Below are 57,671 nucleotides of genomic sequence, written 5' to 3'. Positions count from 1 at the left end.
CCACTTGAATCTATGTGTAAACAATCTGTCAGAGGCAAGAGAAATTTTTCACAATCTTTTCGACTTTCAATTGTTAGATCAAAAAGGGGATGTCATTGCCGTGATGACTGATAGGAATGGGTTTACTCTGGTTCTGCAGTCAAATCCAAAAGAGGTATGCACGTACCCAAAAGACTTTCATCTAGGGTTTTATGTTGAAACCAAGTCTGATGTGGATCAATTCTACACGAAACTTATAGAAGCCAACATCCCAACGGAGCATGAGCCCAGAATAGTAAGGAATGGTTACACCCTGTACTTCACTGCTCTTGGCGGAATCCTGTTTGAGGTGACCTGCTTTAACCTTTAAGTTGTCCCCTTCTTTATCTGCTCGCTTTATGAAAAAAAATAAAGGGCAGGTTTATTGAATTACCACTTTTCATTAAAAGTAGGCTCCGGAAACTTAATTAGTGCTCTCTCACTCACCAAGCTAGATGTGTTTTAGTTGTGCAAAAAAGAAAAAGGAGCTATTTTAAAATAACTCCTTTATTACGTTATTTCTCATTCAATCTCACTGCTTCTTGAATAAGTGAGGTGAAGGCTTCTGGTTGAACTTCCTCCATCTTTTTTATTCTAATATGTCTCAGTGTTTTTCCTGTACCCTGTAATAACTTATTAACGTCTTTGTCTTGGAGTTCATCACCTTTATGAAAACCAATATTAACATGTTTTTTGGCAGTTTGAAGATAACAAACTAATCCATTATAAGAATAATTAGGCATAGACCATTTAAACTCTTCTTTAAGTTCTGGCGAAGAATTAAGAATGATTTTTCTTAAAGTAACTGTAATGTTTTGAATATCTTTTGGTAAATCCAAAATAAACTGATTAACCTCTTCAATTTCTCTTATCTTATCAACCATTAATTATCTCCTTTTTAAATAATGATCGTTGAATCCTGTCCAAAATATCAAATAGCTCCCAAACCAGAACATCCCGAGAGCGATAGCTGTCCCCCATATGTAATAATTCCAGACGTAGTTAGCACCGCAGTACATAGGCAGTTCCTCGCAGAGTACGGCATGTCCATTCCAAGGAAAGTTACGTCCATACCACGGGTACCCTGTGCCTAATAACGTACCAAGATAGACGAATGCTACCTTCTCTAATAGGAACCCTATCCCTACCGTATGAACAGCCAGGATGAGCGGCCGCCGTCCCACGTAATTGAAAAGCAAAACGCCCATAGGCAGGTAAGGTAGAACTGAGAACATTACACCGTAATAGATCGAGGAAAATTCCCGGGATTGGTCAGCCGGCTCCGTCGAGATCAGGCTATAGCTAGTCCCTGTTACAATAAAAGTTATCAGATAGAATCCGCTGAACAGCCAGCACGACAAGAAGGTAACACTTAGCCACGGATAGCGCTTCTTCAAAAAGATCACCTCGAACATCAGATAACTACTTTCTTTATTATAGAATTCTGTCAGTTAACGTATGGAGGCTACCGATCGTTACGGCAGCCTCGTTCTGGTTCTTTATGGAGCTAACGAGTCCCATTAGAGCTGGCTTTTAAGACAACACCTTTTAGTCGTGAATATTACGGATCATCCAGAAACGCATCTTCTTCAGGTGTCTACCGCATCTTCGAGATGAGCGGAGGCTATCGTACCAATCATTAGGTCCGCTCCCAACTGTCTGCGCTCCCGTGCTTCTGTTACATTCAGTCTATGCCATATCTTTCGCCCCACGTTCGGCACTTAAGCCATTTTCCTGAACCCATGCCCACATAGCCGCAAAAATAGGCTGCAGATTCCACCCGCGCTCAGTTAGCTCATATTCGACGTGCAGGGGCACACCGGGGTACAGCGTGCGCGTAATAATCCCCTTCTCCTCTAGCACCCGCAGTCGATCTGTTAACGTCTTCGGGCTAATCGGGTGTAGCCTTCGCCGCAGCTCTCCAAATCGCTTGGTGCCGACAAACAACTCTAACAGAAGAGGGAGGGTCCACTTACCATCCAAGATTTCAAGCAAAGGATCAATGGCTTCGATACAAGAGCGATCTAACATTGAAGTATCCTCCATAGTTCATTTTATGAAACTATTGCACTTTATTGTAACTACTTTTCAAATATACCACAGTGTTGTAGTCTTATTGAAGAGCCGGAACACAAAATTCTACTTCATATCGATATCAACCCCTGAGTGGTGCGCGCAACCGGGGCGCTCATCGATATTAACAGGATTTTGAATCACATTAATAATCTGAATATTTAGATAACTATTCCGTATGACTTAAACCCTGCTTGAAACAATTGGCAGATTGGAGGCACAAATGCAAAGACCGTTTGAGGTAGATGCATCGGAGTATCCGTTCAAGGATCACTGGATGCCTTATCGCGATGGCATGATTCATTACGTTGACGAGGGGCAGGGGCCAGTCATTCTTCTCCTACACGGAAACCCCACCTGGTCGTATCTTTACCGGAACGTCATCAAGGATTTGAGCGGTGAGTGCCGTCTGATTGCATTGGATTACCCGGGACTCGGAATGTCACGAGCTCCTTCCGATTATGGCTATTCTCCTAAGGAGCATTCTGAGGCTGTCACCGAATTCATCCGGCAACTGGATCTCAAGGACTTCGTACTAGTAGTCCAAGATTGGGGAGGTCCGATCGGATTCAACTACGCCGTAAGACACCATGAGAACCTGCGCGGAATTGTCGTGATGAATACCTGGGCATGGCCGGCTACGCTCCCTGCGATGAAGTTATTCTCGTTTGCCATGGGCGGATGGCCCTTCGGATATTGGCTACAGACAAGGCGAAACTTCTTCGCTAAGAAGATTGTCCCGCATGGGATCTATCATACCGAGAAAATCACGGATACCTTGAGAAAGGCCTACACCGATCCATTCCCAACCCCAAAATCCCGGAAACCGACATGGGTATTCCCAAGGCAGATCCGGAAGGCGCGACTGTGGCTCGCGGAGATCGAGGCGAAATTGCCGGTTCTGTCCAATTTGCCAGCACAGATTCTATGGGGGATGAGGGATAGTGCGGGCTTTCCACCCGAAGAGATGGCTAAATGGCAGGGATATTTGAAATTGAACGAAAGCGAGTCGTTAGACGATGCCTCCCACTACGTGCAGGAAGATCGGCCGGACCGGGTGACCGCATCCATCCGCAGAGTCCTTGAACGGACATCGCCGCAATCAAGAAAGCTAGGTTGAACTATAATCACCGCTTATTTAGGTAACTAATTAAATTATTAATCCAATTTCCATCCACTATTAGGAGGCTATCCAATGAAAACAATTCTATGGGCAACACTAACAGGTAATGGCAACTACGCGCAATCGAGTTCGAATAACCCCCCAAAAAAGGAAGCGCTCGGCGATTTTGCGGCACATGCTCAGGCAGCTGGTAATTTCATTGTCGGAAGACGTACGTTTGAAGGGATGCAGGCGAGCAACGGCGGCGGTACTTTTGCCGGCATGGATATCGTCGTCGTATCGGCGAGCGTGAAAGAAATCCCCGGTGTGACGGTTGTCGGCTCGCCGCGCGAAGCCTTGAGCTACCTGCAGGATAGAGGCTATCAAACCGCCCTCATCTCGGGGGGTGCGGACCTTCATAATGCTTTTCTGGGTCAAGGGCTTGTTGACGAGCTCATATTCAATGTCGCGCCGGTACTGGAAGGGAAGGGACTCAATCTATTGATTGACACGGAGAAATACCAATACAAGGAAGTGGAATTGTTGAACTTCAAATCACTCGGCAGCGGCTTCATTCAATTGCACTATGCGATTGGTCATTAAATCGGTAGCCAGACCGGTAACACTATTATTGAAGGGAATAAGCATTATTTGACGGAAAAACATGAGCAAAAGTAGTATATTTCTAACCGATTAAATACTTTCCGCTCAACTAATGTGGTACGTTAGCTCAATAAAACAGCGTCAGTCTAGGGCTTTATTTTCTCAGTTTATCAAGACCCAAATAGAAGAAAGTCAGATAAAATATAGGGTTCTACATATTGTACATGACAATATGTGGAACCCTTATGTTTAACTTTCGTCATTCGTTAGTTGATGAAAACCAATTATACGTAATAAGGTCTCATATTACTTAACATCAATGACAATGCTGCCAAAAAGCTGATCGTTCATATAAACCAATAACTGCCAACGGCCGGAAGTAGGTAGCGACATCGATGAAGGGATACTGCGGTCAGCACCGTTGATCTTGCCTCCTAAATAATCTGCAGAAAACACATCAATCAATTGGTGAGTTCCCTTTTTCAAAGCTTTCACCTTAAAGTTACCGTTCAATTCCTCCTCCGATCCCCAGAAATGCCACATATATTTATTACTCCTTCCAGCAATGAAACCTGCATCAATGAATCCCACCTTATTGGGAATTCCACGCAATTGATGTGTTCCCGAAGTAAACAACGGGGTAATGTCCCATGAAGGTTCGGCCACCGACAGCACAGCATCGCCGTACAAGATACCGGATAATTCTACTTCATAACGCCAAAGTCCACTTAACGGTAGACCAAAAGAAGTAGTAAAACGGTCCAAATTGGAATAACCGCTGCTTCTCTCAATTATGATGTGAGGTGTTGCTGTCACAACCATACCGGTCTCTTTATGAATAGCCCGTATGGTTAGTATTTTCCCTTCAAATTGTTCGAATGGAGCGGTAAAATTGATCATATAACCGTAAGTTTTTCCTGCAGAAAGCTGCGGATCCGGATTAATTGTAAAAAGCCTCATTTTATCTTTTACATAGTCATAACGAACGGCCCACTTTCCATTTCTCTCATCTGAATGAATAGCCTTACCTGGTTCAGTTCTTTCCAAATAGGTAGGAAGTATTATTGTTAACATCATAGCTATGCTAAACAAAATAACGATAAAAGTAGGTCTCGTCCAGTAAACATGTTTCTTTCTCGAATTTTGGTTTGCCTTCTTTATGATCTGAGATTTTAAATTTTCATTGAAATGCGGCTTATCAAACGGAGATAATTTCATTAGTTCGTGCCAGTTCGGTTGCTTCCGATCCATACTTTCACTCTCCCTCGTTATCGGTTTCCAATATAACGGTTATTTTCGTGTGTGCTCTATGCAGCCTTGATTTTACAGTGCCTTGGGATATATTCAGCAGTTCAGCGATTTCTTTGGCGGTTAGACAGTAATGTGCATCTAAAATGACGATCTCCCTGAATTTCCTAGGAAGTTGAATGACAGCGCTCCATATTCTCTTGGTTTCCATCCTATCGAATAATTGGGATTCAGAGGATTGAAATCGTTAAAATCCAACTTTTCATCGTACATTCACCTCGAAAGGAGTAAACCCTGTCATACACTGCCAAAAAAACATCTTGGGAAAGATCATCGGCTGCATCAGAACTCCGAGTCAAAAAATAAGCAAAATTCAAAACGCCATTCCCGTAGTACTCCATCAAATCCTGCAGGATGTAGTTTTTATCATGAGTTTTTACCAAATATTTCAAATAATGTGGTTCCAATTTCATCACCTCTACTTAATAAGACCATCCAATAAGAAAATGGTTCCCCGAACGATTAAACTTTTGTAAATGGTCTAACCAGGGAAGAAAATGACGGAGGGTATTATCGTTTGAATGAACAAAAAGAGGAGCTGCAACATTGCAAGCTCCTTAAAGTCCCTTATGTCTAAACCTATTTTCCCTAATGATCAAAATACCCGATATAAGGTATAGAACTGAAGTAATTCCAAACTTGTTTCCGATAGAATATCTCCTTATCGGAATATTATCATGAGCCTCTTGTAATCCGAAGAGTAGGTCATGTATTTCATGCCCATGCAGCTAAAAACAACAGTTCGTATGATATCTTTTTATTTCTCATATTGAAAACTAATTTCCGGGCAGTTGAATGCCGCGCCAGCCGCTTAGATCGCATTGGCCATATTCATTATCACCCACAGCAACCACCGTGCCGTCCGATTTAAGCCCTACGGTATGGACACAACCCGCCGCAATCGCCACAATATCGCGCCAATCGCTTACATTACATTGGCCATACTCATTCCAACCCACAGCCGCCACAGTACCGTCCGATTTAAGGCCGATGGTATGATTACTACCCACCGCTATTGCCACAATACCGCGCCAGTCGTTTACATCACATTGGTCATGTTTATTCAAACCCACAGCCGTCACCGTACCGTCCGATTTAAGACCGATGGTATGAAGATAACCCGCTGCGACCTCCACAATATCGAACCAGCCGCTAACATTGCATTGGCGATACCGATTATTACCCGCTGCGATCACCGTTCCGTCCAATTTAAGACCGATGGTATGCCAGTCACCCGCCGTGACCTCCACAATATCATGCCAGCCGCTTACATTACATTCACCTTCATTATTTCGGCCCACTGCTACCACCGTGCCATCCGATTTAAGCCCAATGGTACGACACCAACCCGCCGCAACCGCTACAATATCGCGCCAGCCGTTTACATCGCATTGGTCATACTTATTCCAACCCACAGCCGTCACCGTGCCGTCAGATTTAAGTCCGATTGTATGAGCATTACCCGTGTTCGTCGCCATATGAACATTACCTGCCGCGACTGCCACAATATCGTGCCAGCCGCTTACATCACATTGGCCAAATTTATTATCACCCACAGCCGTCACCGTGCCGTCAGATTTAAGCCCAACGGTATGACGACGCCCCGCCGCTATGGTATCTTTAGGCCACCGTTTCACCTTTAACATCGCTTCTTTCGGTGAAATGTAATCCATGTTTCACCTCCCTGAAAACAAGACCTATTTTTTATATACGTTTCATCGTGATCAGCTAAGCTGCGAGAGTTGTACTTTCCATCAAAAAATATTACCACAGTCGTTCTTAGGTTTTGTTAACCTGCCCGTTAGTGCTGGGGTCAATATTAATTACTTGTTATAATGAAAGTATGCGTACGACTTCCTCTTTTACTTCTTCACCATCGAGAAATTGTCACATTCCATCGTCCTCATCATGTATTACATATAAATTAGAAGCTATTTTTCGAGTATTACGAGAGAATGAACCGTATTCATTCCTCCGCCTCCCATAGAACTTTGACTTACTACTTTCCATCCCTGTGATAACAATTCATTTAGTTCTTCTAGATTATTCTTTTTGTCGGTCAAGTAACTAACAATAATTGCTTTTTGCATATAATACGTACAACTCCCATTTTAGACTTGTGTTAATGAAGCTATTGTCCTCATTCGTTACTTTGAACAATACTTTATCTTTTTCATGGATAATACATAAATGTAATCCTCAATTATTTCCTTTTCATCGCTCTAACTGTATTCCCTAGATATTCCCATTATCCTTGTTCCACAATAATTATTAAGGTACTTTGTTTGTCTGATTATCGTTTCTTTCCGTAGTTATTTTTCATTCATTAATTGCTGTAATGCAGGCGGGTACGCAGGGTTCTTATCTACCGTGATTACCCGTGGCGATTAATTATGAGTTGAAGCTAAGGCCTTCCTAAAAAATCGTTGGCATTAAGTATGGTCGAATTCGCTTATCTATTTCGGGACCAAACTGATGTACCCAACGGTTAACAATATAATTCCCGCCAAATAATGTTTCCATTTGAACCTATTAGATGCTCGTTACATATTCATTTGCCTCATCCCATGTTTTCAGTCAGCCTATAATATCATGGGGGAAGTTTTTGCATTTTTGCACCACAATCGCAACAATTGATAGCTCGCACGGAAAGCTCTCGACTAAGCTGTTAGAATCTGAGCAGAACCTACAATAGAAATTATAAAAATGTAATTTTTGATACAGAATGTATCAGAAAAACCGTTTATTATACGTTATATATGTGTGTGTGAAAAACATAACAATGGACGGTTGCAAACTAAAGCTCATTTGCGAGATCCAACCACGGGAGATGAAAACATGAAAAGAATTCTCAAATTCAATACCTGATCTACTATGAATCGTTCGACCCCTGCGCAAATAAATGACTAACTCCGGCATAAATCACTCCGGAGCCATCAACGGAAACGGAAATTTATATATGTACAGCAACAATGGGATCGGGCAGCTTGGAAATGAATCCCAACAAACATCAGTACCCCTGTATCATCATGAATATATCCAATTAACCTAAAGGAGTTGGTTTTAGATGCATTTTAGCATAAAAAAGATAAGAATAGCGATCAGCCGTTTCATCATTTCCGTGCAATTATTAGCTCTCTTCCCCCTTGCTCCAACAGCATATGGAGCAGCACAAACTAATGATACATCAGTCTCTGAGGCTACTTATAACACAGTGATCACGAGCACTTATTTTACGAACACTGTGACTACCGGAGAAAGCTTATTTGAAATTGAGTCCCTAATCCAGCGGGATTCGGGTGATGCCACTGGTGTTCATAACGATACGGCTGCAAGCGGAGGCACTTGGGAAAGTTATAATGCCACTGCTGTCAGCGACTATGTAGAATACGACGTCAACATTCCCGAAGCCGGAAGCTACGCCGTACAGCTTATAGCCAAGAGCGGCCCTGGCCGAGGAATCGTACAGCCAGCCGTAGACGGTTCATCAATAGGCTCCCCTTTGGATTTGTACGCGTCGACCTATGCTTTTCAGAGCTTCGACCGGGGCAGCATCAATATTTCTTCCCCCGGTGTCAAGAAGTTCCGATTCACGGTTACAGGTAAACACTCGGCAAGCAATAGCTTTATTATTCCTTTGGATGCCATAAAGCTGATTAAACAAGCAGATTCTCTACCCCCATCAGCCCCCTCGGGCTTAACGGTTACCAATAAAACAGCAAGCAGCGTCGGTTTGTCATGGACCGCCGCCACAGATAATCTAGGCGTAACCGGATATGAGGTATACAACGGATCGACCAAAGTGGCATCGACTACCAGTACGTTTTATTCCGTTACTGGCTTAACTAGTAATACTGCCTATACCTTTTCCGTAAAAGCTCGAGATGCCGCCGGCAACGTATCTCCCGCGAGTAATTCCGTAACGGTAACAACAAGTGCGGCCGCAAACGGAATTATATACGAATTTGAATCCCTTACTCCGAGGAGCTCCGGCGATGCATCAGTTGTTCATGCTGACGCCGGCGCAAGCGGGGGCAGTTGGAGAAGCTACAATGCCAATGCTGTCGGAGATTATGTTGAGTATGATTTTAATGTTGCTGAAGCGGGAAGCTATACCCTCCTCTTAAAAGCCAAAGTAGGGCAGGGTAGGGGAACGGTGCAAACAGTCGTAGAAGGTTCGGCTCAAAGCACAGCTATAGATTTTTATGCTGCCGATTACGCCTTTAAAGATATACCATTAGGTACCGTGAACATCACGGCTCCCGGAAGCAAAAAAATCCGTTTTAACGTTACTGGCAAAAATTCAGCAAGCTCCGGATACTTGATTCCGCTCGATGCTATTCTATTTACAAAGCAAGCAGATACGGAGGCTCCTTCTGCTCCGTTCAACTTAACGGTTACAAGCAAAACGAACACTAGCGTCTCCCTTTCTTGGAATGCGTCCACAGATAATGTCGGTGTAATCGGCTATGAGGTATACAATGGCGCAACCAAGGTTGCTTCCATAACCGGGCCCTCCTATACCGTAACGGGCTTAACAGCCAATACGCCTTACACCTTCACGGTTAAGGCCAAGGATCAGGCAGGTAACCTGTCGGTAGCCAGCAATGCGGTAACAACGACGACCAGCCAATCTTTCAGCGATCTCTTATTTGAGGTCGAAAAATTAATCCAACGCGATTCCGGTGACGTAACTTCCGCGTACACGGATGCGTCGGCTAGCGGCGGTAGCTGGGAAATGTACAATGCAAACGCGCTTAGCGATTATGTGGAATATGAAATTAACCTGCCGGAAGCAGGAACTTATGCGATTTGGGTCAAAGGAAAGGCAGGCACTAACCGCGGTATAGCCCAATTGACGATCGAAGACTCTTCACAAGCGTCCCCTATCGATATGTATACTTCCGATTTTGCTTTCAAAGATTACAGCTTGGGAACTAAGTCGTTTACCATGACTGGAATCAAGAATTTCCGCTTTACCGTAAAGGGAAAGAATGCCGCCAGTACGGGTTACGCCCTTGCCCTTGACAGCATTAAGCTAATTAAACAAGTCGTAACCGACACTGAAGCTCCTACCGCTCCAGGCGATTTACAAGCAGAGCTTCAGCCGGACCAGTCCATCAAGCTATCTTGGAATGCGGCTTCAGATAATCAAGGGGTCGCTCATTATAAAATATTCGATGGTCCGAAGCTTTTGGGGACTTCCACGACAACCAGCTTCACGGAAGCGGTAAATCCGAATGCTACGTACCATTTTTCAGTAAGAGCAGTTGATGCAGCCGGCAATGTATCCGGACTTAGCAATATCCAGCACCTTGGAGCGAAAACAACGCTCTTTGATTCGTTCTCATATTCGGCTTCAGCCGTCATTAAAGCCGATTCCACATTGTGGCTATGGGGCTCTCACGTTACATCGCCCGTGAAAAATTCGATGATTAGCTCCGTTAGAAATGTTGCCACCGGCAGCGGCTCTCACCTTTCACTAAAAACGGACGGCACCGTTTGGGCTTGGGGAGGAAATTACTATGGCCAGCTTGGACTTGGCAATATCGCTTCTGTCCCCGCGCCGACTTCTATTAGCAGTATCGGCAAAGCATGGGCCGTTACGACATCGGATTCCGCTTACTACAGCCTTATTCTCAAAAATGATGGAACCGTTTGGGCTACCGGCAACAATTACAAAGGTCATCTCGGTGACGGCACGACTACCGGTCGCAATATTCCCGTAAAAGTGTTGGGACTCGATTCCATAGTCGCCATATCCGCCAGAGGCGATCATGCACTGGCCCTTAAGAGTGATGGAACCGTTTGGACATGGGGCTCCAATGTGCATGGCGCAGGTCTTGGAGACGGCACAAACACTCAGTCCGCTACCCCTGTAAAAGTAGCCAATCTGAATTCTGTTGTTGCCATAGACGCCGGTGGAGCTCATAATCTGGCGCTTAAAAGCGACGGTACGGTTTGGGCCTGGGGCTATAACGGTCATGGGCAGCTCGGGGACGGTACTTACACCCATCGTTCAACTCCTATTCAAGTTCCGGGACTAAGCTCAGTTAAGAACATTGCAGCCGGTAAATATCACAGCTTTGCTCTCAAAGAAGACGGCACCCTGTGGGCATGGGGCTCCAACAATTACAAACAGCTGGGTGTAGGTTCTATTTCCTACAGCATCAGCACCCCAACCAAAGTATCCAGCTTAAGCTCGGTTACGGCAGTAGCGTCAGGTGCCGAATCCAGCGCCGCAGTCGCTAACAATGGACTTGTGTACATGTGGGGAAGAAACGCGGAAGGACAGCTTGGAAACGGAACAAAGCTAGGTGAGCCGTTACATCCGACACAAGTTATCGGACCGAATGTAAACCCGGCTGATACGACGGCTCCTACTGCTCCAACCAACTTGAAAGCGATTGGCTCCTCCAACCTTCGGACCATGTCTTTAACATGGACGCACTCCACCGACAACGTTGGGGTCAGCGGGTACGATATTTACAATGGAACGACATTAATGACATCCGTTCAGCCGCAGTCTGCCAGCAATCAATTTACGGATCTGGAGCTGAATACTGCATATTCGTTTACGGTTAAGGCTAAGGACGCTTCCGGCAACGTATCCGCAGCAAGCAATATTGCGACCTTTACAACCCCTAAGGATACAACGCCTCCAAGCGCGCCTTATAACTTATCCGTATACAAGGCCTATGCATCGAGCATCGAGCTGTCCTGGAATTCGGGCAGCGACAATGACAGAATCGCAGGATACGACGTCTACGTAGACGGACGGTTAGCTGGAACAGCTTCAAGCACTTCGTTCAAGGTTACAGGCTTAACGCCCAAAACCTCCTATAGCTTTACGGTTAAAGCAAAAGATCCGTCAGGCAATGTGTCCTCCGCCAGCAATGCGGTAACCGGAACGACCACGGCCGATACGACACCTCCTGCGGCTCCCAAAAATGTTACGGTATCGGGAACTTCCGGTTCTACAATATCCCTCGCTTGGGACGCTGCAACTGATGATGTCGCCGTAACCTGGTACGAAATTTACGAAGGCGACCTCAAAATTTCCGAAACGGCAGGCACTGTTTTTACGGCTGTAGGCCTGAAGGATGGCACATCGTACACGTTCAAAATTAAAGCCAAGGATGCGGCGGGCAATACATCCCCATTCAGCGGCTCCGTTACGGCGAACACCGCGGACACAACGCCTCCGTCAAAACCGGCTAATGTGAAAGCTTCAGCCACAAGCGATACTAGTCTTACGCTCTCTTGGTCGGTTCCAAGCGATAACGTAGGGGTTACGGAATACAGCGTTTATCAAGGCTCTAGTCTGGTAGGAACGACATCCAACACTTCTTTGCTGGTTTCAGGCCTTAATACGTATTCCTCCTATCACTTTACAGTGAAGGCCAAGGATGCGGCCGGCAATGTATCCGTTCCTTCGGATATGGTGCTCATGTCCATCAAATCCCCGCTGCCTAAAACCTTAGGCGATGAGCAAACCTTGTTCATCCGAAACGACGGATCGCTATGGGGATGGGGCGATAATGTCCATGGACAGCTGGGAGACGGCACTGCAAGCTCACGAATACTTCCTATTGCTATCAGTACGTTAAGCTCCAAGGTGACGAAAAACGCCTCCAGCGCGTATCACAGTTTGGCTGTTAAGGAGGATGGAACGGTATGGGCGTGGGGCTACAACAAAAACGGACAGCTGGGGCTTGGAACTAGCGGCGATAACTATTTGCATTACTATTCACCTACCCAAATCAGCAGCCTCAGCCAAGTCAAAGACGTGGCTGTCGGCTGGAACCACAGCCTGGCGCTCAAAAGCGACGGCACGGTATGGGCGTGGGGCTTCAACGGCGTCGGCCAGTTAGGCCAGCATCCATACCAATTGGGAAGCTCGGCGACACCGGTTCAGGTTCAGTTTCCTTTCACCGACCCCATTATCGCCATAGCAGCTTCGGCTACTTACAGCGCAGCTATCCGTGGTGACGGTACCGTCTGGGTATGGGGAACCAATGATTACGGCATGGGAAATGAGAACATGACCTTAGCTTATTCTCCCGTTCAAATAACGGGGTTGGATTCCGTCGTAGCTATAGCCGCCGGTGAACATTATGCCCTGGCACTTAAAAAGGACGGTAATGTTTGGGCATGGGGGAACAACAGTCACGGTCAGCTTGGTAATGGTACTAAAACCAGCAGCTCCACGCCTGTCTTCATCCAAGGGCTCGCTAATATCCAATCTATCGCTGCCGGGAAAAAGCATAGTCTAGCCTTGATGAAAGACGGTACCGTTTGGTCATGGGGCAGCAATGAGTTTGGTCAATTGGCAACATCAGCCTCCGGAGAGTCCACTCTGCCAAGGAAGATATCTTACATCGAATCTATTCAAGCCATTTCAGCGGGATACGATCACAGTGCGGCGGTAACTCAGGCAGGAACAGCCTATTTGTGGGGTAAAAACTATTCCGCCCAGCTGGGGGACGGCACACGAACGCATAAGCTCGTGCCTACGCCAATCATTAGAGCCTCATTCGTATTCGTGGAGGCGGAAGACCTGGAGCTTGTTCCGACAAGAGGCACTATCGACCGATACGCGGATTCAGCGGCTTCCGGCGGGTATGCGATGGGTTATATCGATAACTATGGAGATAACCTGCAATTTTACAACCATTACACCCCTTCCACCATCATTAGGGTCCGCTATTCTGCGTTAAATACGGCTAAGCTGAGCCTTTACTTAAATAATGCCCATAATCAAGACGTCACTTTCGAATCTACAGGAGCATGGGAGGGAAGCTACGCTTACAAGTTGATTTATGTGCAAATTCCGAAGGGATCGACTCTAAAACTTCAATATGATCCTGGCGATGTTCCTGCCAATATTGATTCTATTGAGCTTTTCTAAGAAATGCCAAAAGGACCGTTTAGCCATGTCACAGGCTGAAACGGTCCTTTTTTATATTGGTGCTCTGGTTCCATCATCTAGTTAGGCGGGTTCCCTATGATAAATGCTACGCACCGCTTAGTCCATGCTAGAAACTGCCAAGAGCATGTTGATATTTAGTAAAAACTAATCTGGAGAGAACGGTGGATATAAGAGGACGTAATCAAAAATTTCAAATCTATATGCACATACCTAAGACGGGTGGGACAACCTTGGAAAAAAGTGAGTTTAATATTGAGACGTCTAATATGCAAAATAGATACTTTTGCGGCGGACATTGCCAATGCATCGATTATTGAGTTAATTGTATGATGATTTTCCTCCGCAAGTTGTATTAGAAATGGAACCACGAATTCTTTATAGTCTGGAACTCCTGACAAAAAAACACCACCATTCTGCACAAGTGCCTAGCTTGGCTAGGTGCACACTGCCCGTTAGCTTAATAACAGGATAATGATCAGATGTTGCACTTCTTGTTAATCCTATTATCTTGGTAAAATGGAAACCGCATCAAGTCCTATGCTTACTCCGAGAATTTGGTAAGTCCATTCTCGTAGAATCCCCATTATATTCAATACTAAAGACGCTTTTATTAGTATTCAATGTTTTCCCCTCCGTATGTTGAAACACGAAAATGTGTTTGCAAAAGAGCCTAATTATCCTTCCGTGCCTCGAAGTCAATACAAAATGTTTTTATTCAACATTGCTGCCAGTTACTTCAATGAAAAAAGAAGAGCTGCATCGGCTGCAAGGTCTCTCTGACTATTTATTGATCGTAACCTCAGCTTTGCGTTCTGGATCCAAATATCTATAGAACCCCGGGCTTAACTGGATGTCTCCTCCTGTCGTAAGCAGGTCTGGATATCGATCGACTTTTTTATTCGAACCATTCCCTCCTGGGGGAGTTGGGTTCATCTCCGGATAGGTGACTATTCCATCCTTTTTAACGGCTGTTTGCGAAATCCCCATAAATTTATCATTATCAGAGTAAGATTCTACAATTAGATCTGTTCCTTCTTTGTAATAAGTGAATGTAACAGGGTAACCGTCCAAGTCTGCACGTACGTTTCTCTTCTCATCATCTTGTAAATCAAGAGTGAGCCACAATTCTGTGGATCTTTTACTTATCCATGCTTCAGAGAGAAGCAGCTTCATTGGTACATTAGACCAGTCTTGGTACCACTCGGGTGCCTCGAAACGGATATACCATCCGCTTTTTTCAGTTCGCCAAAGTCTTCCTTCTATAGCTTGACCGTCCATCATCAGTGTTTTTTTATCGTAATGAACCCACGCTTGATTTGGATCGCCGCTAGCGAAATTATCATGAAGCATAAGCCGGATCTCCGTTGGCGTTACGACAAGCTCCCTCGCGTCCATGTCCGAATTAACTAGCTCAGATAATTGAATTGTTTTACGATACGTCGCTTCTCTGGCCTTTTTACCATCAGCTTCGAAAGATGCCTGCCAGTTCCCTTCGATCTGCTTGAACATATCCAAGTAGCTGATTTGCAACCGATAGTTATCAAGAGATGCCTCATTTACCAGAAATGTATCCTGCCGAAGAGTAAGATCTGGATGATCCGATGGAAGAACAGCTGAATAACTAGCGAAAATGGTCTCATCCCCTTTTAGAAGCTGAAGTTTTGGATCATTCCCGGCAGCATCTGGACTTATATAAGGGAGTTCGTATCGAAGCGTCAGCTTTCCATTGTCCAGCTCAACGGATACGATCTGCAATTGCCCATAAATCGATGTGCTGTCTACGATGTCTCCTGCCTTAACTTCACTTACCCAAGTTTGTAGGGGAATTTGCTTGTACTTAAAAAACTGCAGATTGTGCAGGGAAAGATCATAAGTTTCTTTTCCTTTGTTCAACAAGTTTTCCGTTTCTAATAAGCCCACTAATCGATTAGAAGAAGCCTCTCTTTTCATAATTTCTATCAACTGCGTACCTTCTATACCCGAACCAGATAATACCTTTCGCTCGAACTGAACTGCATCATAATCCGGCATCCCAGGAACTTCCATTGTGAATAAGATATCCATTCGTTCATCGTCGGCCACAACGCCTTTCAGCGATAGCGTCGTTCCCCCCGACTGTATATTGATGTCAAGCGGATTGCCGAATCCGTTATTCATCGCCGTAGTAATGCCCAGACGTCCGAATAAATCCTGCCAACCCATGGACATTCCAGCGACAACAGGTGCCATGATAATAACAGAACTGATGGCAACGACAGCGAGAGTTAGTCGTTTGCGGTAACGAGAGCGATACTTAATGTCGGATGCTTTCTGCAATACATGATGATGGGAGCTAGCATCAATTCTCTGCCACATCTCTTCAAAATCAGGCATTGGAGGATAATCTGCCTGTACACGTTTCAAAATGGTTTGCTCTACTAAATTATTCAAGGCATTCCCCACCTTTCATAACCATCTTAGTTTCGGTATTCAGATGTTTTTTGGCTAACTGCAAACCCTTGTTCAATCTTGATTTTACAGTACCGAGAGGGATATCGAGCACCTCGGCTACTTCAGCAAGAGGCAAATCATTAATGTAACGCAGCGTCATCACAGCGCGAATTTTTACAGGAAGCGCCTGCAGCCATCTCTCCAACTGCCGATCCCCCTCTATTCGTTCAAACACGGTCTCTGCCGGTTCCGACAAGTGCATGGTCTGCAGCAGAAATAGCTTAAGCTCTTTCAGCTTTCCACGTTTGCTTCGTTCCAGTTGATTTTTACATAAATTCACGGCAATTCGAATCAACCATGGCTTCATTTTCTCAATAGTACAGCGATCGATCTGAAAGGCCTTCACGAAAGTTTCTTGACAAATATCCTCCGCATCCGATACATGCTGCAGCATGTAATAGCATAGAAGATAAATATCTTTACGGTATGTCTCAAATAACTCGCGGTCCGTCAATCCCACAGCACCTCCTTCGGCTTTCTAATAGAGCTTCAGCTGAGCTTCTGTATATAAAGACAAAGATCTAGTTGTTTAGGTTCATGAATTATTAAGCATGAGGAAACTCTGCGTAAATACAATAAGCTGCCACTGAATTATCTCAGTACCAGCTCAATGGTTTATTGTACTCTTGTTTCCGTAAGTTCAGCAACAACTAGCGTTATTTGCATGCAAAATTTATTCTCTTTATCCCATAATGCTAGCGCATTTTTCTCGTGCCCACGCCTTCTCGATAAGGCTATTGCTCTGGGTAAAGAGTAACAAAATATCAAGCAATTAATGATTGACCTTCCTGATCAAATGCGGAATGTACAGAACAAGAAACACGGATCTTCCCAAAGCGAAAACAAGAAACGAAAACCAAAGTCCATTGTTGTGGTAAGAAGGAACGATGCTTGCCACAGCCAGCAGAAACAGGACCAGTGAAATCAACATGGAATTACGGATGGGATACGTAATCGTCATTCCTGTGAACACACCATAGAAAACGAGTCCGAAACCGGCGCTGATCGGAAACCAGATCAGCCAATGGCTATAAGTATTTGCGAGGTCTTGTATAACAACATGTTCCGTAAAAAAGGCAATCGTCGGCCGCTTGATCCACCCATATACGAAGCTCATGGAAAGCGCAGCGACAACTGTCCATATCCAGGAAAGTTTGAGCGTCCTTCTCATAAGCCGAATGCTGCTGGCTCCACGGGCTTGTCCTGCGTATATACTGCTGGCATTGCCGAAGCCATCAAAGAAGTAAGCCATGATATAGTGAATTTGCAGCAAAATGGCATTGGCCGCCAGCACATCAGTTCCAAGACCGGCGCTCTGCGAGGTGAACAGATTGAACATGACCAACAGACAGGCGGTTCGGATCATGAGGTCCCCGTTGGCAGACATATTTTTTTTCCATTCAGAAACCCGGAACCATTCCTTCCATCGGGAAGCCATATCTTTTCGCCACTGCTTCCACATCTGGGATCGAACAATAAGAAAGATACCGAGCACACATGCTGTCCCTTCGGCTATCAAAGTAGCTGCCGCTACACCGGCAACATTCCAATGAAACACCTGGACGAAAACCAAATCGAGGGCAATATTCAATACATTCATAAAAATCTGCATGAACAGGGTCGCCTTCAGACGGGTCAAGCCCATTAACCATCCGATAAGAACATAATTAATGAGTGTAAGCGGTGCGCCCCATATCCGAATAATGAAATACTGGGCCGCCTGAATGGAAACATCCGGTTCGGGTTGAATAAAGTAAAGTGCTGCACTCAAAATCGGTTTCTGGAGGGCGATGAAGACCATACCGATAAATAAAGCGATGATCAGCGGACGAATCAGGGCTGCGATTCCCTCATCCTTGTCCCCCGAGCCAACGGCCTGTGCCGTAAATGCAGAGGTGCTCACTCTAAGAAATCCGAACAGCCAATACAATGTATTGAAAATAAGCGTACCGACGGCAACGCCTCCCAAATAGGCCGGGTTGTTCAAATGACCGATAATTGCCGTGTCAGCCGCCCCGAGGAGAGGAGTCGTTATTGTCGAAATCGTTAACGGCAAAGCCAAAGCCAAGTATGCCCGGTGAGAGGGTAATTTAAGGGAGATATTCGTATTCATCATTCAAACATGGAAATGAGCTCTTGTGTATACGGATGGCGTTCCGCAGCAAAGAGATCTTCCTTTTCAAATCGGTCCACTATGATACCGCCCTTCATCACCATTATTTTTTGGCTCATCGCATACACAGCCGAAAGGTCATGTGAAATGAAGAGATAAGAGGTGCCTAACTGCTCTCGCAGCCCGTCCAGTAAACGGAGAACGGCGGCTTGAGACAGAACATCAAGACTCGAAGTCGGTTCGTCCAGAATAATAATTGCGGGTTCAATGCTAATAGCTCGAGCAATGGTCGCTCGCTGCTTCTGTCCGCCGCTCAGTTCATGAGGATAACGATTGGCCAGACTTGCCGGAAGTTCTACAGCTTCCAACAGCTGTGCGGCAAAGTCATTTTTATTCGTATAATGAAAGTGTTTCATCTTAGCCTGATCGCCGAATTGCAAATAGGGATCCATCAACGAATCTATTATTTTTAGCTTTGGATTCAACGCTGCAGAAGGATTTTGTAAAACCGCTTGGATATTTTTTCGATAGGGTCTTAAACTGCGTTCATTTTTGTTATGAAGAGGTGTGCCCTCGAACAGAATACTCCCCTTATCGATCGGCTCCATGTTTAAAAGGCAGCGAGCAAGCGTGCTTTTACCGCACCCGCTCTCGCCCACAAGGCCGAGACATTGCTTCTTCTCCATCGTAAAATTCACGTCCTGGAGCACGGCGGTTCCATGATCGTACGTTTTATAGACATGATTTACTTCCAACAGATTCATCGTATCACTCCTGCAAAAGTTAGTGGGTTCAGGCTTCTAAGTGATGGCGATGATTGGATCAGCAAATCGGTATAAGCATGCTTCGGATGATTCAGCACCTCGTTTTTATCACCTGTTTCAATGATTACTCCGTCTTTCATAACCGCAATGCGGTCTGCATATTTCTTTACGTGACGCAGATCATGGGTAATGAACAAAATCGCACAGCCGGTTTCCTCTTGCATACGGGATAATAGTTCCAGAACTCTGAAAGAAGATACACTGTCTAAGGCCGTAGTAGGCTCGTCGGCTATCAGTATATCCGGTTTAAGCAGGAGTGCAATCGCAATGGATACTCGCTGCAGTTGTCCTCCGCTTAATTGAAATGGATATCTGGTGTAGATTTCTTCAGATAGGCCCACAGAGACAAGCGCTGACTTGGCTTGCCGTATTCTTTCTGTTTTGGACAGCGTTAGATGTCTCCGTTGATATTCCTCGAAGTGATACCCTATCGTTAGAAAAGGAGTAAAGGACCCTTGGTAATCTTGAAAGATATAAGACAGACGTTTCCCTCGAATTTGACGCATTTCAGAGGAGGAGAGAGTTATTAAATTTTTATCTTCATACCATATTTCGCCTGTCGCTTGTAGGTTAGGGGACAGCAGCTGTCCGATTGCCGATGCAGTCATACTCTTGCCGCTGCCGCTTTGGCCAACAAGCGCAAACCACTCTCCCTCATGTATTTCAAACGAAATATCATGAACGATCCCATTTTGCCTACCAGCAATGGACAGATGATTCACGGTTAAAATGCTCACTTTTCAACCTCTTTTTTCACATCGAATTTATCACGCAAGTAATCGCCGAGTAAGTTGGACAGAAGAACGACAAACACAATCATTATTCCCGGATAAATCATTAAAGACGGATTGGATTGAAAATGAGGACGAGCATCATTGAGCATCGCACCCCATTCCGGTGCCGGGGGCTGCGCACCGAGTCCGATATACGAAAGAGATGAAATCAATAGAATAATTTTTCCTAAATCAAGGCTGGCAAGCACGAGTACATTCCCGATAATATGGGGAAACAGATGTTTCGTCATTATTCGGCCAGTATGAAGACCATTTATTTTAGCAATCGTAATATAGTCTTTCTGGCGTTCAGTCAACACTGTACTGCGCACAAGCCGGGCATAATTAACCCATTTTACCACCACTATTGCGAGTAACAGATTTTCAATACCCGCACCCAGTAAACCGCTCAACACGATCGCAACGATTGTATCCGGAAACGACAGGAAAGCGTCTGCTATTCGCATAAAAATCCGATCGATAAGACCTCCTTTAAATCCGGCCAATACACCAAACGGTACACCGATCACAACTGCAACCAGCAGTGCCAAGAGACCGTACCCAACTGTCAGCTGAGAGCCAAGCAGAAGACGTGTCAATACATCACGCCCCAGATGATCTGTGCCGAGCGGATGTTCGAAGCTCACCGGCAATAATCTTTCAGCCAGATTGACCAAAGACGGGTCATACTTCAGGACAAGGAAGGTGTATGCTACAACAACCACCGACAAAGCTAGCATGAAGAGCAGAGCGGCAACTTTCCAACGCTTCTTACTATTCTTGCTTTCCTTTGCAATCACTAACTCCATCAGCTGTTCTTCCTTTCCCTTAATCTTAGCTCCGGGTTTAAATACCGATAAGATAAATCGACAGCGCTATTTACAAGAAAAACGATAATCGCCATGATCAAAATGTACCCTTGGATCACCGGGTAATCACGCGATCTGATCGAATCAACCACCATCTTGCCGATACCAGGGTAGGCGAAAATAACTTCAATAACGACAACTCCGCCGATCAAGCTGCCCAGGCTGACACCGAATACGGTAATAACTGGCGGAAGGCTATAGCGAAATGCATGGGCGAAAAAAATCCGCATTTCCGACAATCCCCTTGAACGTGCTGCCCGTATAAATTCATTGCTTAGAGAGTCAAGCAAGCTCGAACGCAATAAACGGACGTAAACGCTTGTGATGGCAAGTCCTAAAGTAATGGAGGGAAGGACGGCAGAAATAAGTCCGTCCCTTCCCATTGGAGGGAGAATCCCCCATCGAACTGCAAATAAATCAATGAAAATCAGTGCCAGCCAAAAACTCGGGATAGCTGCGCCAAGCAACGACACTCCCCGGCTTATCTGGTCAATCCAACTTCCGCGATAAAGGGCACCGAGTGAGCCAAGGGGAATAGCCACACTGAGCATGACAATCAGCGAACCAATTGTCAATTCAATTGTTGCAGGCAGTCCACTTAAAATCATCTCCATCACAGGCTGATTCGTAATATATGAATTCCCGAAATCTAATTTGACAAAGTCAGCAAACCAGCGGCCATACTGGACTAAAAGCGGGTCGTTAAACCCTAATTCTTCGCGTAAAGCTTCGACTTGTTCATTCGTAACCGACACATCATCGACTCTAAGAATGGATAGAACCGGATCACCCGGAGCTAGACGCACAAAGAGAAAGCTGATAAACGTAATGACAAGAAGAAAGATCATGACCTCGATTAATCGCCGGCCTAGAATCTGAAGCATTTACTTGTTCACATCCAATTCATTCGTCAGCATATAGTATTCACTTCGGGATGTCATCCAGTTTTTAACTTTATCAGACTTATAAGCGACTAGTGTATTCGGATGCAAAACAAACGAATTATACACTTGTTCATCTACATACATTGCAATTTTTTCCGCTATAACCGAACGCTTTTCTTGTCCGACTGTTGCGTTTAATTCGTCGATCAGAGATGTTAATTTATCGTCATCCGCACCGCTGAAGTTCAAAGCGCCCTTTGGATGAAACGTTGCATTTAAATAGTAACCTGCATCACCGCGAGGTGCAGTTAAATTACTGTAGGTTGTTAAATCCCAATCTCGATTGGCAGCCATATACTCTTCAGGCTTTTCGATCAGTTGGATTTTCACGTTAATTCCCAACTTGCCAGCATCTGATTGAAAAACTTGTGCGATTAAGGGTAAGTCAGCACGCGAACTGTAAGTCAGGAGTTTAAATGTGAGCGGTTCGCCATTTTTTTGCATGACGCCATTGGCTTCTGTATATCCTGCTTCTTTGAGATATGTTCTAGCAGCCTCCAGACCACTCTTTTTCTCAGGATAGTCTGGCGCAAATGAAAAAGTAGACGGGAATGGTCCTGCAGCAACTTCTGCATGTCCCTTTAAAATGGTCTCAACAATAGCTTTACGATCAATTAATGCATCTACTGCCTTACGAACATTGACGTCTTGAAGGGGCTTCCGTTCCAGATTCATCGTCATTTGATGCACCCGGAAAGTGGATGTGGAGTCGATGGTCACACCTTTGACAGCTTTCAAATTTTCCAGGGATTCTACTGCAGGTCGGAACACGATATCAGCGGCTCCTGATTGTAGTGCAAGTGAGCGGGCATTCGCATCCGCATTAAACGAGAATCTTGCTGACTCCAGTTTTGCAGGTCCGTTCCAGTAACCGTCATAACGGATCAGGTCCACTGCGGTACCCGGCGTAAATGATGACACGGCAAAGGGGCCGGTCCCAATCGGCTTATTAATATAATCCGTTTCCGTTACGTCGATAATCGAAGTATTTGGATGAACCAATTCTGATGGAAATTCGGGAAAAGGAACCGTTGTCTTAATCGTCAATGTATTTGCATTTGCTTCTATCGATTCAATGCGCAATGCGTTCTTTATCGCACGACTATCTTTTATTGCCCGCTCCAGAGAGGCTTTCACAGCTGATCCATTCATCGTTTTGCCGTTTTGAAAGGTTACCCCGTCCCTGAGTTCAATCTTCCATATTTGGCCATCTTTACTATCCCAGCTTTTTGCAAGCCACGGTTCAATCGTTAAGTTCGTATCATTGAGGTGTACCAATGTTTCCGTTATTCCTGCGCGAAGCGACACATAACTTGTATCCACATTCGGATCAAGCGAGCTTGTTGCAAAATTAAAGAGCAGGTTTACCTTTTTTTTCTCCTCACCTTGTTTATAAGTAGCGTTTGAAGAGCAAGCTGCCAAAAAAATAGCTACTAGAAGTAAAAACAAAAATGATATGTACCGATTAGACATCATTCATTCCTCCACTATAAATTATTAAGATTGTATAATGTGTAATAATTACGGATAATACCCATACATAAGCCGGACTTTAAGTCCGGCTATGTACCCTTTGCTTTATCGTGAAATACCCATAAATTATTCCATGTAAAAGAAACAACTTTGTTCGTAAAGTTTACGCTATAGTAGTATAGCAGTCGCTTTTCTGCACGTCAATCCCTGCCCGGTACTTTCTAAGCAATCAGTCATAAGGATTTTCTATTCCCTCTTCGATCCTCATGAGCTTAAGAAACTCTCTCATGAAACCTGGAAGATCAGGCCATAATTGTCCTGATACAAGGTTTCCGTCTACATATGGCGTTTTGTTTGTATAGAAGGCACCCAGATTTTCCACATCGAAACGGCAGGCAGGATAGGCGGTCATGGTTCGCCCTTCAAAGTACCATTTTTTATTCAACGCATTCAGCACAAGCACAGCGTGACATATCGCGCCAACGGGCTTGTTCCTATCGAAAAAATGACTGACGATCCTGGGGATATGTCTGTCCAGTCGGATGTATTCCGGGGCTCTGCCGCCAGGAATGATCAAGCCGTTGTACGCTTCGGGAATGACTTCGCTAAACGAGATATGCGATCCCAGTTGATAGCCCGGTTTTTCTGTGTATGTATCCCATCCCTCGAAATCATGCACGACAGTGCGCAGTACTTTTCTATTCGGCGAAGCAATTACGGCCTCATAACCTTCTTCCAGTATCCGAAAGTACGGGTAATATACTTCTAAGGCTTCTACTGCATCACCTGTCAAAATCAGTATTCTCTTTGACATAAATGTCACTCCTTATAAAAAGCTCTCCTTTCAAATTCATACTCCCTCCTTAAGAAGGATATTCTATGTTCATTATTTTGCTAAGAAGGATTATTTCCCCAATTTCTTCGTCTGTCCATTCATTTCATTTATTGGTCGTTCAATTCGGACCAGCCGTCCGGAATACTCTTTATATGCATTTATCCAATTAGTGGAGCTGCAAATGTCGCCAGCTTCGTCCCCTTTTTCGGCGAAAAAGATTCGATCGCTTTTTTTGGTGGGATAAGAAAGAACTCCCCGTCAGCAGCCTCAGCGCAGACAGGGAGATATCAATTATTTAAAATGTCCGAACTAGATTACCAAGCAGAACGCAATTTCCAAATATCGAGAGTCTTTACTGTCACCGCATCTCCTACCGCATACAGATCGAGAGAGATGCTTGATGGATCAGGATAAATATTGTTGGTCAAAGCTACCCGGTAGTTGTCCGCATAAGCTTCAATGACACAAGTATCGAGAAAGATATGAAGCTGCAGCGTCTCTGAGGCATCTATACATACAGTTTGAACCCCATCGCTCCATCCGTCTGATTGACTTCTGTCAAACCTCAGTTCTCTCGTATGCAGATTGTAGCTAAGTAGTGTTTGCTGCTTGCGATCTTCGGAGGCTCTAACAACAAAACCTACTTCCTCCGCCTGGGAACCGGTCAGCTGGAACTCGGCCTTTATTTCCAAACAATCACTGGCTATGTAATCCGGGAGCAGTCGAGATCCTGGCACGATTTTAGCATTCGCATGATGATAATGTTCGCGCCGGAGCACCTGAAGCTCTTCAACCGGCGGGAATCTCAGCCTGCCATCCACATCCAGTTCCACGGTTCTTGGGGCCGACATGGCACCGCACCAGTTGTTTTTCCCCGTTGGACCGAAGTTTTTAAACCACGGCATCCAATCCCACGCGTTGATCCAAGCAATGATGATCCTTCTGCCCTTGGCATCCAGGAAAGATTGCGGAGCGTAATATTCGAAACCGGCATCCACATCGCCCATCGTATCCCATGTGAATTTGCCTGTTTCGTAGTCCATATCGCCGACAAGATAGATGGTTTTGTGCTCACCCATGCCCATAGGGGAAATCATCAGAACGTAGCGGTCTCCTAGCGGGAAGAAATCGGGGCATTCCCACATCGTGCCCATCGTGCCGTCGCTTTCAGCCAATACGCCGACATAATCCCACTGACGCAAATTCGGCGAATTATACAGAAGCGCCTTGCCTTTACCGTCTTTACTCGAACCCACGACCATATACCACTTGTCGTTATGCTTCCAGACTTTAGGGTCGCGGAAATTAGCGGAGCTGTCCTCCGGGGGAGCGGAAATGACCGGGTTGCCCTCGTATTTTTCAAACGTAATGCCGTCTTTGCTGGTAGCTAGATTTTGCGTCTGGATCACGATGCCGTCACGGATGACAGTTCCCGTATATAGCACGGATAATACGCCGTTATCGTCAACAGCACTCCCGGAGAAGCAACCGCCTCTTTCATCCAAGTCGTAGCTCTCGCTCGGAGCGAGTGCGATCGGAAGATGCTCCCAGTGAACCAGGTCCTTGCTTTTCGCATGTCCCCAGTGCATGGCCCCCCACTCGGGGGCGTACGGATAATGCTGATAAAACAAATGGTACTCACCTTTATAGAAAATTAGTCCGTTAGGATCGTTAATCCAGTAGGCAGGTGCCATAAAATGATATTTTAAGCGCATTAGGTCTTTATTTACCGCATCTTTTACCTTGGCTATGGAGTTTTCCGCTTTCAGCAATGCATCTCGATGAAGTGTTTTCGATGTCATTTATATACCTTTACCTCCATTATTTGGAATTTGATAGGCCAAGAAAGCCCCTTTTAGACATAATAACCTTGCAGCCTTTAGGATTTAAAAGCGTTTCTTACGGCTTTGCTTTGCTCGATATTCCCGAGGGAGTGCTGTGCCAATCTGCCTTCCTTCTTCTGCACCTGAGCGGTGCGGCCTTCCGAATATTGTTTCATCCGCTCTTTCGCCATCTCATAGGATTGCTGCATTTCCTCGTTAAGGACAACCTTCTTCAGAGGTCCTGGGCTTGGGAATTGCGGCATCCATTGAATGCGCTCCTCCACGGGCAAAATACCGAAAGGCTCGGACGGAAGCGTCTGGTACCAATACGCCGTCGAGGACCAATCGTCGGACAAGTGATTGGCATGGCCGTGCTCAATCGTCACTTTCAGACTTTCCGAGAAGTGAATCGGATCGGTAATATGGAAGCGGTAAGATACCTGATATCCCGGCACATCGCTTTCATGGATGATCGAGCCGTGGAACGGGAAGGCATTTTTCTGCATGCCCCAAGCATGGTTAAAATAGTCCTCGGCGCCGGTCCCGACAATGCTAGGCAGCTTCTCTCCATCGATAAAAATCATGTCGTCTCCTTCGCCCCACCAGCTGCCTTGGAAATGGGTAACGGACAGGTTACACCCGATATAGTGGCCTTTGCCTTTCGCTTCCAAGATTACATAGTTGCCTTCGCCTTCTAGATTGGCTACGCGGTTGACTTCCGGCGTATTGACCTGCAGGTCCGGTCCCCATCCGTCGCAAGGATTTTCCCGGCGCCACTGCGCATGGAAATAAGCGGTGTCCTCGCCGAAAGGCTGCTTGTACAGTTCGTAATCGATATGGAAATACAGGCCGAACGGCACATCGTTTTCATTGATGATTTCGATCTTGGCCCGCTTGTTGAAAGCCATCGGCAGGTAGCAGTTGACGGATGCTACGCCGCCGAACTTGAACTGCTCCTCCGGCTTGACGGATACCGTAAACGGAAGCGAAGCAAAGTTGCCCGGCATCGAATGGCCGATACAAAAGAAGTCGCCGTAAGGAACCAGAACGCTGGGATGGGTTTGATCGTCCCAAGTCATCTTGATCAGCACTTTGCGGTACCATGCCGGGTCGGCCGATTCCCAGGTTACGCCCAGCGCGTTGTGAATTTCATTGACCGGCGCGATATTGCCGCCCCCCTCCGGATGAATGACACTAGGTCCATGAACCCGGCGGCAGAAGGAGGTCATCCAAATATGAGAGATGCTTCCCGGACCTTCAATATCTCCTAATACAATCGATTCTCCAGCTGGAATCATCCAATAGTCTTGATTTTTGCCTTCCTGGTCCCAACTGGAGACGCGGGCTGAGCGGACATCCTTAATTTGAGTCAGGTTACCGAGTAAGTTCAGAGATTGGTTGCGCATGCATGATTTCTCCTTTTTATTTTATATGAAGTGGTTGTTGCCCAAGTTAAGTGGCTAGCCTTTCACGGCTCCTGCCGTCATACCTTCAATAATGAATCGTTGGAAAATCGCGAAGAACACGAGCTGCGGAATAATCAACAGAACGCTTGCCGCGATGATGCCGCCATAGTCGATGTTGAATCTGCCTTTAAATTGCGAAATACCTAACGAAATCGTCTGCATGCTATCCTTGTTGATCAGCGTTACGGCGAACGGGAACTCGTTCCAGATATACAACACATTAAAAATAAAAACGGTTGCGATAACAGGCATAATCACCGGAACTACAATCGATTTACAGAGTGTAAACAGACTGCAGCCGTCAATCACGGCGGCCTCCTCCACTTCTCTCGGGAAGCCTCTCAGAAAGCCCGTGAATAAAAGCGTATTAAATGATACCGAGGTTGCAATATAAGGAATGATGAGAGACGCATAAGTGTTCAACAATCCGAGCGAAATCGTAATTCGGTACACCGGAAACAGCAGAATAAATGCCGGGATTGCAAGTCCTGCCAACAGCAGAACCAGGATCGCATTTTTTAGTTTGTTCGATCTGAATACCATCCTCGAAAGGGCATAAGAACTCATAAATGTAATGATTAACTCAATAACGATAGTGATCGCAGCGATCAGAAATGTATTGCTATATAACAATCCCATCTTCAAGGTAGACCACGCGCGCGTGTAATTATCCAGACTAAGCGTCTTCGGCAAGGTAAACGGATCATTCAAAATCTCGTTATTCGTTTTGAAAGACAGGAGAATCATCCATAAAAACGGCAGTAAAACGATAAAAGTCACACCGTATGCCAATATATGCATGCCGATCGCGCCGATGTAAGGATTGGAACGTTTGCCAGCGATGTCATTCAACTCTCGTCACCTCCTACTCCTCTATGTTTTTTTGCTGAAGCTCATATAAACAAGCGAGAAGATCATCGTTAGCAGAAATGTGACGACAGCGATAGCCATGCCGTACCCATATTCCCCGGAAGTAAACGTTACGTTATACATGTAAGTAACCATCACTTCGGAAAGGTGATTAGGTCCTCCGCCTGTCAACAGGAATACCGTCTCGAATATTTTGAATACTCCGGTGATTATCAATACGACATTAATCTTTATCGTTTCGTTCAGCATCGGGATCGTAATGAACACCATCTGCTGCAGGCGGCCCGCGCCGTCTATGGTACTCGACTCATAAACGTCCTTCGGAATCATCTTGAGACCCGCCAAAAAGATCGTTGCCAAAAATCCTATCGTCTGCCAAACGTAAACCACGCCTACGGAATACGGTGTCCATGTCTTGCCGCCGATCCATTGCAGGACGAGCTTGCCTAATCCGATGCTTTTCAGAAAGTTATTGATAAGGCCCATCTGAGGATCCAGGATGAATACCCAAATTAATCCGACCAGAATCGGCGCAACAATGCTCGGCGCAAAGTTCAAAGCTTTAATTGCGTTGCTCCCTTTTACCTTGGCATTCAACAGCAGCGCGAGAAAAAATGACCCGGGCAGCAGCAGCACAATGGAGATGGCAAGAACGATGATTGTATTTTTCAAAGAAACCCAAAACAAATGGTCTTGCAGCAAGGTTACGTAGTTTTTGAGCCCTATGAATTCGGCGGCGCCGATGCCCGTATACTTCGTCAAGCTGTAGAAGAAGGAAACGAATACAGGCAAAATGATATAAACCATATAGATTAACAATGCAGGAAAAAGCATCATGAACAAATATCTTCGTTTGCTAAGCCAAATCATCACACTCTCTCCCTGTCTTCATGCAATTGGTAAAGCATACTGCCGGCCGGAAGCCGGCAGTACATCCCGATGCTTAGTGCAGCTTCTTATCGACAAGATTCATCGCATCCGAAGGTTTAAAGATGCCGTTGATAACACCGTAGATGCTGTCGTTCAGAGCGTTCGCTGCTGCCTCGCTCAAAACAAGATCAGGTTGAGCGACAGGACGCTCCCAGTCCGGAAGATTCATTTGTTCCAAAACCGCGCTGTAGACGGGATACTTGTCTTTATCCACTTTGCCCGTATACTTCACAACCGGCGGAGCTTCATTCTCGGCCATTACCGCTGCGCCTTCTTGGCTATAGAAGTACTGGAAGAACTTCGTTACCGCATCTAACTTGGCCGCATCCTTGTTTACCGATGCGCTTGCGACAAGCGGAGCTGCTCCAACGACCATGGCGACCTTCTGATTACCGACGCCGTCGGAGAAAGTCGGCCCCCATGAGAAGCCTACATGCTTGGCAATCGGGCTGGCTTCGATCTTTTTCGTTTCCCAAACGCCGGCATCCAGCATCGCCGCTTTGCCTGCCGTAAACATCTCTACAGCTTGGAAATAGGAAAGCGTCGATACGTTTTCAGGGAAAGCTCCTGCCGTCCGAAGCTCGTCGATCTTCTGATAGAACTTGAGGAAATCAGGATTATTAAACTTCTCTTTGCCTGCATGAATGTTATCGATCTTATTGAAAAATCCGTAGCGGGTCAGCATGCCCAAGAAAGCCCAAGTACTGAACGAATCTTTTGCCCCTTTGGCAATCGTGACTACATTATTGTTCTTAAAGACCTTTGCTGCAGCAAGCAGCTCGTCATAGGTTTCCGGAACCTTCACTTTATATTGATCAAAAATTGCTTTGTTGTACCACAAACCGGTTACCAGCGCCTGGTAAGGAAGGCCGAATTGTTTGCCGCCGTCCTGATAGCCTTGGATCAACTTAGGATCCATGCTGGTCGTGATATCATTGTTATTTTTAAGAAATTCCGCAAGGTCAAGCAGCATGCCGGCTTTGTTCATTTCTTTCGCCGGGGCCGGCAGCATCCAGAAAATATCCGGCAGCTGGTTGGCTTGAGCCGCCATCTTCATTTTCTTTACGTGCGTATCCGTATCGTCCCCTTGCAGCTCTACCTTGATATTGGGATACTTTTCTTGAAACTTCTGAACAATGCCGTACATATAAGGTTCTTGATCCTTAACGTTGGCAACGTGCATGGAGATGAACAGGGTTACCGCCTTTTGCGAATCGGTTTTGGCATCGGAAGGCGCTTTAGCGTCGCTTGACAATTTTTCCCCTTCGCTTGTGTTCTTGCCGCATCCCGCCAAGCCCGTAGCAAGCATCAGCGATGCAAGTGCAATCGACAAAACTTTTCTCATATGCTCTGATCTCCCTTTTTATATATTTCCTTCTCATAGCGATAGTTGCTTTACCATTCGAAGTTATAAACTTATATTAACCGTTTACATTTCCAATGTATTTAGCAAAGCTTATTTATTATTTATCATTTATTGCTATTTCGAATTATGGTAGGATCAATATAACGATCATTCTCAAGGGGGCGGCTTCGTGATTTTACACCAAATTTCACCATATATTCGTGTTGCTATGGATAACATTGAAGAAGGCCCCTGGATCATCCAGGATAGGGTTTTGTACGATTATGAGCTGCTCTATATCATGGAAGGACGAGTCATTTGTACGATTGAAGATACCGTCTATGAAGGAGAACGCGGGGATATTTTTTTGTTTCGTCCCAAGCAACGGCATAATATCGTGAAGGTGGGAGGCGGTCGGATCCGCCAGCCGCATATTCATTTTGACTTTTTCTACAATGAGGACAGCGAAAAGGTGAAAGTTTCCTTCCGGCCGCTTGAGGAGATGAATCAAGAGGAAACTAACTGGTTCCGTCAAGACATTATCGACCAAATGCCAGTCGTGCTACCTAGTCATTTACGGCTCAAAAACCCGATCATGATTGAAAAGATGCTGCTTGATATCATTTATGAATATGAGACCAAGATGCCCTTTTTTGAATTCAAGGTGAAGGGGCTTTTCATCCAATTATGGATTCAACTGCTCCGGGAAAATTATTGGAATCAGAACCCCCATCTGGAAACCAATATGCATGCATTGATGCATGTGAAACAGTACCTCATGCACAATACCAACAGAAAAGTACGTCTGGACGAGCTCTCCAAAATATCCGGGATCAGCAAGCATTATTTGGTGCGGCTGTTTCAGAATGCGTTCGGCATGAGTCCCATCCAATACCATAACTTAATGCGCATGCATGCAGCTCGCCACTTGATTCAGTTCACCACGGAGCCTCTCGGTATTATTGCCGAAAAGATGGGCTTTCCGACCATCCATGCGTTCAGCAGGTTTTTTAAAATGGTCGAGGGCACCTCGCCATCTTTTTATCGCAGAAAAGGCTAAGAAAAGCGTCGTGCGCTCTTCTTAGCCCTTGTGCCAAAAAGCCGATTCCAATCCTCATTGAAATCGGCTTTTGTTTTGCAGGGAATTATCTTAATGATGAAATGACCTGACCGGAGGATGCCTCGCCGCTGGCCTTCAAAGGAGCTTGCCGCTGAAATGCTATATACATACCGAAGCAGGCGGGGAATCCAAGCGGTATAAAGATATTTTTAGCAACCAACGGCATCATGACTCTAAAGAGTTTCGAACTATACGGTTTGACTTCTAACATTAATGGGGTACCCTTTCGGCACCCCAGATCACGAAAATAGCTACACAGTCTCCTTTTTTCTGAAGCTTTGGGGTGTCGTGCCGTTTATTTTCTTGAACATGGAAATAAAATGGGATAAATTCATATATCCGACCACTTCGGCTATCTGGCTGATTTTCATTTCCGTTTCAAGCAGGAGGCTTTTCGCCTCATCCATTCTTTGCTGCACTATATAAGCCGACAATGACATCCCCGTCTCCTTTTTGAACAATCTCGATAGGTACGAAGGGTTCAAATATACCGTTTCCGCGATATCCTCTCTGGAGAACTCCTATTGCAACGATTTTATGGCTCCACGCCCGAAGCTGCGATATGGTTCGGATCGGGATACAGGGATCGATCAAATCTCTGGACTGAAACGCTTCATAAACAGCCAGGCCCTTTTTGTGAAAGGCGGTAAAAAGAACATATAATATATGGACATAAAGCGACTCGATTTCCTCTTTTTTCAATGCAGGTTTTTCTTCCAAATGCCGGCATCTGTCTTCGATTTGCTCCAATAGCTGTTGCTTCTGGCCCCACTCGAACAAATGGATCCAGTCTAGCAGTTGACGGTTCGGAATCACGGATTCCAACTGGGGCTTATGATACGGCTCCGTATTGACGATGACGGCTCTTGATCCCCCGACATTCCTGCGCTCCATTTCCAACAAATGCTCATAGGCTTTGGGCAGCCGGATCATATTCGCCTTTTCCCCGATATCGTTTTTTCCGTCAGCGCTTTGGTGACAGGGTACGGTGGTTTGGTATTTCACAGACACCTTTCCGCTGAATTCCTCATCCGTACTGCAAGAAACACGTCTCTTGCTAATGTCAAATACTAAGACATCAAGCACCAGAAAAACCACCTAACTTAACGCCTTATATACAATATATAAATCCATTGGCTATTATTTCACAAACCTGAGCCGTTGTGCAAAATAAAAGCGGTGGTTAAGCTGTCAGACTCGTCCAGACGATACCGTCCTTATACCGAACGGATATTTTCCCTGTCGGAACCGTCATTTCCAGTTGGAACGACGGCATCGATGCAGGCAGATGCGGAGTAAAAGATACCTTTCTCCATCCCGGCTCAGCAGGCTTCAGGCCAATAATATCTTCAATCAGTACCGCAATAGGCGCTGAAGCCCATCCGTGGCATAAACTCGTATTCCATTTCTGGTCTTTCCCCCATGCCTCGAAACATGCGGTCGCTCCTTCCCGAAGCATATTGCTCCATGAACGTTCGTCATCGCACGTGATAAGATCATACGCCAGTTCGTGCTCACCGGCTTCCGCGAGTGCTTTCAACAAGAAGTATGAGAAGTACACGCCGCACGATAGCCTTTTCTTCCGAATGAAGCGGACGATCCCCGGGACAGAATCCTTAGGCACGATACCGAAATAAAGCGGGAACACGTTCGAGTGCAGCGCGCTGTGGGCGCTCCCTACTGCATCCACGAACAAGCCGGTGCCGGCATTCCAGAACGCATCTATAAAAGCCCGCTTGAGCTCAGGAAGCTCGTCGCGATAAGGAATGCGAAGGATGTCGCGAATGTCCTGCACCGCTTTCAAGCAGCCGTAATAATACGCATTCATGACATTGTGACAACCTTCGCCTACCGGCTTGGCGAGCGGAAAATGGTACCCGTCCCTCATTTCATCCGGCCAATCGACTAAATTCCACTTCTCGTCCACGCGCTCGAGCAAACCGTCCGAACGCGAGTATTGTCTGAAATAATCGATCACCACTTCCGCGTAAGGGTACATTTCACGTAAAAACGCTTCGTCTCCGCTGAACCGGTAATAGGTCAACAACTGCAGCGGCCATTGGCACGAAAAGTCGGCGATTTCCTGCATAAAGCTGCCGGGAGCAACCGCCATCAGTCCTGGACAAATGGCGGAGCTGAGCGCATAATCGCGAATCGTCTTCCGGACAAGCCGCGAATCTCCGCTAAGGTACAAGTGGCTGTGGCCCATGACCGTGGCGTCACCCAAATACGCCCCTTTCTCCCGGCTCGGGCAGTCTAGAAATGCTTCCTGCGCACAGTATAGTACGCCGTTACGGCAAATGCTCCATATCCCGTGCAAGCGATCATCGGAAGTTTCAAACCGACATGCATCCGGGTCCATAGGGTAATGACGTACGATCGCTGCAAAGCTTGCCGCATCAATAGCCCGCTCCGGCCCGATGACCTCAACGAAGCGAAACGCCTTGTAATCATAAAAGTCCGGTTCCTCTACCCGCCCCGAGAGCGTCCAGATTTCCCGATAACGGCAGTTGCAGCGCATCTCGTAACGCACGTGTTCACCATCATCCGACAGCTCTTCCCCGCACCTTATTTCGATGCAGTCCCCGCTGGCACCATAAGCGCGCATGGTGAATTGACCTGTGATCTCCGTTCCGAAATCGATCAAATAATGCCCCTGACCGAGCTTCCTAACGTCTGAAGGCTCAACATTTCTTACCTCGAGGGTCGGGGTGGGCTGCTCCACAAGCGTATACCCGTGGATCTGCTTCAGGGCTGCCGGTTTCCAACCGGAGTCGTCGTAGTCCGACTCTTTCCATCCGGGAAAGCGAAGCCGGCTGTCGATATGCTCCAGCACCTGCGTCTCGTTGCCGATCGTCTCCGCGAGCCCGTCCCCATACTCGAACGTACGAACAAATTTCCACGTTTCGTCGGTTACATGGGCGACACGTCCGTCGACCCGAAGCTCCGCAATCATCCCCTGCCGGAGATCGCCGCTGTTCATCGCCCGGTTCACGTGACCTACGTAATAAACATGCACAGCGATTACGTTGCGCCCGACCCGCAAATACCGCTTTACGTCGATCTGGTTGTAGTAGTAGTGGAACGAGTACCCTTGGGAGGGTCCTTGCGCGACGAACACTCCGTTGATGTATAACTTGTAATAATCGTCGGCAGTGATATCGAGATACGCTTCATTCGGCGTCATCCCGCATTCGAACGTTTTGCGGACCAGCATATGATGGTTTCTCAGCCCGACCGGATGATGGAAGGCCGGAAAATCCGACATCTCTTTATGAAGTAGGTGGAGGGGCTCAAAATCAATAAAGGCGGGATCGGTCAGCCATTTCGCTTCCCATTGTTTGATCATTCATCTCACCTCGGGCTTCGAATGAATGCTACTTCAGTTGTGCTTGCATCGCCGCCGTATCCCAAAGGTCTTTCATCAGGAAGGAGGAATCCTTCTTGTTCTTGTACCAATCGATCATGAACTCGTCGATTTGCTTGCCTCCGGCTTTATCCCAAGTCGACAAGACATCTTTATACGCTTGATCAACGGTGTTTTTCTCCCCGCCAAGTACCGATTTCAGCCAAATGTCGTTGATATCTTTCGTAACGGTGTTCAGAATCGTTTGCAGTTCCTTCGGCAGCGTCGGCATATGTTCCCCAAGAGTAACGGTCCGATATTGTTTACTCGGGTCCATATACAGCTTCTTCGCTTTTTCGAACATCTCGAGTCCGGCTTTTTGCTCCGGCTTGCTTGGGTCGAACTGATTCGAGATCAACGAGCACTTTCCGTCCAGAAGACGGGCATAGGATTGGGCAAAATCACTCGCCCAGTTGACCTCCGCTTTCATCTTCTCCGCATCGATCGGCTTCGGGCAGCCGTTCGCGTCCACATTATGGTGCGTGCCTTCCAAACCGAACAACAGGGTGCGCCCGGTCGATTTCCGATCCAAGAAATCGATATATTGGATTACCGCTGCCGGATCCTTCGTTTTTGCATTGATCGCAGTAGTCGCTTGCAGAGGATTTTGCAATTCGGGAACGTATTCGCCGGCCGAGCTCTTCGGCAACGCGATCGGTTCGACCATGGCGTTCGGAGCGGACTTGCGAAGCGTCGCAACATCCGAGACCGTAAATTCAAACCAGCTGCCGACGTATGTCGGATAAATCCCGATCTTCCCGTTCAAAAACTCTTGTTTCACTTTGGCTCCGTTCTTGTCGTTGGCGAAATCTTTATCGACAATCCCTTCATCGAATAAGCGCTTCTTGAATGCGACCGATTCCTTCGTATATTCGAACGCCCGGCTTGGCTGACCGTTTACAAGCCCATAGCTGGGTCCCGGGCTGCCAAACATGCCGTCAATCACATTCTCCGACCGCCAGCTGAGCGCCATGCCGTACGTATCCTTCTTGCCGTTGCCGTCCGGATCCTTCTCCGCAAACGCTTTCGCAACCTGATACAGTTCTTCTGTCGTTTTCGGTACTTCCAGATTCAGTGCCTTCAGCCAATCCGTTCGAATAAATAAAGCGTTGAGTGGCGACGTCTCCAGAACGCGCCCGATTTTGTATATTTTTCCATCCGGCCCCGTCGTCACTTTCTTCAAACCCGGATAATCTTTCAGCAGCTGCTTATACTCCACACTATGCTTTTCGATCAGATCGTCCAGCGGCATCAGCTGTTTTTGATCAATAAGCGGGTTTAATATATTCGGGTCAAATTCATGAATGACATCCGGCGCGCTTTGCGAAGCAAACAGGACGTTCCACTTCTGCGCCGGATCCGTCCGTGGAATCGGTACGAACGTCACATTGGCCGGACCATTCTCATTAAGCCACTTGGTCCAACGGTTATTTTCGATTTTCCCTTCCGCTGCCGGAACGTTCCCCCGATCGTAAACCGATACGGTAATGTCGACTTTTTTGGCCGGTGCGTTCGGCGTTCCAGCTCCCGGGCTTTCCGGGGAGGGTGCGTGCTCTTTGCTGCATGCTGTAACCACGAGTACCATCGATAGCACGGATGTAAGAGCAAGATAACCGTATTTTTTCATATTTATCGTACCCCTTTCGACGATTCGGATGAAAGTGCCTAACTTCTGCTTATCTACGCTCTCTAACAGATTACCATATATTTACTCTTTGGCATCACTCCTTTCAAACGTTACTCGTTAACCCTAACCCTTAACCGAGCCGATCATCACGCTCTTCACGAAATATTTTTGGATAAACGGATAAACGATTAACATCGGAGCAATGAGGACGATAACACCTGCGGCCTTGACGCCTTCCTCCACCACATGAACCTGGTCGTCAGGCTGAGCAAGCAAGCCCTGCTGAAGCACGCTTTGGCTTTGGATCATTTGTTGCACAAGCACGGACAAATTTTGCATGGTCGAATCGTTGATATAAATCAGCATACTGAAGAATACGTTCCAATAAGCCACTCCATAAAAGAGACACAAGGTAGCGATGACAGGCATCGAGATCGGCAGAAGCACTTGAGCAAGCAGGCGCACTTCCCCGCAACCGTCGATTCGCGCGGCCTCTTCGATTTCAGAAGGAATTTGTTCGAAATACGTGCGCAGAATCAGCATATTGTACGTGCTGACCAAGCCTGGGAGCCAGATCGCCCAATAGGAATCAACCAGCCCTAAACCCTGTATGACTAAATAAGTCGGAATGAGACCGCCGGAGAAAATCATCGTAAAAATCATCGCCAGCGTAAACGTCCTCCTTGCATAAAAGAAAGAACGGGATAACGGATAAGCGGCGAATAAAGTCACGATCATACTCAGAGCAACACCGACGACTGTTATGACAACGCTGTTCCGAAAGGCCTGGACAATGGACGTGCCGCTCGCGAGCAGCTTATACGTATCGATACTGAATTCGACCGGCCAAAGGCTGACTTTACCGGTTTGAATCGCCGTCGTGCCGCTGAACGAGAGCGCCATTAGGTGCAGGAGCGGAAATAAGCACGAGCAGGCAAGCAGAGCCAAGACGACATAGTTCATCGCGTAAAACATTTTTTCTCCAGGTGATGCACGCATATGAGATTCCTCCGGCATTCAATGTCTCTAGCCATTATTAAAAGGTTAAAACAATCCCTTTTGATAACGTCTGGCAATTCCGTTCACAGTCAGGAGCAGGATGAACGACACGGCCGATTCAAACAAGCCCATCGCTGTCGTCAGACTGAATTGCGCTCCTTGCAGTCCAACCCGGTAAATGTAAGTGCTGATGACATCCGCCACGTCTTTGACCGCGCCGTTCGACAGGATGAATACTTGGTCGAACCCGACCTCCATGACTCGGCCCATCGAGAGAATGAATAACAGGATCATGGTCGGAGCGATTCCGGGGAGCGTAATGTTGGTGATTTGTTTCCACTTGCTTGCACTGTCGATGTTGGCGGATTCGTACAAGGAAGGGTCTATCGCAGACATGGCAGCCATATAGATGATGGCATTGAAGCCCATATCCTTCCATATGCCGGATCCAACGAAGATCGCCACCCACGACCCGGGACGATATAGAAACGGATACGGTTCTCCAATATACCCCTCAATCCATTTATTCAGCGTGCCCTCGATTCCGAATACGGTGATCACGATGCCGCCTACGATGATCCATGAAAAAAAGTGAGGCAAGTATACAAGCGTCTGTGTGATCTTTTTAAACCACATGTTACGAACTTCATGAAATAAAATGGCCAGCGCGATCGGAAACGGAAATGCGGCGACAATCTGCAGAACGCTCAAAAACAACGTATTTCGGATAATCCTGACCGTGTTGTAGTTATTGAACAGCTTCTCGAAGTTGTCCCAGCCGACCCAAGGGCTCCCAAACACCCCGTCATAAAAGTTGTAATCTTTAAAAGCAATGACCGCACCCATCATCGGTAGGTATTTAAAGATCAAATAAAAGAGGATGACAGGAATAAACATGACTAGAAGCGGAATGTTCATCTTGAATTTTCGTTTCGCCGCCAGTCTTTTTTGAGCGCGTTCATGGGTGGTCACTGCGTTCGATTGGACGGTGTTCATTATAAGCCTCACTCTCCTGCGCTTTGTGAGCTAACTATACCGCCCCCCTACAGCCATCTTCAATCGCTCATATTCTCCCGATCACCTTAATTCTCGAAGGCGGAGCAGAGGGCATAAAAAAAGAACCATGCACGGGATGTGCACGATTCCTGTCATGCGTTCGAAGGCGATCAACAAATCGGAGCCGATCAACAAAAAAGGAAAATCTCAGACTCTGGCCTGCAATTGCTTGCGGAAATCTCCGGGCGTCTGACCCGTTTGCTTCTTAAAGGAACGTATAAACGTATTCGGATGCAGATATCCGATTCGGTTCGTAATTTCTTGGATCGATTCATCGGTTGAGAAGAGCAGCTCCTTCGCACGTTCAATCCGAATATAGGAGAGCTGGTCGATAAAGTTGACCCCGACTTCCTCCTTGAATAAACGGCTGATCGTTTTGACGTGAAGCCCGAAAGACTCGCTCAAATGCTGAAGGGATAAATCGGGATTGTCGTAATGCTTCTCCAAATACGCTTTCATGTCTTGCACGAGACGGTAGTTTCCCCGAATCATTCGAATGTCAGCCATAGCGTCTGCCATTGCGGAAATAATATCGCGGAGCTCCTTCTCCAGTTCGTTCAGCGTCTCCCATTGGTTCGCCGCCTGTTCCAGCCTGACTGTGCCCTCCTTCGACCAGACGTCGCTCAGCTCCGGCGGCAATTCCATCAGCTCTTTCTCCAAGAAGAAAATCATGTAGCCGACGAGGTTGCTCATCTCCTCCCGGGAATAGAGTCCTCCTCTTATGTCGCAGAACATCCGGTCGAAACTTCGTTCCCAACTGCCTTCCCCGGTCCGGAAAGCGATAGCCAGCTCGCGGATCGATCGCAGTGGATTGCTCGTTTTCAACCGATTCATCGCTTCCACTTGCCAGTAGCCGACGACCGGCTCCGTCCCCAAAGACGGCATATAGGCTAACGCCTCCAGTGCATCTCCATAAGACTCATGCGCAAGAGAAGCATCCTCAACCCCCGACCCGATGCCGACGGAAACCGTAAAGTGAAGGTGCTGGTTCACCCAGCGGATCAGGTCGTCCGCCCATTGCTTGACCGACACTGCGGCCACGCCGCCGTCCGGGGCGGATTGGGGTACCATATGAACAACTGCCAGCTGTTCGTTCGTCATCCATTCAGCCCATGTCGCGAACGTTCCCGTCTCCGCCGTTTCTTTGACGACATTGGACAGTACGAATTTAAGCAGATTTTGGTCTTGCCGGGAATAAGTGCTGATAAACTTCGAATATTTATTGATTTTGATGACGCTTACGACGAGCGCTCCGAAATCGCTCGCAAGCATCAAGCTTTGCATCTCGCGCTGCCATTCGGCGGGTTTAAGCTGACGTTCGCCCTCCAGCCATTCCTGGAAAAACGTCTTCCGCCGGTAAAACAAGTTTTCTTCATGCTGCTTCTGGTAGGCATCCGCTAGTTCCAGCAAATTTTCGAGCGCAGAATCGATGAATTTGAACTCGTCCTGGCTGTCCTTTCGGAATAGCTCCGCGCTCTTCTTCTCCGTATAATGCTGGATTCGGTCAACGATCGACTTCACAGGCTTGAAATTTTTGCGGGATACAAGCACAATCCCGATCATGCCCAGCAAACAGAACGCGATACAGATCATAATCCAATACTTGGAGAGGGCAGATACGATACCAAACAAGTTGCCGTTCGCGACCCCGTTACGTATGGTCCATCCCAGATAGTCCGATTTGGACTCCGTCTTGAGAAATCCGCTTTCACGCGTGTCAGAAAAAATCGTATTTCCTTCCCTGTCGTAGAGGGTTACCCGATTATTCTCGATGGAGGTCGTCAGCGATTGTACTAGCTTCACCACGGATTCCGCCCGGACATTCACGACGATAACCCCGTCCGTCCCCGTAAACAACGGTGTATACCTGACGAGTGAAATCAGCTCGCGCGGCTCCAGCTCGGAGAACCCTTTGCGAATGTTCGTCCAAGGACGGTTTAAGCTCGGCCCAGCCAGTGCCTCAATAATCACCTGCTTGTCGCTGAATTGGTCGATCGGCGTGATGGATAACGGGGTAAGTACTGTTCCATCATAAGTCCGATATAAATAGATGGATTCGATCAGCGGCATTGCAGTTATCATATTTTTCAGCTTCACGCCAGGCATAACCGAGGAGTAGAACCGTTCTTCGCCCAGCGCTTTTTTGAAAAAATCCATCATGGTATCGTCCGCCGCAATCTCATTGGAAACGACGTTATCGATCAGTTTAAACTCATTTTCCAGCGATTGAAGAAGCTGCTCGGCGAATATCCGGTTCGATTCGGCGGCCGTTCTCTGTGATACATCGTTAAAAGCAATAAGCAGGCTGAAGATCAGAAGTGGGACGATGATCAGAAAGATCAGTACATATGACATCGTCCAACGATGAAACCACGTTCTCACAAGAGGATTGTTTACTTTCATCTCCGGTCACCCATTTCCCCTTCAGCTTTCTACGGCAATCTATTTTTTACCAAATTATACCTTGTTTTCTTTCCGACCGGCAATCACTTTTCAAAAACGGCCGCCGGGCTTTGCCTTTTCCCACTACATGATGATTTTCACTTTCACGTCATTGGAACTCATGCGGGCATATGACAAAAAGCGGACCGGATCCTTACGGATCCGGTCCGCTGTCATCGTTGCCTACCGGCCTCAAGCATCTCATCCCGCCTTCAGATACCTACAGCGTTTGATAACTATTCAATCCGGTTTGCATGCTTTTGAGCCAGCAGGCAAAGTTCCGCCGCCTTGAAGGCATGCTCCTGAGTCATGGCATGCTCGGTACGATTTAGACAATCCAGAATAAGCTCGCCGAAAAACGGAAATCCGACCTGGCCATTTAACGAATAATGCTTTTCACCATCACGATTCACCAGATACAGATGATCGCCCTATAACATTCGCATCATTTGCTTTGGTATAGTAAAGCAACTTCTCAATTTGATGACTGCCAATGTCACATAGAATACCGCCGTACTGTTTACGCCGAAATACCAATCAGGCCGAGTAGCGGGATTCAGCTTGTGCGGTCCAAGTCCGATTACATTTACAACACGGCCAATCGCTCCCTGATTAATTAGCTCGTCTGCATACACGGCGGCAGCCACCAGCCGAATGGCCGGATTCTCAAGCACTTCTTCCAAAGAACGGGCAACCTGCGCAGTTGGGAATTACGTAATAAAGCGCGATACTTTCTTCGGATCCTGAACGAGATCGGAATAGCGGCAAGCCTTTGGAAATCAGTGGTTGGTCTACTGTTGCCGGTACTGCAGCCGGCCAATGGACCTATGGCGGAATGTATAACTATAATCAACAATGGCAGTTAGTTTGGTTTTAATTTGGGTTGCTTATCCAGTCCTTCAATGATTTAGGAACCGTGCTCGTTTATCCAGTTTTTGTTCATTTAAATCGATAATTTTCTGGCCGTGCCTCGATTACTTCTTAAAGCTCGTATCGTATGCTTTTTGATAAATATCGAGATAACGCTTTAATTTCAGGCCATCAAAGCCTTTGACGTAATGATCCCATTCCGCATCCGTTAGTTTTTTGGAGCCGGTTATAAATTGGGCCATGTTCGAACGAATGTAGTCATTCATTTGAGTTTTCAGTTGTGCCGCTTCCTTGGCATCTGCCGTTTCCATAAAGATGCTTAGCGGGAAAGTCTCTTTCGGTTGTTTTCCTTCATAATTTTTGGCCGTTTCCAAATACAAGCGATGCTCATAACCGTTATCGGACAACGGATCGCTAGGTACGGCCCAGGATTCCCGAATATCTCTCGTACGTCTGGTAATGCCCATTTGTTCCCAAGTATCATTTTGCGTAGAGCCGATGGAGAAATATTCGGGTTTCAAGAAGTATTTCGCCTGTCTTCCGTGTTCGTCCACTTCACCCGGCTGTCCTTTTCTCCAATACTTCCCTTCCGGTCCGTATTCATTCATGATCGCATGTTCTTCAGAGTATAAATAATCCGCTAGCTTGATCGCTGCAATGGCCTGCACCTCAGTCGCCTTGTTAGTAATCGCAAATTGGCCGTTGCCATACGCTTTGTAATATCCTGCATATGCTTCTCCCTGCGGCCCTTTTAGCGGCGCGACGGTAACATACTCCTTATGTCTGTCTTGTCCTTTCGCCAGACTAAAATACATGCCGATATGTCCGGCAGCAGCAACTCCTACAATATTATCCCCTTGACGGTTGCCTACTTGAGCCATGGCATCGTTATCCTGGGTGAAGGCTTCCTTGTCGATCAGACCTTCACTGTACAATTTATTCATGTACTCAAGTCCTTTTCTCCATTCGGGTTGGTTGGCCGACAACCCGACTTTTCCGTCCTTCATGAAGAAGAAGTTATCATCATTATCATAAATAAAAGCGTTCATAAGAAAATGTGCCGGATTGCCATGCCATGTTTTGTCAGCGCCGGATAACGGAATTTCATCCTGTTTACCGTTTCCGTTCGGATCCTGGGTTTTGAATGCTTTCAAAATTTGATAATACTCTTCCGTCGTTGTAGGCATCTGAAGATTTAATTTCTTCAGCCATGTCGTATTGATCCATACTTTTTGCGAGTACCAGCAGTGGAAACACTCGTTAATATGAGGAAGCGCATAAATGTTACCGTCCGGAGCCGTGATCGACTTTTTCAACTCCGGATCCTGTTGGAATGCCTTCTTGATTTCCACCCCATATTTTTCAATTAAATCATTTAACGGCTTCAATACCCCTTGCTTCCCGTACTCGATTTGCTCGGCTTGAGTCAGGTCTCCGGATAGGAAAACAGCCGGATAGTCTCCGCTGGCAAGCAACAGTTTCTTCTTATCTCCTGCGTTGCTGCCTTGGGCCACTTCGAACTTGAATTTAATATTAAATTTGTCTTCTATATATTTAGTAACTGAATTTGTTTCCAAATTCTCAATCTTGGAAGATGGGGTTACAAATACCGGCAATTGCACAATACCTGCGGCCTTACCATTCCCGGCTGCATCCGACGCTGCTTTCTCTTGATCGGCGCTGCTGCCGCTGTTACTGCAAGCCGATAAAAGTAACGAAAGGACAAGCACGGCGCTTGCTTGAAGCTTCAAAAATTTCTTTACCATCTTTGACTCCTCCTTGAAAATTGTCTTGTTTGATTTGCCGTTTTTGAGTTGCAAATGAGTTTATCGATCAGCTTATCAAATAGCATCACCCCCTTCAAATAAAGCTCTTACCCGAGAAAAATTATCCTTTTAACGAACCGATCATAATCCCTTTTACAAAATGCTTCTGCACGAACGGATAGATGGCCAGCACCGGAACCGTCGCGACCACAATCAAAGAATATTTCAATAAATCCTTTAAACCTTGTCTTACCTGCAGTTCATTCGCATCCACCATCATGCTTGGGTCAATCGTATTCAAAATGAGAATATTTCTTAAAACAATCTGCAGCGGGAATAAATTTTGCGACTTTAAATAAATTAACGCATCGAAAAACGCATTCCATTGTCCGACTGCATACATCAATACCAATACGGCAAGAATCGGTTTGGAAAGAGGAATAACGACTCTCGCCAAAAATCCCAGATCGCTGCATCCGTCAAGCTCTGCGGCTTCCGAAAGCTCGCTTGGTATGGTTATTTGAAAAAAGGTGCGGGTAATGATCACTTGCCATACCGCTAATGCACCTGGCAGCAGCATCGCCCATCGGGTATCAAGAATTCCCAATTTTTTCACTGTCAAGTATAAAGGTATCAACCCGCCGCTAAACATCATCGTAATAACGAGAAGAATCATGATCAAACTTCGCCCGTAAAAAGTTTTCTTGGATAGCGGGTATGCAAGCATAATGGTTAACGAAACGCTGATCAGCACACCGAAAAACGTATAAAACAAGGAGTTTGCATAACCTGTGAGAATCTGCTTGTTTGCAAAGATCGCCTTATACCCCGCCAAACTCGGCTCCACCGGCAAGAGCCAGACTTTTCCGCTAATGACAGCTTGAGGAGAACTGAAAGATGAACTCAAAATATATATCAACGGATAAAGAATAATAATTAGAATGAAAACAAGAAAAGCGTAAACTACTAATAAAAATAGTTTGTCATTCAACGATTCCTTAATTGCGCTTCTTTTCAATTTGCTTCCCTCCTGTCTACCATAAACTCGTTTCCGACATCCGTTTAGCAATAACATTCACAGTTAACAACAAAATGAGATTGATGACCGAGTTGAATAGATCGACTGCCGAAGAATAACTGAAATTCGCTCCGAGCAAACCGATCTTATAAACGTTGGTTGATATGACCTCGGAAGCGGATATATTCAGCGGGTTCTGCATCAAATAAATTTTCTCAAAGCCAACGTTCATGATCTGTCCTGCATTTAAAATTAACAAAATAATGGCTGCCGGAAGAATCCCCGGAATATCAATATGGATCATTTTTTGAAATCTGGATGCGCCGTCCACTTTGGCGGCTTCGTATAAATCAGGATTAATTCCCGCGAGGGCCGCGAGAAAAATGACCGCTCCGTATCCCAAGCCCTGCCAAATGTTGGATAACACATAAATCGTTTTAAAATATTCCGGCTTTCCCATAAAATTAATCGTTTCGAAGCCGAATAACCTTACAATATGATCAACAAAACCCAGACGAGGGGAGAGAACAAGAATGATCAAAGAGACCATGACAACTGTTGAAATGAAATAAGGAGCAAATGTAACCGTTTGCACAAAACGTTTGAATTTTCCCCCGCCGATTTCATTCAAAGCCAATGCTAAAATAATCGGTGCCGGAAACCCTAAAAGCAGTGAATATAAACTAATAAGCAAGGTGTTTTTGATTAACAGCCAGAAATTAGGGGATGAGAAAAAGTCCTCAAAATTTTTTAATCCGACCCAGTCACTGCCTGAGAAACCTTGGATCACACTGAAATCGCGAAAAGCAATTTGGGCGCCGTACATCGGAACATACTTAAAAATAATGATGTACGTCATGGGAAGCAAGACCAATACATATAGCTGCCAATGCTTTTTTACTTTTTTTACCACCCCATTTCTGTTGAGTGCTAACGAGTTTTTGCCGCTGCCGAATTTTTGTAATTTTACGCCGCTATTCACGCTCATGTTCCGTTCTCGACTTCCTTTCATTTTTAATTGCATCTTCTTGGTAAAAAAGATAGCCGATCCTGTTGCGACAGGTCAACGAACACTATTCAGCCAAGGACAATATTCAGAAATTGCCTGCTGTAAGCAAAGGAAATCATAAGCGAACAATTTTCAGTTCGGTACAATATTCTGTCAAACAAAAAAATCCTATTTGTGCGGAATCTTCACAATTAGGATTTTTGTATTTTTATTATTGATAATAACTCGACTATCGCACCTTCAAAATGAAGGAAAACCCTTTTGAATAATACAGAATTTCAATATTCTCTAACGGTTCTGACAGCGCTTATTCAGCGCAAAATGCTCCAATTTAAATTCTAACGTTTACCAGTGAGCTTATTTGGCTGTTTTCCAACAAACCTCTCTATATTTGCCCAAATAACGTCAACCAGAACCGTTAGAGTTTCAAAAGCTATAAAATCCCTGTAATAAGCGCTGTGGCAACCGTTAAAAGTTAACTTGACAGCTTGAAAGGCGTAATAGGACACAGCAGTCTGTGAGCAAACCGCAAGGTTTCGGATACTGCGCCGATTTTGTCCTGATGGGTAGCGGTTATTCGTCAACCCCTCGATTGAATTGCCGGTTTGCCCAACTATATCAAAGCAAACTGGATAAATTAAGCTGCGAAAGTTGAGATAATAAGTTACTAGCGTTGCATTAAATTTTGGACCGTCTCATAGACTCCAAATAGTAAAAAAATGTTAAATTTTAAATACCCCAAGATGAATTAACTTGATGAATTCATTGCCTATCAGAAATCACGATATCGAATAGATGCTTCATATGTTGAAAAATGAGGGATTGCTCGTTTCGTACACGCCTGAATGCCGGAGACCGATCAACTCTGCAATCTGTTTTATCTGGTACCCTCCTAATACAATCCAGCATATCTCTCATGGTTCATCGACAGGAAAATAGCGGTGAGGCACTTCAGGAATAATACCCATCTGCAAAAGAGCGTTCATCGCATGACCCTCATAAAAAGCACCGGATAAACGGCGCTCGCCATTCATCCGGTCTGACTTTTCTAACGATAATCGTTCGGAGCCGCACCCGTATATTTTTTGAACGCGTAGCTGAAATAATTCGTATTCGGGTACCCAACTCGCTCAGCTACTTCGAATACTTTCAAATCAGTCGTCCGAAGAAGCTCCATAGCTTTTTCCATCCGAACCCTCGTCATATAGTTGTTAATCGTTTCTCCAACTTCATTTTTAAAGAGAGTACAAAGATAATTCAGATTCATAAAGATACTTGAGGAAATATCTTTCAAAGAGATCTCTTGGTTGTAATGGTCCTCGATGTACTTTTTGACCTGCTCGATTTCAACTCGATAAGGCTTGCCCTTTGTTTTGATGATTACTTTTAACCCGGCAGAGACATACCTCAGAAGGTTGGCTCGTATCTCTGAAGGATCTGCGGGTGTGAGGACACTCGCAGCGCATACAAGCTCGTAGAGCCGTTCCACCTCTTCCGCATGGATTCCGTTGTCTGCGAGAAGCTTGTACACCGTTCCCGCGACTTGGTTTGCCGCCTCGGCCAAATACCCGGTCTCCCCTGCGACCAGTTCATTCGCTTCAAGCTCATCCAGCAGATCTGCGGCAACACTCACCGCCTTTTCGTTCATGGCCTTGAGGTGACGAATCAATTCTTGTTCCTTGTCAAAAGGGTAGACCAACGCCAAGACAGAAGCCGACTCGCTTCCCCATCCGATTTTTCCGCTGACCTTCTCTGGTTTCTTCCGTTGAACTGACCCATAAGCTTCCCTGTAGGAATACGCGATTTGTCCGTATCCCGAATAGACGGATCCGAATCGAACCGTGACCATCAGGCCCAGAAATTCCGCTATGCTCTTTTCCATGATTTCGGCTTTCCGGTCAAGATCCTCTTGAAACAGGCCCCCTTCCCTACCGTCCAGACTGATAAGCGCCTCCAGGAGCCCTTCGTTCGTAACCACCGATAACCCCCAGGCATTTCGACTTAAAATTTCGTCACAAATATTTTTGACCGCATACAGGAACAGATGCTTACCCTCTTCATTGCCGGACGATCGCTCGGCCAAATCCTCGATCCGGATGACGCATGCGGCGAATTTATCGGACGGAAAGTCAATGCCGAGCCATCCGAGCTTATCTTTCATGCCGGTTTCGCTTTCCAAATAACTGGAATGAAGAAGATCGTAAACCCATTTTTCCCGAAGGGCAGGAAGGGATTCGCGAAACTGTTGCTTCAAGCTGTTCAGGTACTGCTCCTTGTGATGGTTTTCTGTCAACTTGTCACGGGCTTTCACGATGGCTTCCATCAACTCAACCGGAGATATGGGCTTCAGCAAATACTCGCTGACGCCATATTTGATGGATTCCTTGGCGTATTCAAAATCGCTGTACCCGCTCAAAATAATGATGAAACTGTCGGGCAAAAACTGCCTTGCCTGCTTTGTAAATTCCAATCCGTTGACGAAAGGCATGTTGATATCCAGCAGGATAATGTCCGGCCGATGCCGCTGCGCCTCGATCAGCGCCTCACGGCCGTTTGCGGCCTGACAGGCGACTTCGAGCCCGTAGCTTTCCCAGTCGATTCCTTCGACTATCCCTAGCCTGATGTTTTCCTCGTCATCCACGACCATAACTTTTAGCATAGGCATTCCTCCGCACGTTAGTTTGCTCTTTAGTCCCCTGGCTGCTCCGTCAGAATCGGTATCCGGATGCGAACCTCCGTTCCGCCGCTTGCCGGACTGCTCAGGTGAATGCCATAGGATGATCCAAAATACAAGCTTATTCTCTCGTTTACGTTCTTCAACCCGTAGAAGCCCGTCCCGGCCGCTTTCGTTCCGCCAAGAGCGCTTCGGATTTCCGCAAGCTTGTCTGCGCTAATGCCAACCCCGTCATCGGAGACGATAAATAGAAGCGCCTCCTCCTCTTGTTCGAGACGGATATCGATTCGACCGGGCGATTCTCTGTTTCGCAAGCCGTGAATAAGCGCGTTTTCGAGAATCGGTTGCAAAATCAGCTTGGGCGTATATTGCTCCATACTGATCCCCTCAGTCCGGATGGAGGACTCGAACCGATTCGAATTGCGGAATTTCTGGATGTTCAAATAGCTTTTGGCATGCTCGATTTCCTGCTCAATCGTGATGAACTTGCTTCCTTTACTCAGGCTGATCCGGAAAAACTTGCCGAGATTCGTAATGACTTCGCTGATCTCCGGCTCCTTCTTGCGAACCGCGTACCAGTTCAAGGATTCCAATGTATTGTAGAGGAAATGCGGATTGATTTGCGCTTGCAAGGCCGTAAGCTCCGCTTTTCGCTTGGCTTGCTCTTCTTCTTTGTTCCGGACCAGCAGCCCTTTAATATTGACAGCCATCGATTGGATAACGTCATTTAATTCCTTAATTTCATCGCCAGTATTCACGTTCGATTGGATATCGAAGTTGCCCCTCTCGATTTCCCTAATCGCCTTCATAAGGTGCATGAGAGGGCGTGTGATGTCCTTCGAAATCCGGTTTGATAAATAGACGGCGAATAGCAGCAAAATCAAACCGATAATCACGATGTAAAGCTGAATGGAGTTGGCTTCGGACATAATGGCTTTTTGGGGAACAAGGCTCATGATGTGCCAGCCGTAGTCTTTGGAACCGCTTTGGAGCAGCGTATATTTGTCGCCTCCAACCGTTATGATCCGGCTCGACTTGCCGTCGAACTGACCGGGAATGTCCCCGCTATCAGGGATACTGGAATCTTCCTTGCCATTCATGGGCTCATTGTCCACGTTATAGACCCTATTGATCCATCCTTGGTTGGAATTGACTTGTGCCAAAGCATCGCTAATCACTCTGGCATCCAATTCGATGGCGATGGTATATAAGTACCGGGTCGGTCGTTCCGCATCGTAAACCTTCTGAAAAAACGTGAACGTATCAAGACTTGACATAGATGTATCCCGGACGATGGATTTGTGCACGCCGGAAAACATGGACTCAGCGCCGGAATTCCGGAAATGTTGATACCAAGCCTGCTCCGCGATGGGATATTTATCATCATAGGCAAGATTGTAGATCCCCAGGCCGCTTCCATTATCATCGACTAGCGTGATATCGGTGATATACGTCTTCAAATATTTGTATTTGTTCAGCAGGGCGTCCAATTGTCCCTTTGACCGGTAATCCGCTGCCGCTTTTTGCTCCGATAGCTCGAGCACTTTATGATTCACTTGCTCGTCGAGCGCGATATTTTTTGCCATATATCGGGTGTCGAGTAAGTAATATTCAATATTCTCCATTGTCTTACTCACGAGTTGGCGGGAATAATTGATCGTTTTATCCCTAATAACATCGGTAACTCGGGTCGACGTCATATAAAGCGTCGTAAACAGGCAAAACGAAATCAACAACATGAAGCTGATAAAAATCTTCTGCCGAATCTTCAAGCCGGCGATCAATCTTCTCATGGCACCCTCCCGACGAATAAGATTCGTCCCCCGCCCCGTCATCCGTCATCGCCGTACTTGATTCTTGTTCCTATCCTGGCTTTAATCTCACTGATTGCGTTTCCAATAGCCTTAGACGCGCCGATATTCTCTACCATCATATAGTAAGCTTGCATGCGAAGCTCTTTCTCGATGATATTGTCGTACGGACCGAACTGCTGCTTGAGAGGTTTCCCGGCGGTCCAATCGAAGAATTTTTTCGAAAGACGATCATCAAAATAGGGGTCGATCGCATTCAGAATTTCATCTGAATAGGCATCATTATAAGCCGAGAACTGGTGCGTACGAATGACTGCCTCGGAACCTTGCCGGGTTAGGGCGAAGTTCATCCGCAAAGCCGCGGCTTTTTTGTTTTCAGGCTTCGATTTCTTCGGCATTGCGTAACCATTGCCCCCGCGGTAAAAGATACCTCCCGGCGGGGCTAATATGCCCCAACGGCCAATACCGTCTTTGTCCGCGTTCTGAATGTTGGTAGCGTGCCAGTCTGCGTACGGGTAAAACAGAACGGTATCTTCCGTGTAGGATCGCTCCAGCTTGAATTCCTGCAGTCTGGCGATGTATCCTCTGTCAAGCAATGCCTCGATGAACCGAAACCGCGGAAGTATGTTCTCCTTCAGCCGGAGTGTATAGCCCTGGAGATAATTTTTGTTGGAGGTGACGAGCAGCTCTTCAATCGACATCGAATCTGGAAACAAAAAGGCTTTACCGCCGCTGTTCGTTTTGACGGTTTCTCCAATTTCAAGAAGATCGTCCCATGTCTTCAATCTGTCCGCAAGTGCTGTCGGATCGTCAGTACCCAAATAGCGGCGGGCAACCGCTTTATTGTACCAAATAGAGGCGATTCCCGTAGCCGCGGGGAGAATGACGAATTCGCCCTGCGCATTTCGAGTTACGTCAGCCACACCGGGCATAACGTTCTTCGGATCGACCCCGTAATTCGTCAGATTCTCGAAAGCGCCTTCCATGGCAAGCCATTTGCCCCACCAATACGATTCGACTTTCACGATATCCGGTACGTCCGTCCCCGTACTTAGATTAAGAAGGAACCGATTGTCGTACTCCGACCAAGGTACTAACACAACATTAACGTGAATATTCGGATAGACCTTATTAAATTCTTCGTTAATCTTGTCTTCGACGCCCTTATCGTAAGCCCATAACGTAATCGTCACGTCTTCGTCCCCCGGAATCGAGGATGGCCTGTCGATGGCTGCGTCGCTGCAACCGCTTAAACCGAGAACAAAGAACAGGATCGAGATAAGCAGACAGGACAATCGTTTCATTCTCATGTTGCGACCACCTTATGCAGAATAAAAACAATAGGATACCGGCACTATTATATCATAGAGTTTTTTCTGCCCTGACCATTTTCTTTTGGAAATATACGATATAACAATCCAACTCCGCTGATTTCGCCAACACATCCGGATGCAGGAGATTGTAAGCGGACGATTTGCTAAGGCAATGAAGTTCCTTTCGAACCGACTCCATCTGTTGTAACAAGGCATCTTTCCGCTGCCCGCAATCCATACACACACATCCATTCACCCATATTTTGAAATTGCGCGGTGCTATCTCATGCTATACCTTAAATACCGATATTTCTTTACTCAGTTCCTGAGCCATACCGTGCAGACCGTTAGACAACCGCGAGAACTCCTCCGCGCTCGCCTTCTGCTCATCCGATCCCGCACCGACTTGCTCAACGAAAGCCGCAGCTTCCTGGGATATCGCCGAAATTTTCGCAATGCTGCTGAAGGTTTCGTCTCTCATGACCAGCATGCTTTCTGCGGCTCTGACGGTGTTGCTCTTCAGCTTCGAAATCTCATCCAATGATTGGAGAACTCCTTGCAATACGAGATCCGTCTTCTGAATGGCATTCATTTGCTCATGGATCTTTTCGCGCGAAGCATCCGTTGAAGACAACGTAATCCGAGCTGCGCCCTGAATGGTCTGGATCGCTTCAACGATTAGCTTCGATAGATTTTGGGTCTGATCGGCTAATGCCTTCACTTCATTCGCCACGACCGCGAAGCTTTTCCCCGCCGCGCCGGCCCTTGCCGCTTCAATCGAAGCGTTCAATGCAAGAATATGGGTTTGCCCGGAGATACTGGCAATCAACTTGGTCACTTTCTCGATTTGATGAATTTCCGTATTAAGACTCTTGACATTCTCTATAATAACCTCAGACATTTGTATGGTTTCTATTCCCTTTTCGTTTAGGAGCGCCATTACGGCAGACGATTCGAGGCTTTTTGTCCGGGTATCGTCCACCTGTGCGGATATCAGCTCCATGTCAGTCACAACGCGATTGATGCAATCGGACAAGTCCTGCATCCTAACCACACTGAGCGATGCTTCTTCAGCTTGCCCTGAAGTACCCTCGGCAATATGCATGATCGCCGTCGAATTCTGGGCAGAGGACTCATGAAGCACCCTGGAGCCATTCGCTAAATTTCGGGCGTGCACGGCCACCTCCCCCGTATGCTCAGCCACTCGAAAAACGAGCTGTCTAATGGACTTGAGCATTCCATTATACATTTGGGCCATATCGCCCAATTCGTCGTGGTTCCTGATCTTGACTTCAGCCGTAAGATCGCCCTCCTTCGCGAGGAGCATGGACGCGATCAAGCGGTTAATAGGAACTGTAATATTCTTTGTGATAGCAAGGGAAATCGCAAATGCGAGCAACCCGCATACGGTAATAAGGATGATAATAAGCAAGCTTAGCCGGTTCGCAGCCTCGTTCAGGTACGAATACGGAATGGTAGTGATCATCAACCAATCGGTTCCCTTGACTTGGGAAAATGCGGCCAAATATCTCTTGCCGTCGTCCCTTTCCCACTGAAAAGCCTGCGTTTTCTGCTTGCCGACTTCTTCGATTAATGTGCCGGGATAACGTTCGTTGAATTTGAGGGTATCCTTATTACCGGACAGAATATTACCCTCAGCATTCACAATAAAGATATCCGAGCCTTTGCCCAAATCGATTTTGGAGAGCCAACTGCGAAAATAAGCTTCCTTCACCGCCACGAGAATCGTTCCGATTTGCTTCGAATCGCCCTTGGTCATAACGGCCTTGCTTAGCACAAGATTGGGATCGTTAAATACGCCTTGGGAACCCAAATGTCCCGCGCTCCAGGTCGTATTTCCTTTTTTCTCCGAAGCGCTAGAAACCAAGCCGGCGACTTCTTTCTCCTCCCAAAGCTGGCTCCCCTCCGGCTTGATCATTTGCTTGTCGGGCCCGAGAAGCTCGGCATCCGTCACGAAATCGGTCAGGTTCGAATACTTGGCATTGATCAGCTCGAGCAGCCGAGCGTCATATTCCGAGCCTAAGTAAGCACGGTCGCCTTTGCTTCTCTTCCCCAATATCGTCTGTACATCGTCTGAGAAAGCGATTTCCGTTGCATAACTGTTCAAATGATCCAACTGAATCGCCATATTAGAGCTGGCTTGATCCATCACCTGAACCGAGTAGGTGCTGATCTGGGATTGAATCGCCTCGCTGGATTGACTGTATGACAAATAACCCACCGTAGTCAGAGGAATCAGGCAGAGACTGAATAATGAAATAAACAGCTTCTTTCGGATCCGCATTCGTCCAAGTAAACCTGAATTCACTAGTTTAAACAATGGTCTCTGAACCTTTTTTATTAGGTTATCCATCCTCTAATCCATCGCCTCCTGCCATATTTACGCTTTTACTGCACCTGCCGTCAACCCGCTCTGCAGCCGGTTGGAGAAGATCAAATACAGCAGCACCACGGGCAATGTAGCGATCGAGAGCGCGAGTATTTTGGCGCCGTTGTCCTGATAATATAAGGAATTGAACGAGTTAATGCCAAGCGGCACCGTAAACATCCGGCTGTCGTTGATCGTAACCAATGGAACGAAGAAGGAATTCCAGGACCAGACGAAATTGAGCAGCCCTAGCGTAATCAACGCTGGCGTGATCATGGGGGCCACGATACGGAAAAAGATCCGGAATTCGCCGGCCGAATCGATTCTGGCGCTCTCCAGTACCTCCGTCGGAACGATATCCTTGATATATTGCGTCATCCAAAACACTCCGAATCCTGCAAATACATAGGGCAAGATAGAAGGAATGAGCGTATCGTTCAAGTGGAAGAGCTTCATTTCGTATACGTAAGCGACGATACTCAGTTGAGAGGGGACCATCATGGTGAACAATACAATATTGTAGAGCAGCTTGTTCCCTTTGAATCGGAACTTCGCGAAGCCGTAGCCGCATAGAGCCGAGGTCAGCAGGGAAAAGATGACGCTGGACATCGACATCACTACGCTGTTCTTCATGAAAGTCGGGAACTCCGTTTTCGAGATCGTTACGAAGTTATGCAAGATATAGTCGGACGGTAGACCGTTAAAACGAAACAGCTGAAAGCTGTCGTAGGTTCCCATAACGACCATGGCATAGAAGGGAGCCAACGAGATCACGGTCAATACAACGATAATCGTATAGAACAAAGTTCCCACCGCGAAAAGTGTTTTACTGCCGGAATTCATCTGCCTGTCCCCTCCCGATTCAACGCTTTGAAACCAACCCAAGACAACACGATAATAACAATAGTCATCAAGTACGCGACAGCAGAAGCCGTACCTGTTCTGAATAAAATGAAGCCTTCTTCGTAAACATAACTAACGAGGGTGTATACACTTTTCTCCGGCCCCCCCAGTGTACTTGCAATGCTCAAATTGTTGTCGGTGCCTACGACGAGCAAAGAAGGCTCATCGAATATTTGCAATCCCCAAATGATCGAGGTGATGACAATAAATACCGTAATCGGTTTTATGATAGGCAAAGCCACGTACCTGAACTTATGCCACGTATTCGCTCCATCGATATCGGCTGCCTCATACATTTCCGTCGGAACGGATTTTAAGCCCGCGAAGTAAAGCAGCATGAAGTAGCCAAGATTTTTCCAAAAAACAATTAATGCGACGATCAGCACGACATAATTCGGATTGGCCATCCAATAAATAGGCTCTTTGGCCAAACCCAGCTTCTGCAAGAAGATATTGATAAACCCGGTCTGGTAGTCGAATAGCAGTCCGAATAGGACGCCTACCGCCACCGGAGTCGTTACGTAAGGCAGGAAAGAAATCGCTTTAAATGTCTTCGCAAACTTCTTGAATTGAACTTCCAGCATATAGGCGATGCCCAGAGCCGTAATAATGCAGGCAGGCAAAGCCAACAGAATAATCCGCAGCGTATTCAACAGGGATTTATAGAACATCTTGCCCTTCAGAACCTGAATATAATTATCCAGACCAACCCATGTCATATCGTTAAAATAATTCCACTTCGTGAAGCTGATCCAAAGGGTGAACAGCGTCGGCGCCAAAGAAAAGACGACCAGAAGCAGCAAATAGGGCGCAATAAAAAAGTATCCGTAATTCTCGGTGTTTTTGATCAGCATCAGCTTCCGGCGGGCCGCTATCTTTTGCGTATGCATCTTTTCCACTCCAATCTCTCTTTATCCGATCTTCATGCAGGGGCTGGAATCCCAGCCCCTGGCATAAAGTTCGCTTGCTTTATTTATTTGATCGAATCGTCTTTGGACTTGATCGCTGTAATAGCCTTCTCAACAGCCGTCGCCGGCTCTAATCCGGATTTTTCCATGTCCAGTGCAACAGCTTTCAATTGATCTTCGATCACACTGTCATGTTTGCCGTATTTCACCGGCTTCATTTGTTTGATGACGTCGTAGAAATAAGCAGTAATGTCAAGACCGAAATAATCATTAACACCGTTCGTCAATTTCTTTTGTTGAACATCCTTGACTGCGGTAAGGTTTCCAAACTTGTTGTTTACTTTCATCCCGGCTTCCGAGAACAAGCGATGCTTGATGAACAGCGCGGCAAGTTCAGCCTTGTTAGGGTCGCCTTTGTCCACAATCAGCTCAGCCGTGCCGCCGCGGAAATATTCTCCGCCCGGAGGAGCGAACACACCCCAACGGCCTTTGCCATCCTTATCGTTTGCCGGAATCGTCCCTTCTCTCCAACCCGCCGACGGGAAGAAGACGACTTTGCCCGAAGCCCAAGCAGCGTCCATTGCCGGCCCGTTCACTTTGGCGATGTATCCTTCTTTCAGCGCCTTGCCCAGTGTTTCGTATGCGGAGGTCATGTTTTCTTTTACTTTAAGCGTATCGCCGTCGATATAGCTCTTGCCGGCCGCCACCTGAGAAGCAAGCAAGCCTTCCATGACGTCGGTCGCATTCGTAAACGCGGTCAATTTGCCGCCGCTCTTTTCCTTAACTTCCTTGCCGGCATTTAAGATGAAATCTTGCATCGAGGAATATTTGCCGGCAATCGCTGCGGCGTCGTCCGTACCGAATACTTCCTTCGCCAGATCTTTCCGGTACCAGATTGCTCCCAGCCCCAGACCTTGCGGGATCGCAACCAATTTGCCGTCCGCATCCACGACCGCGTTCGAAGCCGCGTCGGCGATGTCGGTTTTCTTAAAGCCCAGCGTCGATAAATCGACAAATGTATTTTTGTAAGACAGGAATCTGCCCCACCAGTACGACTCCGCCATTGCTACATCCGGCAGCGCTCCCCCGGATGCTTTGGCCGTCTCAAACTTGGTGACGTAGTCTCCCCAGCCCATGACGGTCAGGTTGACCTTGACGTTCGGATAGGTTTTATTGAAGTCCGCAATGGACTCGTCAAAATAAGGCTTCCACCAAGTCCACACCGTGATTTCGCCTTTGTAATCCTCCGGCTTCTTCTCAGCTTTGCTTGCTCCGGCAGAATTGCTGGCAGTCGCCTTCGCTGCGGAACTGTCGGCACTTGCTTCCGGTTTGGAAGAACTCCCATTGGCGCATCCCGCAAGCAAACTCAGCGCCATCATGCCCGCAAATGCCAAACTTGATGCCTTCTTCAACTTTCTCACATTCATTACCCCCTTGTAGTGAAGACTGGAATCAATGCGGCCAGCATTCATTCCGTCTATGATTCAAGTATACCGATACGGTCCTGCTCCTTGAATTCAATATCTTTCGATCGTCCTTCGAAATCTTCAGATCATGTATCAATTCGCC

45 protein-coding genes and 2 pseudogenes (1 of these 47 only partly in view) are annotated in these 57,671 nt (G+C 46.5%); 5 read left to right on the top strand and 42 right to left on the bottom strand.

The window, feature by feature from the left end:
* Positions 1 to 349, top strand: partial view of a VOC family protein gene (locus ICC18_RS00405; protein WP_188172414.1) — the 3' portion only. The gene continues 11 nt to the left of window position 1, outside the view; 349 of the gene's 360 nt are visible here — the last part of the coding sequence; its start codon lies off the left edge, out of view; its stop codon occupies positions 347 to 349.
* 184 nt (positions 350 to 533) lie between these two features.
* Here ICC18_RS00405 and ICC18_RS00400 read toward each other — a convergent pair whose 3' ends face one another.
* The 3 genes from ICC18_RS00400 to ICC18_RS00390 all read right to left on the bottom strand — a co-directional run bounded on the left by ICC18_RS00400 (position 534) and on the right by ICC18_RS00390 (position 2,049).
* Positions 534 to 902: a DUF1801 domain-containing protein gene (locus tag ICC18_RS00400; protein ID WP_188172413.1), complete on the bottom strand. Its 369-nt coding sequence runs from the start codon at positions 900 to 902 to the stop codon at positions 534 to 536.
* A 3-nt stretch (positions 903 to 905) separates the two neighbouring features.
* Positions 906 to 1,415, bottom strand: coding sequence for a hypothetical protein (locus ICC18_RS00395; protein ID WP_188172412.1), 510 nt, complete (start codon positions 1,413 to 1,415; stop codon positions 906 to 908).
* 292 nt (positions 1,416 to 1,707) lie between these two features.
* Entirely contained in the window at positions 1,708 to 2,049 is a 342-nt protein-coding gene (locus ICC18_RS00390) for a winged helix-turn-helix transcriptional regulator (protein ID WP_188172411.1), read from the bottom strand.
* A 265-nt stretch (positions 2,050 to 2,314) separates the two neighbouring features.
* Between ICC18_RS00390 and ICC18_RS00385 the strand changes: the two genes are divergently transcribed.
* Together ICC18_RS00385 and ICC18_RS00380 are read left to right on the top strand one after the other, a co-directional pair.
* The gene (locus tag ICC18_RS00385) at positions 2,315 to 3,211 is read left to right on the top strand and encodes an alpha/beta fold hydrolase (protein WP_188172410.1); all 897 of its coding nucleotides are present in this window, start codon (positions 2,315 to 2,317) and stop codon (positions 3,209 to 3,211) included.
* Positions 3,212 to 3,286: 75 nt separating this feature from the next.
* Positions 3,287 to 3,796, top strand: a complete 510-nt coding sequence (locus ICC18_RS00380) for a dihydrofolate reductase family protein (RefSeq protein ID WP_188172409.1) — start codon at positions 3,287 to 3,289, stop codon at positions 3,794 to 3,796.
* A 306-nt stretch (positions 3,797 to 4,102) separates the two neighbouring features.
* On the opposite strand, the gene ICC18_RS00375 is transcribed toward ICC18_RS00380, so the two are convergent.
* From ICC18_RS00375 to ICC18_RS33495, 6 genes and pseudogenes are all read right to left on the bottom strand, one after another.
* Positions 4,103 to 5,047: a DUF4871 domain-containing protein gene (locus tag ICC18_RS00375; RefSeq protein WP_188172408.1), complete on the bottom strand. Its 945-nt coding sequence runs from the start codon at positions 5,045 to 5,047 to the stop codon at positions 4,103 to 4,105.
* 4 nt (positions 5,048 to 5,051) lie between these two features.
* Positions 5,052 to 5,255: an RNA polymerase sigma factor gene (locus ICC18_RS33505; RefSeq protein ID WP_223192226.1), complete on the bottom strand. Its 204-nt coding sequence runs from the start codon at positions 5,253 to 5,255 to the stop codon at positions 5,052 to 5,054.
* A gap of 19 nt (positions 5,256 to 5,274) precedes the next feature.
* The gene (locus ICC18_RS33500) at positions 5,275 to 5,445 is read right to left on the bottom strand and encodes a sigma factor (RefSeq protein ID WP_223192285.1); all 171 of its coding nucleotides are present in this window, start codon (positions 5,443 to 5,445) and stop codon (positions 5,275 to 5,277) included.
* A gap of 435 nt (positions 5,446 to 5,880) precedes the next feature.
* Positions 5,881 to 6,777: an RCC1 domain-containing protein gene (locus tag ICC18_RS00365; RefSeq protein WP_188172407.1), complete on the bottom strand. Its 897-nt coding sequence runs from the start codon at positions 6,775 to 6,777 to the stop codon at positions 5,881 to 5,883.
* A gap of 258 nt (positions 6,778 to 7,035) precedes the next feature.
* Positions 7,036 to 7,194 carry a hypothetical protein gene (locus ICC18_RS00360; RefSeq protein WP_188172406.1) on the bottom strand — a complete coding sequence of 53 codons (159 nt, stop codon included), beginning with the start codon at positions 7,192 to 7,194 and terminating at the stop codon, positions 7,036 to 7,038.
* A 225-nt stretch (positions 7,195 to 7,419) separates the two neighbouring features.
* Positions 7,420 to 7,597, bottom strand: a pseudogene (locus tag ICC18_RS33495) (IS6 family transposase); the annotation flags it as partial.
* Between the two features lie 574 nt (positions 7,598 to 8,171).
* Between ICC18_RS33495 and ICC18_RS00355 the strand changes: the two are divergent.
* Positions 8,172 to 14,015 (top strand): RCC1 domain-containing protein, encoded by a 5,844-nt coding sequence (locus ICC18_RS00355; protein ID WP_188172405.1) that lies wholly within the window; start codon positions 8,172 to 8,174, stop codon positions 14,013 to 14,015.
* A gap of 801 nt (positions 14,016 to 14,816) precedes the next feature.
* On the opposite strand, the gene ICC18_RS00350 is transcribed toward ICC18_RS00355, so the two are convergent.
* The 14 genes from ICC18_RS00350 to ICC18_RS00285 form a co-directional block, all read right to left on the bottom strand.
* Positions 14,817 to 16,466 carry a DUF4179 domain-containing protein gene (locus ICC18_RS00350; protein ID WP_188172404.1) on the bottom strand — a complete coding sequence of 550 codons (1,650 nt, stop codon included), beginning with the start codon at positions 16,464 to 16,466 and terminating at the stop codon, positions 14,817 to 14,819.
* Positions 16,459 to 16,986, bottom strand: coding sequence for an RNA polymerase sigma factor (locus ICC18_RS00345; RefSeq protein WP_312029459.1), 528 nt, complete (start codon positions 16,984 to 16,986; stop codon positions 16,459 to 16,461). The genes ICC18_RS00350 and ICC18_RS00345 overlap by 8 nt, the downstream gene beginning before the upstream one ends.
* 312 nt (positions 16,987 to 17,298) lie before the next feature.
* Positions 17,299 to 18,639 carry an MATE family efflux transporter gene (locus ICC18_RS00340; protein ID WP_376745601.1) on the bottom strand — a complete coding sequence of 447 codons (1,341 nt, stop codon included), beginning with the start codon at positions 18,637 to 18,639 and terminating at the stop codon, positions 17,299 to 17,301.
* Positions 18,639 to 19,403 carry an ABC transporter ATP-binding protein gene (locus ICC18_RS00335; RefSeq protein WP_188172401.1) on the bottom strand — a complete coding sequence of 255 codons (765 nt, stop codon included), beginning with the start codon at positions 19,401 to 19,403 and terminating at the stop codon, positions 18,639 to 18,641. The genes ICC18_RS00340 and ICC18_RS00335 overlap by 1 nt, the downstream gene beginning before the upstream one ends.
* Positions 19,400 to 20,200: an ABC transporter ATP-binding protein gene (locus ICC18_RS00330; RefSeq protein WP_312029458.1), complete on the bottom strand. Its 801-nt coding sequence runs from the start codon at positions 20,198 to 20,200 to the stop codon at positions 19,400 to 19,402. Before ICC18_RS00330 ends, ICC18_RS00335 begins: the two co-directional genes overlap by 4 nt.
* Positions 20,197 to 21,045 (bottom strand): nickel transporter permease, encoded by an 849-nt coding sequence (nikC, locus tag ICC18_RS00325; RefSeq protein ID WP_188172400.1) that lies wholly within the window; start codon positions 21,043 to 21,045, stop codon positions 20,197 to 20,199. Before nikC ends, ICC18_RS00330 begins: the two co-directional genes overlap by 4 nt.
* Positions 21,045 to 21,989 (bottom strand): nickel ABC transporter permease, encoded by a 945-nt coding sequence (nikB, locus tag ICC18_RS00320; RefSeq protein WP_188172399.1) that lies wholly within the window; start codon positions 21,987 to 21,989, stop codon positions 21,045 to 21,047. Before nikB ends, nikC begins: the two co-directional genes overlap by 1 nt.
* Positions 21,990 to 23,522, bottom strand: coding sequence for a nickel ABC transporter substrate-binding protein (gene nikA, locus ICC18_RS00315; protein ID WP_188173166.1), 1,533 nt, complete (start codon positions 23,520 to 23,522; stop codon positions 21,990 to 21,992). It lies immediately after the preceding gene.
* A 229-nt stretch (positions 23,523 to 23,751) separates the two neighbouring features.
* On the bottom strand, positions 23,752 to 24,336 hold the full coding sequence (locus ICC18_RS00310) for a DJ-1/PfpI family protein (protein ID WP_188172398.1): 585 nt from the start codon (positions 24,334 to 24,336) through the stop codon (positions 23,752 to 23,754).
* 335 nt (positions 24,337 to 24,671) lie between these two features.
* Positions 24,672 to 26,159 (bottom strand): glycoside hydrolase family 32 protein, encoded by a 1,488-nt coding sequence (locus tag ICC18_RS00305; protein WP_188172397.1) that lies wholly within the window; start codon positions 26,157 to 26,159, stop codon positions 24,672 to 24,674.
* A 77-nt stretch (positions 26,160 to 26,236) separates the two neighbouring features.
* Complete coding sequence (locus tag ICC18_RS00300; protein ID WP_188172396.1) at positions 26,237 to 27,586, bottom strand: glycoside hydrolase family 172 protein; 1,350 nt, start codon at positions 27,584 to 27,586, stop codon at positions 26,237 to 26,239.
* Positions 27,587 to 27,640: 54 nt separating this feature from the next.
* Positions 27,641 to 28,498: a carbohydrate ABC transporter permease gene (locus tag ICC18_RS00295; RefSeq protein WP_223192225.1), complete on the bottom strand. Its 858-nt coding sequence runs from the start codon at positions 28,496 to 28,498 to the stop codon at positions 27,641 to 27,643.
* Positions 28,499 to 28,519: 21 nt separating this feature from the next.
* Positions 28,520 to 29,386 (bottom strand): carbohydrate ABC transporter permease, encoded by an 867-nt coding sequence (locus tag ICC18_RS00290; RefSeq protein ID WP_188172395.1) that lies wholly within the window; start codon positions 29,384 to 29,386, stop codon positions 28,520 to 28,522.
* Between the two features lie 73 nt (positions 29,387 to 29,459).
* Complete coding sequence (locus ICC18_RS00285) at positions 29,460 to 30,791, bottom strand: ABC transporter substrate-binding protein (RefSeq protein ID WP_188172394.1); 1,332 nt, start codon at positions 30,789 to 30,791, stop codon at positions 29,460 to 29,462.
* Positions 30,792 to 30,981: 190 nt separating this feature from the next.
* Here ICC18_RS00285 and ICC18_RS00280 point away from each other — a divergent pair, with 190 nt between their 5' ends.
* On the top strand, positions 30,982 to 31,851 hold the full coding sequence (locus tag ICC18_RS00280; protein WP_188172393.1) for an AraC family transcriptional regulator: 870 nt from the start codon (positions 30,982 to 30,984) through the stop codon (positions 31,849 to 31,851).
* A gap of 311 nt (positions 31,852 to 32,162) precedes the next feature.
* Here the strand turns inward: ICC18_RS00280 and ICC18_RS34685 are convergent, their stop codons facing one another.
* From ICC18_RS34685 to ICC18_RS00180, 19 genes and pseudogenes are all read right to left on the bottom strand, one after another.
* Complete coding sequence (locus ICC18_RS34685; protein WP_223192224.1) at positions 32,163 to 32,396, bottom strand: helix-turn-helix domain-containing protein; 234 nt, start codon at positions 32,394 to 32,396, stop codon at positions 32,163 to 32,165.
* Positions 32,311 to 32,997, bottom strand: coding sequence for a hypothetical protein (locus ICC18_RS00270; protein WP_188172391.1), 687 nt, complete (start codon positions 32,995 to 32,997; stop codon positions 32,311 to 32,313). Before ICC18_RS00270 ends, ICC18_RS34685 begins: the two co-directional genes overlap by 86 nt.
* Positions 32,998 to 33,094: 97 nt before the next feature.
* Positions 33,095 to 35,260, bottom strand: coding sequence for a family 78 glycoside hydrolase catalytic domain (locus ICC18_RS00265; RefSeq protein WP_188172390.1), 2,166 nt, complete (start codon positions 35,258 to 35,260; stop codon positions 33,095 to 33,097).
* Between the two features lie 28 nt (positions 35,261 to 35,288).
* Positions 35,289 to 36,944 (bottom strand): extracellular solute-binding protein, encoded by a 1,656-nt coding sequence (locus ICC18_RS00260; RefSeq protein WP_188172389.1) that lies wholly within the window; start codon positions 36,942 to 36,944, stop codon positions 35,289 to 35,291.
* Between the two features lie 123 nt (positions 36,945 to 37,067).
* Positions 37,068 to 37,943 carry a carbohydrate ABC transporter permease gene (locus ICC18_RS00255; RefSeq protein WP_188172388.1) on the bottom strand — a complete coding sequence of 292 codons (876 nt, stop codon included), beginning with the start codon at positions 37,941 to 37,943 and terminating at the stop codon, positions 37,068 to 37,070.
* A gap of 45 nt (positions 37,944 to 37,988) precedes the next feature.
* Entirely contained in the window at positions 37,989 to 38,939 is a 951-nt protein-coding gene (locus ICC18_RS00250) for an ABC transporter permease (protein WP_188172387.1), read from the bottom strand.
* 207 nt (positions 38,940 to 39,146) lie between these two features.
* Positions 39,147 to 41,402: a helix-turn-helix domain-containing protein gene (locus tag ICC18_RS00245; RefSeq protein ID WP_188172386.1), complete on the bottom strand. Its 2,256-nt coding sequence runs from the start codon at positions 41,400 to 41,402 to the stop codon at positions 39,147 to 39,149.
* A 275-nt stretch (positions 41,403 to 41,677) separates the two neighbouring features.
* A pseudogene (locus tag ICC18_RS33490) lies at positions 41,678 to 42,088 on the bottom strand (Gfo/Idh/MocA family protein); the annotation flags it as partial.
* Between the two features lie 327 nt (positions 42,089 to 42,415).
* The gene (locus ICC18_RS00230) at positions 42,416 to 44,077 is read right to left on the bottom strand and encodes an ABC transporter substrate-binding protein (RefSeq protein ID WP_188172383.1); all 1,662 of its coding nucleotides are present in this window, start codon (positions 44,075 to 44,077) and stop codon (positions 42,416 to 42,418) included.
* A 121-nt stretch (positions 44,078 to 44,198) separates the two neighbouring features.
* Positions 44,199 to 45,095, bottom strand: a complete 897-nt coding sequence (locus tag ICC18_RS00225; RefSeq protein WP_223192223.1) for a carbohydrate ABC transporter permease — start codon at positions 45,093 to 45,095, stop codon at positions 44,199 to 44,201.
* A gap of 16 nt (positions 45,096 to 45,111) precedes the next feature.
* The gene (locus ICC18_RS00220) at positions 45,112 to 46,107 is read right to left on the bottom strand and encodes an ABC transporter permease (RefSeq protein WP_223192222.1); all 996 of its coding nucleotides are present in this window, start codon (positions 46,105 to 46,107) and stop codon (positions 45,112 to 45,114) included.
* 1,045 nt (positions 46,108 to 47,152) lie between these two features.
* Positions 47,153 to 48,763 carry a response regulator gene (locus ICC18_RS00215; protein WP_188172381.1) on the bottom strand — a complete coding sequence of 537 codons (1,611 nt, stop codon included), beginning with the start codon at positions 48,761 to 48,763 and terminating at the stop codon, positions 47,153 to 47,155.
* A gap of 29 nt (positions 48,764 to 48,792) precedes the next feature.
* On the bottom strand, positions 48,793 to 50,571 hold the full coding sequence (locus tag ICC18_RS00210; protein ID WP_188172380.1) for a cache domain-containing sensor histidine kinase: 1,779 nt from the start codon (positions 50,569 to 50,571) through the stop codon (positions 48,793 to 48,795).
* A gap of 38 nt (positions 50,572 to 50,609) precedes the next feature.
* Entirely contained in the window at positions 50,610 to 51,899 is a 1,290-nt protein-coding gene (locus ICC18_RS00205) for an ABC transporter substrate-binding protein (protein ID WP_188172379.1), read from the bottom strand.
* A 52-nt stretch (positions 51,900 to 51,951) separates the two neighbouring features.
* Entirely contained in the window at positions 51,952 to 52,101 is a 150-nt protein-coding gene (locus ICC18_RS00200) for a Spo0E family sporulation regulatory protein-aspartic acid phosphatase (RefSeq protein ID WP_223192281.1), read from the bottom strand.
* Positions 52,102 to 52,191: 90 nt separating this feature from the next.
* Positions 52,192 to 54,276, bottom strand: coding sequence for a methyl-accepting chemotaxis protein (locus ICC18_RS00195; protein WP_188172377.1), 2,085 nt, complete (start codon positions 54,274 to 54,276; stop codon positions 52,192 to 52,194).
* Positions 54,277 to 54,303: 27 nt separating this feature from the next.
* Positions 54,304 to 55,134, bottom strand: coding sequence for a carbohydrate ABC transporter permease (locus ICC18_RS00190; RefSeq protein WP_188172376.1), 831 nt, complete (start codon positions 55,132 to 55,134; stop codon positions 54,304 to 54,306).
* Positions 55,131 to 56,084: a carbohydrate ABC transporter permease gene (locus ICC18_RS00185; protein ID WP_188172375.1), complete on the bottom strand. Its 954-nt coding sequence runs from the start codon at positions 56,082 to 56,084 to the stop codon at positions 55,131 to 55,133. The genes ICC18_RS00190 and ICC18_RS00185 overlap by 4 nt, the downstream gene beginning before the upstream one ends.
* Positions 56,085 to 56,167: 83 nt before the next feature.
* On the bottom strand, positions 56,168 to 57,523 hold the full coding sequence (locus ICC18_RS00180) for an ABC transporter substrate-binding protein (protein WP_188172374.1): 1,356 nt from the start codon (positions 57,521 to 57,523) through the stop codon (positions 56,168 to 56,170).
* Positions 57,524 to 57,671: the final 148 nt, after the last annotated feature.

The sequence above is a fragment of the Paenibacillus sedimenti genome, from assembly GCF_014534655.1.
In the GTDB taxonomy this organism is placed as follows: domain Bacteria; phylum Bacillota; class Bacilli; order Paenibacillales; family NBRC-103111; genus Paenibacillus_E; species Paenibacillus_E sedimenti.
The sequence above is the reverse complement of the archived record's forward strand: the minus strand, read 5'-3'. Positions and strand labels throughout refer to the sequence as shown.

Coding starts and splice junctions, on each gene's coding strand:
- ICC18_RS00400 (WP_188172413.1), bottom strand. CDS start 902: ATGGTTGATAAGATAAGAGAAATTGAAGAGGTTAATCAGTTTATTTTG.
- ICC18_RS00390 (WP_188172411.1), bottom strand. CDS start 2,049: ATGTTAGATCGCTCTTGTATCGAAGCCATTGATCCTTTGCTTGAAATC.
- ICC18_RS00385 (WP_188172410.1), top strand. CDS start 2,315: ATGCAAAGACCGTTTGAGGTAGATGCATCGGAGTATCCGTTCAAGGAT.
- ICC18_RS00380 (WP_188172409.1), top strand. CDS start 3,287: ATGAAAACAATTCTATGGGCAACACTAACAGGTAATGGCAACTACGCG.
- ICC18_RS00375 (WP_188172408.1), bottom strand. CDS start 5,047: ATGGATCGGAAGCAACCGAACTGGCACGAACTAATGAAATTATCTCCG.
- ICC18_RS33505 (WP_223192226.1), bottom strand. CDS start 5,255: ATGGAAACCAAGAGAATATGGAGCGCTGTCATTCAACTTCCTAGGAAA.
- ICC18_RS33500 (WP_223192285.1), bottom strand. CDS start 5,445: ATGGAGTACTACGGGAATGGCGTTTTGAATTTTGCTTATTTTTTGACT.
- ICC18_RS00365 (WP_188172407.1), bottom strand. CDS start 6,777: ATGGATTACATTTCACCGAAAGAAGCGATGTTAAAGGTGAAACGGTGG.
- ICC18_RS00360 (WP_188172406.1), bottom strand. CDS start 7,194: ATGCAAAAAGCAATTATTGTTAGTTACTTGACCGACAAAAAGAATAAT.
- ICC18_RS00355 (WP_188172405.1), top strand. CDS start 8,172: ATGCATTTTAGCATAAAAAAGATAAGAATAGCGATCAGCCGTTTCATC.
- ICC18_RS00340 (WP_376745601.1), bottom strand. CDS start 18,639: ATGAATACGAATATCTCCCTTAAATTACCCTCTCACCGGGCATACTTG.
- ICC18_RS00335 (WP_188172401.1), bottom strand. CDS start 19,403: ATGAATCTGTTGGAAGTAAATCATGTCTATAAAACGTACGATCATGGA.
- nikC (WP_188172400.1), bottom strand. CDS start 21,045: ATGGAGTTAGTGATTGCAAAGGAAAGCAAGAATAGTAAGAAGCGTTGG.
- nikB (WP_188172399.1), bottom strand. CDS start 21,989: ATGCTTCAGATTCTAGGCCGGCGATTAATCGAGGTCATGATCTTTCTT.
- nikA (WP_188173166.1), bottom strand. CDS start 23,522: ATGTCTAATCGGTACATATCATTTTTGTTTTTACTTCTAGTAGCTATT.
- ICC18_RS00310 (WP_188172398.1), bottom strand. CDS start 24,336: ATGTCAAAGAGAATACTGATTTTGACAGGTGATGCAGTAGAAGCCTTA.
- ICC18_RS00305 (WP_188172397.1), bottom strand. CDS start 26,159: ATGACATCGAAAACACTTCATCGAGATGCATTGCTGAAAGCGGAAAAC.
- ICC18_RS00300 (WP_188172396.1), bottom strand. CDS start 27,586: ATGCGCAACCAATCTCTGAACTTACTCGGTAACCTGACTCAAATTAAG.
- ICC18_RS00290 (WP_188172395.1), bottom strand. CDS start 29,386: ATGATTTGGCTTAGCAAACGAAGATATTTGTTCATGATGCTTTTTCCT.
- ICC18_RS00285 (WP_188172394.1), bottom strand. CDS start 30,791: ATGAGAAAAGTTTTGTCGATTGCACTTGCATCGCTGATGCTTGCTACG.
- ICC18_RS00265 (WP_188172390.1), bottom strand. CDS start 35,260: ATGATCAAACAATGGGAAGCGAAATGGCTGACCGATCCCGCCTTTATT.
- ICC18_RS00260 (WP_188172389.1), bottom strand. CDS start 36,944: ATGAAAAAATACGGTTATCTTGCTCTTACATCCGTGCTATCGATGGTA.
- ICC18_RS00255 (WP_188172388.1), bottom strand. CDS start 37,943: ATGCGTGCATCACCTGGAGAAAAAATGTTTTACGCGATGAACTATGTC.
- ICC18_RS00250 (WP_188172387.1), bottom strand. CDS start 38,939: ATGAACACCGTCCAATCGAACGCAGTGACCACCCATGAACGCGCTCAA.
- ICC18_RS00245 (WP_188172386.1), bottom strand. CDS start 41,402: ATGAAAGTAAACAATCCTCTTGTGAGAACGTGGTTTCATCGTTGGACG.
- ICC18_RS00230 (WP_188172383.1), bottom strand. CDS start 44,077: ATGGTAAAGAAATTTTTGAAGCTTCAAGCAAGCGCCGTGCTTGTCCTT.
- ICC18_RS00220 (WP_223192222.1), bottom strand. CDS start 46,107: ATGAAAGGAAGTCGAGAACGGAACATGAGCGTGAATAGCGGCGTAAAA.
- ICC18_RS00215 (WP_188172381.1), bottom strand. CDS start 48,763: ATGCTAAAAGTTATGGTCGTGGATGACGAGGAAAACATCAGGCTAGGG.
- ICC18_RS00210 (WP_188172380.1), bottom strand. CDS start 50,571: ATGAGAAGATTGATCGCCGGCTTGAAGATTCGGCAGAAGATTTTTATC.
- ICC18_RS00205 (WP_188172379.1), bottom strand. CDS start 51,899: ATGAGAATGAAACGATTGTCCTGTCTGCTTATCTCGATCCTGTTCTTT.
- ICC18_RS00200 (WP_223192281.1), bottom strand. CDS start 52,101: ATGGAGTCGGTTCGAAAGGAACTTCATTGCCTTAGCAAATCGTCCGCT.
- ICC18_RS00195 (WP_188172377.1), bottom strand. CDS start 54,276: ATGGATAACCTAATAAAAAAGGTTCAGAGACCATTGTTTAAACTAGTG.
- ICC18_RS00190 (WP_188172376.1), bottom strand. CDS start 55,134: ATGAATTCCGGCAGTAAAACACTTTTCGCGGTGGGAACTTTGTTCTAT.
- ICC18_RS00185 (WP_188172375.1), bottom strand. CDS start 56,084: ATGCATACGCAAAAGATAGCGGCCCGCCGGAAGCTGATGCTGATCAAA.